At 62.7% G+C, this 57,535-nt stretch carries 48 protein-coding genes, 4 tRNA genes and 1 riboswitch (1 of these 53 cut by a window edge); of the genes, 28 read left to right on the plus strand and 24 right to left on the minus strand.

Annotated features, from left to right (window positions below):
• Positions 1-1,480: the 5' portion of a TonB-dependent receptor domain-containing protein gene (locus tag ACT5M9_RS11540; RefSeq protein ID WP_457982860.1), read on the minus strand. Its footprint begins 353 nt before the window's first position; 1,480 of the gene's 1,833 nt are visible here — the first part of the coding sequence; it begins with the start codon at positions 1,478-1,480; its stop codon lies off the left edge, out of view.
• A gap of 50 nt (positions 1,481-1,530) precedes the next feature.
• A riboswitch (cobalamin riboswitch) is annotated at positions 1,531-1,706 on the minus strand.
• 360 nt (positions 1,707-2,066) lie between these two features.
• Here ACT5M9_RS11540 and purE point away from each other — a divergent pair.
• Both purE and ACT5M9_RS11550 read left to right on the plus strand, forming a co-directional pair.
• Positions 2,067-2,576: a 5-(carboxyamino)imidazole ribonucleotide mutase gene (purE, locus tag ACT5M9_RS11545; protein ID WP_100861597.1), complete on the plus strand. Its 510-nt coding sequence runs from the start codon at positions 2,067-2,069 to the stop codon at positions 2,574-2,576.
• Positions 2,573-3,697 carry a 5-(carboxyamino)imidazole ribonucleotide synthase gene (locus tag ACT5M9_RS11550; protein ID WP_457982859.1) on the plus strand — a complete coding sequence of 375 codons (1,125 nt, stop codon included), beginning with the start codon at positions 2,573-2,575 and terminating at the stop codon, positions 3,695-3,697. The genes purE and ACT5M9_RS11550 overlap by 4 nt, the downstream gene beginning before the upstream one ends.
• 76 nt (positions 3,698-3,773) lie before the next feature.
• Here ACT5M9_RS11550 and ACT5M9_RS11555 read toward each other — a convergent pair whose 3' ends face one another.
• The 8 genes from ACT5M9_RS11555 to ACT5M9_RS11590 form a co-directional block, all read right to left on the minus strand.
• The gene (locus ACT5M9_RS11555) at positions 3,774-4,967 is read right to left on the minus strand and encodes an L-lactate MFS transporter (RefSeq protein WP_457982857.1); all 1,194 of its coding nucleotides are present in this window, start codon (positions 4,965-4,967) and stop codon (positions 3,774-3,776) included.
• A 108-nt stretch (positions 4,968-5,075) separates the two neighbouring features.
• Positions 5,076-5,816, minus strand: coding sequence for a LytR/AlgR family response regulator transcription factor (locus ACT5M9_RS11560; RefSeq protein ID WP_457982856.1), 741 nt, complete (start codon positions 5,814-5,816; stop codon positions 5,076-5,078).
• Between the two features lie 73 nt (positions 5,817-5,889).
• The gene (locus ACT5M9_RS11565; protein ID WP_167388964.1) at positions 5,890-7,563 is read right to left on the minus strand and encodes a sensor histidine kinase; all 1,674 of its coding nucleotides are present in this window, start codon (positions 7,561-7,563) and stop codon (positions 5,890-5,892) included.
• Positions 7,564-7,732: 169 nt separating this feature from the next.
• On the minus strand, positions 7,733-9,298 hold the full coding sequence (locus tag ACT5M9_RS11570; protein ID WP_457982855.1) for an MFS transporter: 1,566 nt from the start codon (positions 9,296-9,298) through the stop codon (positions 7,733-7,735).
• Positions 9,291-10,043 (minus strand): pirin family protein, encoded by a 753-nt coding sequence (locus tag ACT5M9_RS11575; protein WP_457982853.1) that lies wholly within the window; start codon positions 10,041-10,043, stop codon positions 9,291-9,293. Before ACT5M9_RS11575 ends, ACT5M9_RS11570 begins: the two co-directional genes overlap by 8 nt.
• Positions 10,044-10,084: 41 nt before the next feature.
• On the minus strand, positions 10,085-11,953 hold the full coding sequence (locus ACT5M9_RS11580) for an amidohydrolase (RefSeq protein ID WP_457982852.1): 1,869 nt from the start codon (positions 11,951-11,953) through the stop codon (positions 10,085-10,087).
• Positions 11,954-11,964: 11 nt separating this feature from the next.
• Positions 11,965-12,513 (minus strand): antibiotic biosynthesis monooxygenase, encoded by a 549-nt coding sequence (locus tag ACT5M9_RS11585; protein ID WP_457982851.1) that lies wholly within the window; start codon positions 12,511-12,513, stop codon positions 11,965-11,967.
• Positions 12,514-12,562: 49 nt separating this feature from the next.
• Positions 12,563-13,207 carry a hydrolase gene (locus ACT5M9_RS11590; RefSeq protein ID WP_457982849.1) on the minus strand — a complete coding sequence of 215 codons (645 nt, stop codon included), beginning with the start codon at positions 13,205-13,207 and terminating at the stop codon, positions 12,563-12,565.
• A gap of 137 nt (positions 13,208-13,344) precedes the next feature.
• Here ACT5M9_RS11590 and ACT5M9_RS11595 point away from each other — a divergent pair, with 137 nt between their 5' ends.
• Positions 13,345-14,241 carry a LysR family transcriptional regulator gene (locus tag ACT5M9_RS11595; RefSeq protein ID WP_457982848.1) on the plus strand — a complete coding sequence of 299 codons (897 nt, stop codon included), beginning with the start codon at positions 13,345-13,347 and terminating at the stop codon, positions 14,239-14,241.
• Between the two features lie 286 nt (positions 14,242-14,527).
• Here the strand turns inward: ACT5M9_RS11595 and leuE are convergent, their stop codons facing one another.
• Positions 14,528-15,166: a leucine efflux protein LeuE gene (leuE, locus tag ACT5M9_RS11600; RefSeq protein ID WP_457982847.1), complete on the minus strand. Its 639-nt coding sequence runs from the start codon at positions 15,164-15,166 to the stop codon at positions 14,528-14,530.
• Between the two features lie 271 nt (positions 15,167-15,437).
• Here leuE and ACT5M9_RS11605 point away from each other — a divergent pair, with 271 nt between their 5' ends.
• Positions 15,438-16,658 carry an MFS transporter gene (locus ACT5M9_RS11605; protein WP_457982846.1) on the plus strand — a complete coding sequence of 407 codons (1,221 nt, stop codon included), beginning with the start codon at positions 15,438-15,440 and terminating at the stop codon, positions 16,656-16,658.
• A 214-nt stretch (positions 16,659-16,872) separates the two neighbouring features.
• Here ACT5M9_RS11605 and ACT5M9_RS11610 read toward each other — a convergent pair whose 3' ends face one another.
• Together ACT5M9_RS11610 and ftnA are read right to left on the minus strand one after the other, a co-directional pair.
• Entirely contained in the window at positions 16,873-18,057 is a 1,185-nt protein-coding gene (locus ACT5M9_RS11610; protein WP_457982845.1) for a BaiN/RdsA family NAD(P)/FAD-dependent oxidoreductase, read from the minus strand.
• Positions 18,058-18,247: 190 nt separating this feature from the next.
• Complete coding sequence (gene ftnA / locus ACT5M9_RS11615) at positions 18,248-18,772, minus strand: non-heme ferritin (protein WP_100861602.1); 525 nt, start codon at positions 18,770-18,772, stop codon at positions 18,248-18,250.
• Between the two features lie 208 nt (positions 18,773-18,980).
• On the opposite strand from ftnA, the gene ACT5M9_RS11620 reads away from it, so the two are divergent.
• Positions 18,981-20,765, plus strand: a complete 1,785-nt coding sequence (locus ACT5M9_RS11620) for a GGDEF domain-containing protein (protein ID WP_457982867.1) — start codon at positions 18,981-18,983, stop codon at positions 20,763-20,765.
• 127 nt (positions 20,766-20,892) lie between these two features.
• Here the strand turns inward: ACT5M9_RS11620 and fabV are convergent, their stop codons facing one another.
• Positions 20,893-22,080: an enoyl-ACP reductase FabV gene (gene fabV, locus ACT5M9_RS11625; protein ID WP_457982844.1), complete on the minus strand. Its 1,188-nt coding sequence runs from the start codon at positions 22,078-22,080 to the stop codon at positions 20,893-20,895.
• A gap of 378 nt (positions 22,081-22,458) precedes the next feature.
• Here fabV and ACT5M9_RS11630 point away from each other — a divergent pair, with 378 nt between their 5' ends.
• Positions 22,459-22,893, plus strand: a complete 435-nt coding sequence (locus ACT5M9_RS11630; RefSeq protein ID WP_033130880.1) for a universal stress protein — start codon at positions 22,459-22,461, stop codon at positions 22,891-22,893.
• A 192-nt stretch (positions 22,894-23,085) separates the two neighbouring features.
• Positions 23,086-24,099 carry a tryptophan--tRNA ligase gene (gene trpS, locus ACT5M9_RS11635; protein ID WP_457982843.1) on the plus strand — a complete coding sequence of 338 codons (1,014 nt, stop codon included), beginning with the start codon at positions 23,086-23,088 and terminating at the stop codon, positions 24,097-24,099.
• On the opposite strand, the gene ACT5M9_RS11640 is transcribed toward trpS, so the two are convergent.
• Positions 24,078-25,037: a LysR family transcriptional regulator gene (locus ACT5M9_RS11640; RefSeq protein WP_457982842.1), complete on the minus strand. Its 960-nt coding sequence runs from the start codon at positions 25,035-25,037 to the stop codon at positions 24,078-24,080. The two genes, trpS and ACT5M9_RS11640, sit on opposite strands and share 22 nt — an antisense overlap.
• Before the next feature lie 91 nt (positions 25,038-25,128).
• Here ACT5M9_RS11640 and ACT5M9_RS11645 point away from each other — a divergent pair, with 91 nt between their 5' ends.
• Positions 25,129-26,028, plus strand: a complete 900-nt coding sequence (locus ACT5M9_RS11645) for a DMT family transporter (protein ID WP_457982841.1) — start codon at positions 25,129-25,131, stop codon at positions 26,026-26,028.
• Positions 26,013-26,174 (plus strand): hypothetical protein, encoded by a 162-nt coding sequence (locus ACT5M9_RS11650; protein WP_457982839.1) that lies wholly within the window; start codon positions 26,013-26,015, stop codon positions 26,172-26,174. Before ACT5M9_RS11645 ends, ACT5M9_RS11650 begins: the two co-directional genes overlap by 16 nt.
• 176 nt (positions 26,175-26,350) lie before the next feature.
• Here the strand turns inward: ACT5M9_RS11650 and ACT5M9_RS11655 are convergent, their stop codons facing one another.
• On the minus strand, positions 26,351-26,821 hold the full coding sequence (locus tag ACT5M9_RS11655; protein ID WP_457982865.1) for a DUF6314 family protein: 471 nt from the start codon (positions 26,819-26,821) through the stop codon (positions 26,351-26,353).
• 42 nt (positions 26,822-26,863) lie between these two features.
• Between ACT5M9_RS11655 and ACT5M9_RS11660 the strand changes: the two genes are divergently transcribed.
• A complete protein-coding gene (locus tag ACT5M9_RS11660) occupies positions 26,864-27,721 on the plus strand; it encodes a carboxylate/amino acid/amine transporter (protein ID WP_457982838.1) in 858 nt (285 codons plus the stop codon).
• 83 nt (positions 27,722-27,804) lie between these two features.
• Here the strand turns inward: ACT5M9_RS11660 and ACT5M9_RS11665 are convergent, their stop codons facing one another.
• Together ACT5M9_RS11665 and ACT5M9_RS11670 are read right to left on the minus strand one after the other, a co-directional pair.
• Complete coding sequence (locus ACT5M9_RS11665; protein WP_457982837.1) at positions 27,805-28,668, minus strand: GGDEF domain-containing protein; 864 nt, start codon at positions 28,666-28,668, stop codon at positions 27,805-27,807.
• Positions 28,669-28,820: 152 nt separating this feature from the next.
• Positions 28,821-29,534: a 3-deoxy-D-manno-octulosonic acid kinase gene (locus tag ACT5M9_RS11670; RefSeq protein ID WP_438550999.1), complete on the minus strand. Its 714-nt coding sequence runs from the start codon at positions 29,532-29,534 to the stop codon at positions 28,821-28,823.
• Positions 29,535-29,682: 148 nt separating this feature from the next.
• On the opposite strand from ACT5M9_RS11670, the gene ACT5M9_RS11675 reads away from it, so the two are divergent.
• The 7 genes from ACT5M9_RS11675 (at position 29,683) to ACT5M9_RS11705 (ending at position 37,085) form a co-directional block, all read left to right on the plus strand.
• Positions 29,683-30,765, plus strand: a complete 1,083-nt coding sequence (locus ACT5M9_RS11675) for a glycosyltransferase family 9 protein (RefSeq protein WP_457982836.1) — start codon at positions 29,683-29,685, stop codon at positions 30,763-30,765.
• Positions 30,766-31,032: 267 nt separating this feature from the next.
• Complete coding sequence (gmk, locus tag ACT5M9_RS11680) at positions 31,033-31,659, plus strand: guanylate kinase (protein ID WP_457982835.1); 627 nt, start codon at positions 31,033-31,035, stop codon at positions 31,657-31,659.
• 79 nt (positions 31,660-31,738) lie between these two features.
• Entirely contained in the window at positions 31,739-32,014 is a 276-nt protein-coding gene (gene rpoZ, locus ACT5M9_RS11685) for a DNA-directed RNA polymerase subunit omega (RefSeq protein ID WP_005307060.1), read from the plus strand.
• Positions 32,015-32,145: 131 nt separating this feature from the next.
• Complete coding sequence (gene spoT, locus ACT5M9_RS11690; protein ID WP_438549099.1) at positions 32,146-34,263, plus strand: bifunctional GTP diphosphokinase/guanosine-3',5'-bis pyrophosphate 3'-pyrophosphohydrolase; 2,118 nt, start codon at positions 32,146-32,148, stop codon at positions 34,261-34,263.
• Between the two features lie 142 nt (positions 34,264-34,405).
• Positions 34,406-35,152: a tRNA (guanosine(18)-2'-O)-methyltransferase TrmH gene (gene trmH / locus ACT5M9_RS11695; protein WP_457982834.1), complete on the plus strand. Its 747-nt coding sequence runs from the start codon at positions 34,406-34,408 to the stop codon at positions 35,150-35,152.
• On the plus strand, positions 35,142-36,182 hold the full coding sequence (locus tag ACT5M9_RS11700) for an alpha/beta fold hydrolase (protein WP_457982833.1): 1,041 nt from the start codon (positions 35,142-35,144) through the stop codon (positions 36,180-36,182). The genes trmH and ACT5M9_RS11700 overlap by 11 nt, the downstream gene beginning before the upstream one ends.
• A 99-nt stretch (positions 36,183-36,281) precedes the next feature.
• Positions 36,282-37,085, plus strand: a complete 804-nt coding sequence (locus tag ACT5M9_RS11705; RefSeq protein WP_457982832.1) for a Cof-type HAD-IIB family hydrolase — start codon at positions 36,282-36,284, stop codon at positions 37,083-37,085.
• 87 nt (positions 37,086-37,172) lie between these two features.
• Here the strand turns inward: ACT5M9_RS11705 and ACT5M9_RS11710 are convergent, their stop codons facing one another.
• From ACT5M9_RS11710 to ACT5M9_RS11730, 5 genes are all read right to left on the minus strand, one after another.
• On the minus strand, positions 37,173-37,688 hold the full coding sequence (locus ACT5M9_RS11710) for a ricin-type beta-trefoil lectin domain protein (RefSeq protein ID WP_457982831.1): 516 nt from the start codon (positions 37,686-37,688) through the stop codon (positions 37,173-37,175).
• 170 nt (positions 37,689-37,858) lie between these two features.
• Positions 37,859-37,935: transfer RNA gene (locus tag ACT5M9_RS11715), tRNA-Pro, on the minus strand.
• A gap of 59 nt (positions 37,936-37,994) precedes the next feature.
• Positions 37,995-38,080, minus strand: a tRNA-Leu gene (locus tag ACT5M9_RS11720).
• Positions 38,081-38,100: 20 nt separating this feature from the next.
• Positions 38,101-38,176: transfer RNA gene (locus ACT5M9_RS11725), tRNA-His, on the minus strand.
• Positions 38,177-38,226: 50 nt separating this feature from the next.
• A tRNA-Arg gene (locus ACT5M9_RS11730) sits at positions 38,227-38,303 on the minus strand.
• A gap of 259 nt (positions 38,304-38,562) precedes the next feature.
• On the opposite strand from ACT5M9_RS11730, the gene ACT5M9_RS11735 reads away from it, so the two are divergent.
• The 10 genes from ACT5M9_RS11735 to ACT5M9_RS11780 all read left to right on the plus strand — a co-directional run bounded on the left by ACT5M9_RS11735 (position 38,563) and on the right by ACT5M9_RS11780 (position 55,055).
• Positions 38,563-39,153 (plus strand): TetR/AcrR family transcriptional regulator, encoded by a 591-nt coding sequence (locus ACT5M9_RS11735; RefSeq protein WP_438549104.1) that lies wholly within the window; start codon positions 38,563-38,565, stop codon positions 39,151-39,153.
• Positions 39,150-40,256, plus strand: a complete 1,107-nt coding sequence (locus tag ACT5M9_RS11740; RefSeq protein ID WP_457982830.1) for an efflux RND transporter periplasmic adaptor subunit — start codon at positions 39,150-39,152, stop codon at positions 40,254-40,256. Before ACT5M9_RS11735 ends, ACT5M9_RS11740 begins: the two co-directional genes overlap by 4 nt.
• Before the next feature lie 15 nt (positions 40,257-40,271).
• On the plus strand, positions 40,272-43,352 hold the full coding sequence (locus ACT5M9_RS11745) for a multidrug efflux RND transporter permease subunit (RefSeq protein ID WP_438549106.1): 3,081 nt from the start codon (positions 40,272-40,274) through the stop codon (positions 43,350-43,352).
• A 121-nt stretch (positions 43,353-43,473) separates the two neighbouring features.
• Positions 43,474-45,432, plus strand: a complete 1,959-nt coding sequence (locus ACT5M9_RS11750) for an ATP-binding protein (RefSeq protein WP_457982828.1) — start codon at positions 43,474-43,476, stop codon at positions 45,430-45,432.
• 76 nt (positions 45,433-45,508) lie between these two features.
• On the plus strand, positions 45,509-46,858 hold the full coding sequence (gene gorA, locus ACT5M9_RS11755) for a glutathione-disulfide reductase (RefSeq protein ID WP_457982827.1): 1,350 nt from the start codon (positions 45,509-45,511) through the stop codon (positions 46,856-46,858).
• 379 nt (positions 46,859-47,237) lie between these two features.
• Positions 47,238-48,920 (plus strand): potassium-transporting ATPase subunit KdpA, encoded by a 1,683-nt coding sequence (gene kdpA, locus ACT5M9_RS11760; protein ID WP_457982825.1) that lies wholly within the window; start codon positions 47,238-47,240, stop codon positions 48,918-48,920.
• Positions 48,920-50,977 (plus strand): potassium-transporting ATPase subunit KdpB, encoded by a 2,058-nt coding sequence (gene kdpB / locus ACT5M9_RS11765; protein ID WP_457982824.1) that lies wholly within the window; start codon positions 48,920-48,922, stop codon positions 50,975-50,977. The genes kdpA and kdpB overlap by 1 nt, the downstream gene beginning before the upstream one ends.
• A gap of 64 nt (positions 50,978-51,041) precedes the next feature.
• On the plus strand, positions 51,042-51,563 hold the full coding sequence (locus ACT5M9_RS11770; RefSeq protein ID WP_457982823.1) for a potassium-transporting ATPase subunit C: 522 nt from the start codon (positions 51,042-51,044) through the stop codon (positions 51,561-51,563).
• Positions 51,564-51,720: 157 nt separating this feature from the next.
• Complete coding sequence (locus ACT5M9_RS11775) at positions 51,721-54,318, plus strand: DUF4118 domain-containing protein (protein ID WP_457982822.1); 2,598 nt, start codon at positions 51,721-51,723, stop codon at positions 54,316-54,318.
• A gap of 53 nt (positions 54,319-54,371) precedes the next feature.
• The gene (locus ACT5M9_RS11780) at positions 54,372-55,055 is read left to right on the plus strand and encodes a response regulator (protein ID WP_457982821.1); all 684 of its coding nucleotides are present in this window, start codon (positions 54,372-54,374) and stop codon (positions 55,053-55,055) included.
• A gap of 4 nt (positions 55,056-55,059) precedes the next feature.
• Here the strand turns inward: ACT5M9_RS11780 and ACT5M9_RS11785 are convergent, their stop codons facing one another.
• Complete coding sequence (locus ACT5M9_RS11785; RefSeq protein WP_457982820.1) at positions 55,060-56,187, minus strand: multidrug effflux MFS transporter; 1,128 nt, start codon at positions 56,185-56,187, stop codon at positions 55,060-55,062.
• A gap of 92 nt (positions 56,188-56,279) precedes the next feature.
• On the opposite strand from ACT5M9_RS11785, the gene ACT5M9_RS11790 reads away from it, so the two are divergent.
• On the plus strand, positions 56,280-57,104 hold the full coding sequence (locus tag ACT5M9_RS11790; RefSeq protein WP_457982819.1) for an AraC family transcriptional regulator: 825 nt from the start codon (positions 56,280-56,282) through the stop codon (positions 57,102-57,104).
• Here the strand turns inward: ACT5M9_RS11790 and ACT5M9_RS11795 are convergent.
• Positions 57,034-57,267, minus strand: coding sequence for a hypothetical protein (locus tag ACT5M9_RS11795; RefSeq protein WP_457982817.1), 234 nt, complete (start codon positions 57,265-57,267; stop codon positions 57,034-57,036). The genes ACT5M9_RS11790 and ACT5M9_RS11795 overlap by 71 nt on opposite strands.
• Positions 57,268-57,535 lie beyond the last annotated feature (268 nt).

The raw sequence follows: 57,535 nt of genomic DNA on the forward strand, positions 1-57,535 counted from the left end.
GATCGTGGTGCAGCGGACCGGTTTCCAGCCCAAGGGCCACTTCCACTCCCCGGATCTCGGCGTCAGTGTTATCCGGCTTGCAGCTGGAGAAGGCACTCTGACAGGCGATCAGGTTCTGGATCTCGTTGCGGTACAGGTTGATGGACCAGTCCCAGGTGGTGTAACGGCCGGAGAAGTCCAACTCCAGGTTCTTGCTTTCTTCCGGCTTCAGATCCGGGTTCTCATAACCCGGGTAATAGAGGTCGAGGAAGGTCGGTGCCTTGAAGGCGGTGCCATAGCTCAACCGTACGTTGTGGTTCTCATCGATGTCCAACCCGGCCGCCGCGGACCAGGTGTTGTGGCGCCCATACTGCTCGTTGTCATCGGTACGGCCGGACAACTCACCCAGCAGGGCCTGCCAGCGGTAGCTCGCCACGGCGAACAGACCCGTGTTGTCGCGATCCGGCGCATTGAACGACTGACCATAGCTGCGGGAATCGGACTTCATCTGCTCCTGCTGCCAGTCGGCGCCACCGGTCAGGGACAAACCTTCCACACCGCTCCAGTTGTTGATCCAGGAGAAACGGGTCAGACCGGTATGGATGGGCTCGGCGCTGGACTCCCCGTTGCTCTCCCACCAGCTCTTCAGCTTGTTCTCGCCGTAGCTGGCCTCCAGCCGGCTGGTCAGGGCGCCGCTCTGGTACTTGAGGCCACCATCGTACTGGAAGGCCTGTACCCGGCTCTGATCCGCCGACATATAGGGGTCGTCCATCTCGGTCTGGTTGTCATAGCCCTGGGCGTTGAAATCGGCGCTCCAGGCCTCGTTGAAGACGTGGTTCAGACCGAACTGACCGTTCAGGCTGTCGAAACCGTCCCTATCTGGTTGCTGGGCACCGGCGACCACGTCGAAGCCGTCGGTACGCTCATAGCCCACCAGCAGGTTCATGTCGGTCTGCTCACCCAGGGCCTGCACGGTGCGCACCTGACCCTGACCATAGCCATGGCTGCCTACTCCGCCCTTCAGGTGGGTCTCGCTGCCGTTTTTGGCGGAGGTCTTGGAGATGAGGTTGATGACACCGCCGATGGCATTGGCGCCATAGACGGCGGCGCGCGGACCGCGGATGTATTCGATGCGCTCTATGTTGCCGAGGGGGATCTGGCTCAGATCCGGCGTGCCGGCCACCATGGCGGCGATGGGACGGCCGTTCATCAACACCAGGGAGTGGTTGGAGTTGGTACCGCGGATAAACAGGCTGCTGACGTGGCCACGACCACCCAGGGTGGTGATCTGCACACCCGGCAGGGTTTTCAGCAGATCCGGCAGGCTCTGCACCTGACGGGCCTCGATTTCGGCGCGATCGATCACCATGACGGGGGCGAGTACTGTGCTGGCGGGTTGTTCCACCCGGTTGGCGGTCACCACTAGGGTATCGTTGGCAATGGGAGTCTGGGCGAAGGCCGCCGCCGGCAACAGGGCAGCCGCCAATAATGTCTTGGACATGAGAGATCCTTAAGTTCGCGTAAGCATCTTCCGTGGCCGGTTTCTCTCGGCCCGAAATACGAACTTTGGCAGGTCTTCGGGCTCGGGGGCTGATGGCCTATGCGACGGCTTCCCACCCGATGGCAGTGCCTGATGTCGCTTCGTTCCCCCTTACCGCTGCGCGCCAGCTCCGGATTTTCACCGGATTCCCTATTAAGCATGATGCGCCAAAGCGGGGGGGATTATAGGCAGAGCCAGACCGGATGTATAGCCATCTGGATTTCTATATCTGTTTTCTCCTCTCGGCAACCTGGGCGTCGTCGAATAGCCCCAATGAAGAGAGGCCCGGGCACCAGAGTAGTCCGGTCCATGGTCATCACTATCTATCCAGTGCGGCAGTGGCCCAGAAAGACAATGCCACCCCTCGGTGAGGGCATCCTGGTACAAGTCGTTGAACTCTTTGATATTGGTGCAGGATGAGGCTTGGCAGCCTCGCCAGAAAGGCCCCCGGCCCCTGGCCGAGATCGCCGAGCACGTGAAATTTTGAACCGGGTTGCGTGGCTTTTTGGTAACATGCGGCAAACGTTTGACATCCAAGGAAGCCGTAATGACGAACCCCCCTTTGATCGGCCTGGTGATGGGCTCTGACTCCGACTGGCCCGTGATGCAGGCGGCCGCCCGCATCCTCAAGGAACATGGCGTCCCTTACGAGGCGCGGGTGGTCTCGGCCCACCGCACCCCGGACCTGCTGTTCGAGTATGCGGCCAGCGCCCGCGAGCGCGGCCTGCGGGCCATCATCGCAGGGGCAGGCGGTGCCGCCCACCTGCCGGGCATGTTGGCCGCCAAGACCACGATTCCCGTGCTCGGCGTGCCGATCCCGACTCGTCAACTCAAGGGGATGGACTCCCTGCTCTCCATAGTACAGATGCCAAAAGGGGTGCCGGTCGCCACCTTCGCCATCGGTGAGGCTGGCGCCGCCAACGCCGGCCTGTTCGCCGTCTCCCTGCTGTCGGTCGCCCAGGACAAAGACGCCCCCCGCTATCAGCAGCAGCTCGACGGCTTCCGTGCCAAGGAGCGCGATCGGGTGCTGGCCCTGCAACTGGAGGAGCCGGCATGATACTGCCTCCCGCCACCCTGGGGATGCTCGGCGGCGGCCAGCTCGGCCGCTACTTCGTCATGGCGGCCCATCGCCTCGGCTATCAGGTGGTGGTGCTGGATCCGGATCCCGCCAGCATCGCCGGTGCCGCCGCCGATCAGCAGATAGTGGCCGCCTATGACGACGCCGAGGCGCTGTCCGAGCTGGCCCGTCGCTGCGTCGCCGTCACCTGCGAGTTCGAGAACGTGCCGGCAGCCTCCCTGGCCCTGCTGGAACAGCACCTGCCGGTACGCCCCGCCGCCAGTGCGGTGAGGGTGTGTCAGGATCGCCGGGAAGAGAAAGCCTTCCTGACCCGCGCCGGGGTTCCGGTCGCCCCCAACCTGACCCTGCTTCCCAACGAACCCCTGCCGGCCCTGCCCGATAGCCTCTTCCCCGCCATCCTCAAGACAGCCCGCGAGGGTTATGACGGCAAGGGACAGTGGACAATCACCAACGGCGCCGAACTGACCGCCGCCCTCGCGACCAGCGGCGTGCCCTGCGTGCTGGAGAAGCGGCTGCCGCTGGAGGGGGAGTTTGCCCTGACCTTGGCGCGCAGCCCGAGCGGCGCCATCAGTGCCCTGCCCCTGGTGCAGAACTGGCACAGCGGCGGCATCCTGGATCAGACCCGATCCCCCGCCAATGTCCCGACCCTTGAGGCCGAGGCCAAGCGCATCGCCGAGCACCTGATCGCCGCCCTCGACTACGTGGGCGTGCTGACGGTGGAGTTCTTCCTAGTGGACGGCAAGCTGCTGGTCAACGAGATGGCCCCCCGCCCCCACAACTCCGGCCATCCCAGCATCGACAACGCCGGCTGCTGCCAGTTCGAGCTGCAGGTACGCGCCCTGTGCGATCTGCCGCTGCCCAGGCAGGCCGAGGTCCAGCCCGCCATCCTGCTGAACCTGCTCGGGGATCTGTGGCAGCACGGCACCCCGGACTGGGCCGGTGCCCTGGCCCTGCCCGGGGTGCACCTGCACCTCTACGGCAAGGGCGAGGCGCGCCCCGGTCGCAAGATGGGTCATGTCACCGTCACCGGCCAGGATTGGCCGACGGTGGAGGCCCATGCCCGCACCCTGCGAGCCCTGCTGGGGCTGCCGCCGCGCTGAGTGCCATCCCTTCAATGCAAAGACCCGGGCCAAGGCCCGGGTCTTTTTTTACTGCTTGCGAAGGAGCGCGGGAATGTCAGGCCCGATCCGCTGCAGCCACCGGGGACGGCAGGCGGATGGTGAGGGAGAGCACCAGGGCCACCACCATCAGCACCAGGATCAGGTTGAAGGTTGCCATGAAGCCGCCGAACAGGGACGCGACTATGGAGCCTATGATGCTGCCGAGCCCGAAGCCCAGGTAGATGACGCCGTAGTTCTTGGTCAGGTTGTTCAGGCCGAAGAAGTCGCTCACCAGGGAAGGGTAAACGGTGATGGTGCCGCCGAAGCTGAAGGCCACACAGGCCACCGCCACGAAGAACAGGTTCGCGTTGAGGGGCACGAACAGCAGCAGCCCCATGCCGCACAGGGTGATGACCTGGGCTATGGTGATGACCCGGATGCGGGACATCTTGTCAGACAGTATGCCCAGCACCAGACGACCACCCAGGTTCGCCATGGCGATGATGGCGACGGCGTTGGCCGCCACCGAGCCCGGCAGACCCACCATCTTCTCGCCGATATCCTTGGCCACGCCGATGACGTAGAGGCCGCTCATGCAGGCGGTGAGGAACATCAGCGCCAGCATCCAGTACTGCGGCTTGCGCATCGCCTCGGCCAGGGTGAAGTCGCGGCTCTCGGCCTGCTGCAGGGAGGCGGCCTGCTTGGGGGCATCCTTCATCAGCATGCCGCCCACCAGCACCATGGACATGGCGATCAGGCCCCACAGCTGGAAGGTGGCTTCCAGGCCGTTGTTCGACAGCAGCAGCAGGTTGATGTACTTGAAGCCCAGGCTACCGAGACCGTAGGCCCCGATGGAGCAGGCGGAGATCAGTCCCTTGCGCTCCGGGAACCACTTCACGCAGTTGGAGAGGGTCATCAGGTAGCCGGTACCGTCGGCGAAGCCCACCAGGATACCGGCACAGAGGTAGAGCATGGCCAGGTTGCTGGCATGGGCGGTGAGGAAAAAGCCGATGCCAAGCAGCACGCCGGCACCCAGGGTGACGTTGCGCACCCCGAACCGCTCCTGCAGCTTGCCCGCCATGGAGGAGGCGACCGCCAGGGAGAGGCTGAGCAGACCGAAGGCGAAGGCTACCTGGCTGACCGGCTCGTCCAGCTTGTCGGAGAGCTGGGCGTTGAACAGGCTCCAGGTGTAGACGGAGCCCAGGGCGAACTGGGTGATGATGGTACCGATCAGGGTCAGGTACCGGGTGCGATTCATCTCTTTGGTCATGATGCGCCTCGGGCGGTGGACTCGGGAAGTTGAGCCCACTATAGGAACGGCGCATGAATTGCAGATCGATTAAGGCATGAAATGCAGATCGGCGGGAATGAATGACAATCAGAGCCGCATCAGCTGACGGAATGCCTTGATGTTGCTGCGGCTGACCGGTACCTCGAACGGCAGATCATGGAGCCGGATGAGGTAGGTGCTGTTGAACCAGGGCACGATCTCGCGGATCTTGTTGATGTTGACGCAGTAGGAGCGGTGACAACGGAAGAAGCCCTCCGCCGGCAGCCGGCTGACGAACTCGCTGATGGTCATGGTCATCACGTAGCGATCGGTGCGGGTATAGACATGGGTCAGCTTCTCGTCCGCCTCCACGTAATAGATCTGCTCGCAGGGGGTGACTATGATGCGCTCCCCCTTCACCAGGTTGACGGTGCGGTTCTGGCTCAGGCTCTCCCCGCCGGGCTCGGCGCCCTGACTCGGCTGTAGCCGGCCGGCGTGCTCGAGTTTTTGCAGCAGGCTGATGAGGCGCGGCTCGTTGTAGGGCTTGAGGATGTAGTCAAACGCCTCCAGCTCGAACGCCTCCACCGCGAACTCCTTGTAGGCGGTGACGAACACGATGTGGGGCGGATGGCTCGACTTGTGCAGGTTCTTGGCCAGCAGCAGGCCGTCGATGGATGGCACCTGGATATCCAGGAACACCACGTCCACCTCGTGATCCTGCAGGTACTTGAACGCCTCCAGCCCATCCTCGAAGCTCGCCACTATCTCGATGGTGCTGTGTTGATCCACCAGATAGGCCAGCTCTTCCCGGGCCAGGTATTCGTCTTCGACTATGATGGCTCTCAACACGACCTAACCTCCGAACGTGACAAACAGGCCAGCGCCTCTCGAGTCATATCTTCCTTCTTTATATCGATAGCGCTCAGCACGGCATGGCCTCCGGATCCGGCAGATAGAAACAGACTTCGGTACCGGGCTCGAGTCGCTTGAGCTGCAGGCCGTCGCCGTACAGCAGCTTGACCCGCTGATGAACGTTCATCAGGCCTATGCTGCGGCTCTCCACCCGACCGGCGGCCACACCATCGATCACCGCCTGACTGATGCCGTAGCCGGTGTCGCGCACCGCCACCCGTATGCCACCCGCCAGCTGTTTCACCTCTATGGTGACCCGGCCCGGCGCGCTGCGGGGCTGGATGCCGTGCAGTATGGCGTTCTCCACCAGGGGCTGCAGCAGCAGGCTCGGCACCTGAATATGCACGTCATCCACCTCGAACACCACCTCCAGCTTGTCGCCGAACCGCGCCTGCTCGATGGCCACGTAGTCGCGCACCTGCTGCAACTCCTCCTGGATGTCGATGAGCTCGTCCCCCTTGTTGAGGTTGTAGCGCAGATAGTCCGCCAGGTTGGCGATCAGCTGGCGCGCCTGCTGGGGGCGGATGCGGATGAGCGACGAGATGGCGTTGAGGGCATTGAACAAAAAGTGCGGGTTGATCTTGCTCTGCAAGGCGGTGAACTCCGCCTTGCGGGTCATCTCTTTCAGCTGCTCGATGCGCGACACCTCCATCTGGGTGGAGATGAGCTGGGAGAGGCCCACCGCCATCTCCCGCAGGGAACTGGTGATGCTGTGGGTACGGCGAAAATAGATCTTGAGGGTGCCGCTGACCACGCCGTTCTCCCGCAACGGTATGATGATGACGGAGTGGAAGTCCGACAGATGGTATTGGCGCAGATCGTTGTTGATGATGATCTGATCCAGCAGCACGGCTCTCTGGGTCATGTCGCTGATGGCGTGGTGCTCGTCCAGCTCGTAGTAACCCTTGCCGATCCCCACGTAGGCCAGCACGTCCCGGGTGTCCGTGATGGCCACCGCGTCCGCGCTGATCTCGCGCCTGATCACCTCGCACACCTGGCCGAGGGAGTGGCGATCTATCTTCTGGAAGAAGGGCAGCGTCTGGTTAGCGATATCCAGCGCCAGCTTGGCCTGCTTGGCGGCGATCAGCTCCTTCTCGTCGTCCAGGTCCTGCACCAGCTTGATGATGAGGCCGATACACAGGGTCCCCGCCATCATGGGGTAGGCGATATGGCTGACAATCTCGACCCCGATAGCGTGAGGCTCAGTCAGGATCCATATCAGCAGCATGGTCAACCCCTCACAGGCCATGCCCGCCAGGATCCCGTACAGCCAGAGCCGCGACTTGCGGCAGCGCAGGTGCAGCCAGGTCGCCAACAGGCCGGCGATGATGCTGGCGATGAGGCAAGGGATCGAAGTATGGCCGTCCATGTCGATGAGATAACGGTGCAGCCCCGAGATGACCCCGGCCGGGATGCCGACCCAGGGGCCGAACAGGATGCCGCCCGAGATGATGGCGATGATCCGCACGTTGATGAGGGCCCCCTCCACCGGGATGCCGGTGTAGGTGCTGAACACGGCGAACAGGCAGAAGATGGCGGCAACCATCACCAGCTCGGCCGGGGTGTGATCCCGCTTCTGGAACAGGCGCTGGAACGGCCGGGTTCGGGTCAGCAGGAACAGCGTCATCAGCATCAGCGCCGCCCGCTCGAACACCGCCAACAACATCATCTGATTTTCGAGCATGGCCCCTCCGGCCGGCGGCCACCAGGGCGCACTATAGGGTGTATGAAGGGCTGCCAGGGAAGAGAGGAGACATCGAAATGGCAGCGCTGGAGGCCCCAGTTTACCTCAGACAACCCGCCAAGGGGGCCATTGCGTTGCAGGCTGGCCCGTGCGAGACCAGCCTGCGTCATCAACCGGCCAGATAGTGCTCGACCCGCACCGTCTCGCAGAGCGCGCGGATCTGCTCCTGCAGCCGCGCCTCCTCCTCGGTCACCCGCTCGTGCTGGCGCAGATGGTCGAGCCAGGAGGGGAGTACGAAGGTCTCGATGAGATCGCCGCTCGCCGGTTCGCGAAACAGATGCCACTCCTGCCCGCCATCCCGACGGCGGCTCTCGCCGAGCCGAAGCAGCAGGGCCCGGCAGGCCGGCTCCTCACCGCCGAGCACCCGGTAGCGCACCAATATCATCACGGGGCCAGCCTGCTGCAGCTCGGGCGCCACCGACGCGGGTTCTGGCCAATGCCCGCTCGCTTGCAAGGCTCGCTCGCCCCCATCCAGGAGCACCCGGCTGGTGAAGGGGATGAGCAGCAACATGCCGGCGGCGGCTACCAGCAGGGCCGTGGTCACATCGAAGTGGCTGGCCAGCTGGCCCCAGCCGAGGGAGCCGAGCGCCATGGCGCCGGCGAACACCGTCAGGTAAAGGGAGAGGCCGCGGGCCCGCACCCAGTCAGGCAGCGCCCCCTGCGCGGCTATCATCAGGCTCGACAGGGTGGCAATCCAGCTAGATCCCGCCAACAAGGCGGCCAGCAGCGCCAGGGGCACCGAGCGGGAGGTGGCCAGCACCAGCAACACCAGCGCCGTGCCCACGGACCCCAGTATCACGATGCGATGGCCCGAGAGGCGGCGACGCAGACGTGGCAGCAACAGGGCCCCCAGCACGGCGCCGAGACCGACACTGGCGGTGAGGGCGCCATAGAGGGTGGCATCGCCCCCCAGTTGCAGCCGGGCCACCAGCGGCAGCATGGCCCAGTAGGCGCTGGCAAACAGGAAGAAGGCGCCGGCCCGCAGCAACACCCCGAGCAGCGGCGGACTGCGGCGGGCGTAACGCAGCCCGGCCACCATGGCGGGCAGCACCCGCTCGGCCGGTAACCGAGCGGCGCCACTGGTCTCGCCGGGCCACCACCAGAGCGCGGCCAGTATGGCCAGGAAGCTCAGGGCATTGAGCAGGAAAGGCATCGCCATGCCGACCTGGGCGATCAGCAGACCGGCGAGCGCCGGGCCGATGGCGCGGCTGATGTTGATCCCCATGCTGTTGAGGGCGATACCGGCCTGCAACTCCTTGCGCACCAGCAGGCTCGGCACGATCGCCTGCCAGGCCGGGGCGAGAAACGCCGCACCACAGCCGAGCAAAAAGGTGATGAGCAGCAAGCCCTGGCTGCTGATCCCGCCCCCTTGCACCCAAAACGCCAGCAGGGCCGCGACCAGCAGCATGAGGCCATTGACCACCAACAACAGCCGACGCCGGTCGAGAATGTCGGCAAGGGCGCCGGCCGGCAGCGCCAGCAGGAACACAGGCAAGGTGGTCATGGCCTGCACCGCGGCTATCATGCCGGGATCCGGGTCCAGGCTGGTCATCAGCCAGCCGGCCCCCACGTCGTGCATCCAGGTGCCGACGTTGGAAAACAGCGTCGCCAGCCAGAGCACCAGGAAGGGACGCCTCCGAAACGGCGCCCAGGGGGAGACGGTGGGATCAGCCACGATAACGCTCATCCATCCGCGGCATCTCTATGATGATGGCGTGGCCATGGCCCTTCGGGGCGCTCAGTCGCAAGCTGGCCGGGCCCGTCACCTCGAGGGAGTCGCGCTCTGCCAGATCCGTCATCCCCGCCAGCACCAGGCTCCCCTCCATGCGGCTGACATAGGCCTGACGCCCCTCGACCAGTTCGAACACCACCTCGGCATCGGGCCGGGTCAGCTCGGTGACGTGGAAGTTGACATCCTGATTGAGGTGCAGCGGCGTCGCCTTGCCACCGTCCAGCGGGCTCACCAGATGCAACAAGCGGTTCTCCCGTTCGCTGGCCGCCGGTTTGGCGCTGCCATAGCGAATGGCCAGCCCCTGCGCCGGTGGCAGGATCCAGATCTGCAGGAAGCGGGTCCACTCGTCGTGCCGGTTCAACTCTGAGTGAGTCAGCCCGGTGCCGGCCGTGATGGCCTGGAGATGACCGCGCTCCAGCACCTCCTCTTCCCGGGTGACGCTGTCCCAATGGGTCAGCTTGCCGTGCAGCAGGTAGCTGACGATCTCCATGTCGCGGTGCGGATGCCGATCGAAACCGCTGTGGGGTTTGACGTCATCGTCGTTCACCACCCGCAGCACGCCGTAATGGATGTTGTCCGGGTCGTGGTAGTTGGCGAACGAGAAGTGGAAGTAGGTGTTGGCGGGGTGATATTCGCTGGCCGGCAGGTAGTGCAACCGATCGGCAGGACGCTTGATGAAGGCAGTCATGGGATTCTCCTGGGGGCGCCGGGCGCCCCCGCTGATGAGGATTAGAAGGCGAAGCAGGAGCAGCCGAGGGCGCCCCAGAAAGCCTGGTCGTCGGAAACCGGCATGAAGGCGTTGCGGGCCTTGTCATGCTGATGCTGGTGTACCCCGCAGGGGCCGCAGCACTGGTGTGCCTGGGGTTGAGTGCCGACCAGCGCCTGCTGGGCCGAGGCCGGACGGTAGTGGCCGGGTACCAGTCTTGTGGGTGACCAGTCCGGCAGGATCGGCAACTCGGGGGGCGCCATGGTGCCGAAGGGGCCCTGGGCAAACACTATCTTGCCGTCCACCAGGGTCAGCACGGACTCTATCCCTTTGATAGCCTCCTCCGGTACCCGGAAGAAGTCCTCGGATAGCACCACCAGATCCGCCAGCTGGCCCACCTTGAGCATCCCCTTCTTGCCCTGCTCGCTGGAGAACCAGGCGCTGCCATTGGTCCACAGGGAGAGCGCCGTCTCCCGCGACAGGCGATTGCTGTCGTCATACATCTGCAGGCCGCCGACGGTGCGGCCGGAGACCAGCCAGTAGAGCGCGGTCCAGGGGTTGTAGCTGGCGACCCGGGTGGCGTCGGTCCCCAGGCCCACCGGCACCCCGGCCTCCAGCATGCGGGTGACCGGCGGGGTGTGGGAGAGCGCCTCCCGACCGTAACGCTCAGCGAAATACTCTCCCTGGAAGGCCATGCGGTGCTGGATGGCGAGGCCGCCGCCGAGGGCCTTGACCCTCTCTATGTTGCGCTCGCTGATGGTCTCGGCGTGGTCGAAGATCCAGTGCAGCCCGTTGAAGGGAATGTCGCGATTCACCTTCTCGAACACGTTCAGCATGCGCGAGATGGACTCGTCATAGGTGGCATGCAGGCGAAATGGCCAGCGATGCTCCACCAGATGGCGCACCACCCGCTCCAGCTCGTCTTCCATGCCGGGGGGCAGGTCCGGGCGCGGCTCGAGGAAGTCCTCGAAGTCGGCGGCGGAGAAGACCAGCATCTCGCCGGCCCCGTTGTGGCGATAGAAGTCGCTGCCGCTGCCCGGCGCCAGCATGTCGGTCCAGCGCTCGAAGTCCTCCAGCTCCTGTTTCGGGCGCTGGGTGAAGAGGTTGTAGGCGATGCGGATGCTGAGCTGACCCGCCTTTTCCAGCTCCTCGATGATCTGGTAGTCCTCCGGGTAGTTCTGGAAGCCGCCGCCGGCGTCGATGGCGCTGGTGACGCCGAGCCGGTTCAGCTCGCGCATGAAGCGGCGAGTCGAGTTGAGCTGCGTCTCATAGGGCAGCTTGGGCCCCTTGGCCAGGGTGGCGTAGAGGATCATGGCGTTGGGGCGGGCGATCAGCATGCCGGTCGGGTTGCCCTGGGCATCCCGCTGGATCTCGCCCCCCGGCGGGTTTGGCGTCTCCCGGGTATAACCCACGGCGTGCAGGGCGGCGCAGTTGAGCAGGGCGCGATCATAGAGGTGCAACACGAAGACGGGGGTATCCGGCGCGGCCTGGTTGAGCTCCGCCAGGGTCGGCATGCGACGTTCGGCAAACTGGAATTCGGACCAGCCGCCCACCACCCGCACCCACTGGGGATGAGGGGTGTGCTCGGCCTGGACCTTGAGCATGCGCAGCGCCTCGGCGAGGGAAGGCACCCCTTCCCAGCGCAGCTCCAGGTTGTAGTTCAGCCCGCCACGGATCAGGTGCAGGTGGGAGTCGTTGAGGCCGGGGATAACGGTGCGCCCCGCCAGGTCGATGACCCGGGTCTCGGGGCCGGCATGGGTCATCACCTCGGCATCCGTGCCCACGGCGATAAATTTGCCGGCGCGGATGGCGACAGCGCTGGCCAGAGGGTTGGCGGGATCCACGGTATGCAGATCGCCATTCATCAGGATCAAACTTGCGTGATGGGACATGATGGTTTCTCTCAATCTTGGTTGGCAGGGGCCAACCAGCCGGCAAGCCAGCGGGTGATCATTGGCATCCAAAAATAGACCACCAGGGCGACGACGGTGGCGTCCGTCAACAGGTGTCCAAGCGGGGTGCCGTCCAAAGAGGGCAACAGCTGATGCCATACCCAGGGCACCAGATGAGTGCTGGGAAAGATCACCGCCAGGGTGACCAGAAACTGCTTCCAGGCCGGTGGCTGGGAGGTATCGCTTAGCGTCGGGGTGAACCAGAACTCGCTGCCCTGGCGCACCTCCAGCCGATCATCCCCCTGCAGCAGGGGCCGGATCTCGTCCACCAGCAGTTGGCGACGACGGGAGCGACTCCAGCCATAGAGGCTGTCGAGGTCACGAAAATGCAGGGAGATGGTATAGGCCCCCTCCTCGCCCGCCGGCCTGATGACATTGACGCCCTGATGCCCCTCAAAGCCCGCGGCAGCGGGGACGATGCGGGCGAGCCAGGCCTCGTAGCGAGGGCGATCGGCCGGCGCGATGCGATGGCGGATCACCAGGGTGACGGCAGTGTCCATGGAGGCTCCTCGGGGAGTGACGGCACCCTGGGGTGCCGTCTGTGCGGGTTTATTTGAGGTCGCGCTGGGGAGCCTTGTGCACCATGGTGTAGGCGTAATCCACCCCCATGCCGTAGGCGCCGCTGTGCTCGCGCACCAGATCCATGACGGCGTCATAGGTCTCCTTGCGGGACCAGTCACGCTGGTACTCGAGCAACACCTGCTGCCAGGTCACGGGCACGGCGCCGGCCTGCACCATGCGATCGATGGCGCGCTCGTGGGCATCGATGCTGGTACCACCCGAGGTATCGGTCACCACATAGACCTCATAGCCCTCCCCCAGCGCCATCAGGGCCGGGAAGGTGAGGCACACCTCGGTCCACAGGGCGGAGATGATCAGCTTCTTGCGCCCGGTGGCCTTGACCGCGGCGACGAAGGCGCCATCTTCCCAGGAGTTCATGGAGCTGCGCTCGATGGGCTTGCTCTCTGGGTGCACCGCCAGCAGCTCGGGCCAGATATAGCCGCTGAAACTCTCGGTCTCGACCGAGGTGTAGAGGGTCGGTACCTTGAAGATCTTGCCGGCCTTGGCCAGCGCCACCGTGTTGTTCTTCAGTTGCTGGCGGTCGATGTTGGCGACCCCGAAGGCCATCTGCGGCTGATGGTCGATGAAAATCAGTACCGAATTGTGCGGATCGATCAGTTCATGGATAGACATATATTCACCTTTGCTTGCAGTTCAGGAACGAGTTAGAGACTATGAGAGATATCCATTCATTGATATTAGAAATATTTTCACATCTCCTTCGATAAAATGTGACAAGTCATTCCTGATATCAGCCGGAGCCATGCAAGATGAAATTAAGTCTGGATGCACTACTGGTACTGGAAGCCATCGAAAAATATGGCAGCCTGACGGCGGCAGCCGAAAAATTATTTAAAACCCCTTCGGCGTTGAGCTATACGGTACAGAAATTGGAGAACGATCTCTCCTTGACCCTTCTCGATCGTTCCGGTCACAAGATGGCGTTTACCGAGAATGGCCTGATTATTCTGGAGAAAGGCCGCGAGCTATTGAATTCAGCCCGCATCATCGAACAGCAGATCGATTATCTGAAACACTTCGACGCCTCCCTGACCATAGGGGTCGACATCGCCTTCCCCTTCCATCTGCTGCCCCCGCTGCTGGAGAAGTTTTACGCCCAGTTTCCCCATGTCAGCCTGGTGTTCGTGCGGGAAATACTGGATGGGGTCTGGACCGGCCTGATAGAGAACCACTTCGATCTGGTGCTGGGCGCGCTCAGCAAGCCGCCCACCGTCAGCCACCTCGCCTACCGGGCCCTCGGTCATCTTGACCATGTCTTCGTCCATGCGCCGACCCATCCTTTGGCATCCGTGCCCCTGCCCCTCTCCCCCAAGGAGATCAAGAAGCACAGGGCCATCACTGTGGGCAACAGCCGCCAGGATATCCAGACCGATCTGCTGATCGACAAGGATCAGGCTACCATCAAGGTCGACAGCTTCGAGGCGAAACAACAGTTATTGCTGGCAGGCATAGGTTGCGGTTATTTGCCTGCTTATTTGGCCACGCCCCATGTCAACGCCGGGCGCCTGATAAGTCACGCCATCGATGGCCGTTGTATTCGCGAGACGGCCTATATCGGCTGGAATAATGAGAAGAAAGCCGACTTTGTTTTATGGTGGCTGGATGAAATCACTCGACTGGATAGACTTGAAGAAGTCTACAGCTAGTAATAAGGATAATTGCTCCGACGGCATTAAATAATATTTGACCCCCTCCGAAATATATTTAAAAGTTATTTTGAATGGGTGAGTCAAATATTAAATTTTTACATTTTGGCGTTTATTGCTTCCATCAATATAATATGGCACTTCAATATTAAATAACAGCAGCACCCTGAGGTGCTGCTGTTATTAATGGAACAAGTCACTCCCCCTTATCTTGTGAGCAGTCATTTCTGTGGTGCCACTCACCGAACCTCAATTCCCCGGCGAGCCCCTCGAGGGGATGACCCCGTCAGGGGGACAGGGTCGCGAGCCTAGCCGCGAAGCCCATGAAGAAGAAGCCGATCAGGCCGTTGCCGAGGCGCGCCAGCATCTGTTTGCGGCGGAAGAAGCGGGCCATCAGGGTGCCGCCGAAGATAAGCAGGGTGAGATAGACGAAGCTCATGGCCTCCAGCATGCCCGCCAGCACCAGGTAGGAGATCCAGGTGTGGGCATAGTTGAAGTCGATGAACTGCACGAAGAAGGAGACGTAAAACAGGATCGCCTTGGGATTGGTCAGGCTCAGGGTCAGCGCCTTGCCAAAGTAGTTTTCCCCCAGCGGCGACTCGGCCTCTTGCTCTCCCTTTTTGGCGATGAAGTTCGCGTGCAATATCCTGATGCCCAGATAGAGCAGATAGAGGGCACCCAGGTAGCGCACCAGGGTGAACAGCAGCGGCGTGGTGCGAATGAGGGAGGCGATGCCCAGATAGGCGCAGAAGATGAGGATGGCATCGCCGACGAAGACCCCGAGGGCGGCCTTGTAACCGGCGCTGATGCCACGGGTCGCCCCGGTGCGCAGCACATAGAGGGAGTTGGGGCCCGGCGCTATGATGATGAAGAAGAGACCGACCAGATAGGTCCAGACATTGATAACCCCAAGACTTTCAAACATATACTCCCCCGATGGGGGAAGGATCCGGTCAACCGGGCTCCTTCCCAGATGCTGAACATGTGACCGTCCCATACTAAGCCTCCACCGGCAAAGCACAAGGGTGCAACCCAGTGAGATGATCGGTCATCTGGCGGTTGGCGGCTTAGGGTGTTCGTTCATCTGCCATCTCCTCTGTGCAGATTGGCTGATATCCCGCTTATTTTTGCTGTGTCCAGACGGGCCGGGATCGGGCATGGTAGAGGGATCCCTAGGACAACAGACATACCCACTCATGGAAAAGAGCCTCAGCACCGACAGCCCACTCGCCGCGACCCCAGTGGCTGCCCCCCAGCACGGCACCACGTATCCGGTGATCGCCGCCATCAGCTTCTCGCACCTGCTCAACGACATGATGCAGTCCGTGCTGCTGGCCATCTATCCCCTGCTCAAGCTCGGTCTCAATCTGTCGTTCGCCCAGATAGGTCTCATCACCCTGACCTACCAGTTCACGGGATCCCTGCTGCAGCCGCTGATCGGCCTCTACACCGACCGCAGACCCATGCCCTATTCCTTGCCGTTCGGCATGGGATTCACGATGCTCGGCCTGCTGTCGCTCTCCCAGGCCACCAGCTTTGGCGCCGTGCTGCTGTCGGCCATGCTGATCGGCATGGGCTCGTCGGTGTTCCACCCGGAATCCTCGCGGGTCGCCCGCATGGCCGCCGGCAATCAGCCCGGCCTGGCCCAATCCCTGTTCCAGATAGGGGGCAACCTGGGCTCGGCCATAGGGCCGCTGCTCGCGGCGCTCATCATAGTACCGCAGGGCCAGGCCAGCGCGGCCTGGTTCTCGCTGTTCGCCCTGGTCGGCGTTATCGTGCTCAGCTTCGTCGGGCGCTGGTCCAGCCATCATGGCGCCAGCTTCCACAAGCGGATGAAGGCCCATGTCGGCAACGGCCTGAGCCGCAGCCAGATCGGCTGGTCCCTGGCCATCCTCGGCCTGCTGATGTTCTCCAAGTTCTTCTACATGACCAGCCTGAGCAGCTATTACACCTTCTACCTGATGGACAAGTTCAGCCTGCCCCTCGATAGCGCCCAGCTCTATCTGTTCGCCTTCCTGTTCGCCGTCGCGGCGGGCACAGTGCTCGGCGGGCCGCTCGGTGACCGCATCGGTCGCAAGCGGGTGATCTGGATCTCCATCCTGGGGGTCGCCCCCTTCACCCTGCTGCTGCCCCACGTCGACCTGTTCTGGACCTCGGTCCTCTCGGTCATCATAGGCCTCATCCTGGCGTCGGCCTTCTCCGCCATCCTGGTGTACGCCCAGGAGCTGGTGCCCGGCAAGGTCGGTACCATATCCGGCCTGTTCTTCGGGTTCGCCTTCGGTATGGGGGGCATAGGGGCGGCCCTGCTGGGCCAGCTGGCGGACGCCACCAGCATAGAGACCGTGTACCGGCTCTGCGCCTACCTACCGCTGATCGGTCTGCTAACCGTGTTTCTGCCAACCCTGAAGAAGGGTTAGCCGATGGCGGATGCCAAGGCGCGCCACAGCGGAGAGAGACGGGAAAATCAGTGGGTAGTGGGCCGTGGGATAAAAAACAAAAGGGCCTGCGTGCATGGCAGGCCCCTGAATCCCTCGGCGCAGACACGCCCGTGCCAGCCGCCTTGGGGTAAATAAATCAGGCCGCCCTATGGGGCGGCCTGATTGATCCGGATGACTCAGCCAAAGGAGCGCGTCAGCAATACTGGCCGGCGACCCAGCCGGATGACCAGGCCCACTGGAAGTTGTAGCCACCGAGCCAGCCGGTCACGTCCACCACCTCGCCGATGAAGTAGAGGCCCGGTACCTTGCGCGCCTCCATGGTCTTGGAGGAGAGCTCGTTGGTATCCACCCCTCCCAGCGTCACCTCCGCGGTGCGATAGCCTTCGGTGCCGTTCGGCAGTATGGGCCAATCCCCCAGCAGGCTGGCGATGGCCGCCAGCTCCCGCTCGTTGTACTGGCGCATCGGCTTGTTGACGAGCTGACCCAGCTCCACCAGCTTGTCGACGAAGCGCTTGGGCAGCTCGCGGCCGAGCACGGTTTTCAGCTCCTGGGCCGGATGGGCCTCGGCCCAGCCCTTGATGGCCGCAGGAATATCCAGATCCGGCAGCAAGTTGATATGGATCTTCTGCCCGGGCAGCCAGAAAGAGGAGATCTGCAGTATGGCCGGGCCGGAGAGGCCGCGGTGGGTGAACAGCATGGCCTCCTTGAAGCAGGTGCCGTCTTCCGCGGTCACCGCCACCGGCAGGCTGACCCCCGCCAGATCGGCGAAGGCGTCCTTCTCGGCCTGATGCAGGGTGAAGGGCACCAGGCCGGCGCGAGTCGGCAGCACCTGGAGGCCGAACTGCTCCGCCAGCTTGAAGCCATAGGGAGTGGCGCCGAGCTTGGGCATGGAGAGGCCGCCGGTGGCCACCACCAGGGAGTGACAGCGGATCTCCCCCTTGCTGGTGTCGAGCAGGAAGCCGTCATCCCGCTTGCTGACGGCGAGGACCTCGGTCTGGTACTGCTGGGTCACCCCGGCCCATTCACACTCGGTGAGCAGCGCCTCGACGATCTCTTTCGCGCTCTCGTCGCAGAACAGCTGGCCCAAGGTCTTCTCGTGATAATTCACCCCGTGCCTGTCCACCAGATCGATGAAGTCCTGCTGGGTGTAGCGCGCCAGCGCCGACTTGCAGAAGTGGGGGTTGGCCGAGAGGAAGGCGTGGGGGCCGGCCTGATGGTTGGTGAAATTGCAGCGCCCGCCGCCGCTGATCAGGATCTTGCGGCCCGGCTTCTTGGCGTTGTCCAGCAGCAGCACGGAGCGCCCCCGGTAACCGGCCTGGGCTGCACACATCAAACCGGCCGCACCGGCCCCGATCACCACCACATCCACTTGCATCATCACAACCTTGTTTATCAAAAAATCATCGAACCGGGACGGCAAAAGGCCCCCGGTCATGCCAGGCGGCATGGCCCCCTCCATCGAGAGCTCTGTCATCATGGGCAAAAAACCGAGGCCGCCCCTGCACCAATAACAACGGCCCTCGAGAGGGCCGTCATTGTACTGGCTGAACACTAAGTGTCCACGACTATCAGGCGTTGCCGTCCATGATGCTGGCCGGGGCGCCCTTGGCCAGTTCGGCCAGTTCCTTGTCGATGAAGTAGAGACCCTTGCCATCCTCACCCACCAGAGACAGGCGGTCGACGATGCTCTTGAACAGCTTCTCTTCTTCGTGCTGCTCGGCCACGTACCACTGCAGGAAGTTGAAGGTGGAGTAGTCCTGGGTGGTGAAGGCCACGTGGGCCAAGCCGTTGATGCACTTGGTGATGTGGTACTCGTGCTCCAGGGTGGTGCGGAAGATGTCGCCGAGGGAGTTGAACTCGTGGGGAGGCGCCTCGATGGCCCCCAGCACCGGCATGGCGCCGGTCTCGCTCACATAGGTGAACAGGCGCTCCATGTGCTGGCGCTCCTCGACCGCGTGCTGGCGCAGGAAGTTCGCCGCCCCTTCGAAGCCCTTGTCCTCACACCAGGCGCTCATCTGCAGGTAGAGATTGGATGAATAGAATTCCAGATTGATCTGCTCGTTCAACTTCTCGATCATGGCTTTGGCCAACATGATGATTCTCCAGGGTGATGGGTTCCCGATTGTCGCCACTGTTTTACCACGAATCAACACCGGGTGTGTGATACGAACCCGAGTTGTGATGGCCACCCTCTCATCTTTCCCCCCATACGGGTATAGAGAAGAAAAGAGGCATGGTGTAGCCGGACTCAGCCTCTATGATGGCGCCAGTGGTCAGGAAGAAGATGCAATGAGACTGGTGATGGCACTGGCGCTGCTCTGGATAACTAGGTTGCAGGCGGCTCCCCCCTTGTTTGACGAGACGGAATTAGCGGCGGCGCGCGACCCTGCCGGCTATTTGCAGCGCCTCGACGCCGAGCCACGCCAGGGGATGGAGTTGTTCCATGCCAGATCCCTGGCCAAGGCGGCGCTGGGACGCCATCCCGACGCCCTGATCGACAACGCCCGCGCCCGCACCCTGGCCGCCGCCCACAGGGAGACCACCCGGCTGCTGGACTTCCGGTTGCAGCAAGTCGCTCTCACTCTGGAGACGGAAGCCCCCCGTCAGGCCCTCAAGCTGCTGGCACAGCTGCAGCCCGCGCTCATGGGTCATCCGGATCAGCTCGCCCAGTGGCACTCCCTCAACGGCCTCGCCCTCTATCGCACCGGTCAGCTCAAGGAGGCCATCGGCGAGCTCAAGACCGCCTATCACCTCTATCAACAAGCCCCGGAGACGGCTCTCTCCAGCCTGCAATGCGCCCGCCTGCTGATGACACTCGGCAACCTCTATGCCGACCTTCGCCTCCATGGGGAGTCAGAGACCTATTATCAGGATGCCCTGCGGTTGATGGTGCGGCTGGATGAACCCAACAGCCAGAGCATCATCAAGGCCAACATGGCGCGGCTCTACATCGACATGGACCAGCCGGCAAAGGCGCGGCAGTTACTCGATGCCCTGCTCGGGCGCCCAGGACTGTCGCCGGACTATCGCGCCATCGTGCTCGGCTATCAGGCCATGGCCCTCAACGGGCTGGGAGAGTGGGAAGCGGCCTGGCAGAGCCTGAACGAGGCGCAGGAGATCTATCAGGGGCTCGGCTACCCCCAGGCGGCCTCCCGCCTGACCGAGACACGGGCCAGGACCCTGCAGGGACGCGGCGAGAAGCAGCTGGCACTGCAGTTGCTGAGGTCCCAGACCGATGGCACCACCATAGAGGGCAAGGCACTGCAGGCCAGCCTGCTGGCGGATCTGGGGCGCTACCCCGAAGCCTACCGGGCCATGACCGAGTACATGCGGGATTACCAGCAGCACTTCAACCAGACCCTGAGCCAGCACGCCAGCGCCTTCCAGGCCGAGCGGGAGCTGGCGCGAAGCGAGGCCAGCAACCGCGCGCTGCAGCAGGAGAACGATCGCAAACGCCAACAACTGCTGTATCAGCAGAGCGCCCGTTACTATCAGCTGATGCTGGTCTTCATGCTGGGAGTGGCCCTGATCCTGCTCGGTTTCACCACCCACAGGTTGCACCGCAATTCGCGCCACCTCTACAAGCTCGCCACCTTCGATCAGCTGACCGGGCTGCCAAACCGGCGCGCCCTGATGGAGCGGCTGGCGCACCAGTGGCAACTGAACCAGCCGCTGACCCTGCTCATCATCGACATCGATCACTTCAAGCAGATCAACGACCGCCACGGCCATCAGACCGGGGATCTCGCCATCCAGCGACTGGCACAGGAGCTGAAGCAGTGGGCCCCGGATCTGCAACAGATAGGGCGCTGGGGGGGTGAGGAGTTTCTGGTGGCCATGGCCCTGGACAGGGCCCACTGCTGGAAGCTGGCCGAGCAGTTGCGGCAGCGGATCGAACGGCTGCAAACCCCCGCCATCACCATCAGCATAGGGGTGGCGGAGCGATCCTCCGCCGATGCCAGCCTGAGCCAGCTGATCCACAGGGCCGACATGGCCATGTATCAGGCCAAACGCCAGGGCCGCAACCAGACCATACTGGCGCGCACTCCAGACGCGCCGTCCGAACCGGTCCCCAGCGTGGCCTGAACGCCTTCGCTATCTGCCTGGCCCGCATGGCCCCGTATCAGACAAGATGCGTCAGGGGAGCAACCGGGTCATACTGGCGCGCTCTCCAGACGCACCAGCCGAGCCAGTCCCCAGCGTGGCCTGAGGGTCAGGGCGCCAGCTCGGTCAGGGCGTCGACATTGACCGGCGCACCGTAGTCCACCTCCGGCAGGTCGAAGCCGTTGAGCTCCATGAAGTCCCGCTTCAAGCCAGCGAAATCCCCCAGGCTCTGGAAGTTGTCCGGCGTGACCTTGGACCAGAGGGTGGAGACCGCCGCCTGAATGGCCGGGTCCAGCTCGTGATCGTCCATGCGGATCAGGCGATTGCCATCGGCCACCACCCCCTTCTGGCCATACATCTTGTCGGCGAACAGCCGCCGCATCTGTTCGATGCAGCCCTCGTGCACCCCGCGCTCCTTCATCACCCCCATCAGCAGGCCGAGGTAGACGGGTAGCACAGGGATGTAGGCGCTCGCCTTGGTCACCAGCGCCTTGCACACCGACACCCAGGCGTGGCCACCCAGCTCGGCCAGTTGCAGATTGATGGTCTCGGCGGTGGCGTGCAGGTGCTCCTTGGCGTAGCCGATGGTGCCATCCCGATAGAGGGGATAGGTGGATTCCGGGCCTATATAGGAATAAGCCACCGTCTGCACACCCTTTGCCAGACAATCCGCCTGCTGTAGCGCCTGCAGCCAGAGTTGCCAGTCCTCACCACCCATGACGGTGACGGTATCGCGGATCTCCTCGGGGCTGGCGGCTGCCAGGGTCTGCTGCACCAGGGAATCCCGTTCCAGATCCAGCCCCCAACCGGTGAACGGTTGGCCCGTGGTCTTGAGCACGGAGCGCACCTGGGTACCGTCAGGCATCACCCGGATACCGCTCGCCAGGGAGTAGATCACCAGATCCACCTGCCCCAACTGCTGGCGAATCGCTTCGATGGCCTGCTGGCGCATGGTGTCCGAGAAGGCGTCACCGATCAGGTTGACGGCGATGCGCCCCTCCTGCTCCGCCGCCTGGCGAAACCAGATGTTGTTGTACCAGCCCGCACTGCCGAGCCCCTTGTCCGACGGCCCACGCTCGAACGAGACCCCTATGGTGTCGGCGCCGGCCCCGAAGGTCAGGGCGATGCGGGATGCCAGCCCGAAACCGGACGAGGCCCCCAGGATCAGTACCCGCTTCGGGCCGTTGAAATGGCCCGTCGCCCTGACGCTGGCGATCTGCCGGGCGACCGCGGCGCGACAGCCGATGGGGTGACAGTTGCGGGCGACACAGCCCTGGATCTGAGGATGAATAATCATGAGCGACCTCCGCGTGAACTGGCTACAGCATAGCCATGACGGAGCAGATTACCTTGATATGAAGGGGGTCGGAGCAGAGAAAGGGAGGCAGAAAAACAAGAGGGAGCACTAGGCTCCCCAAAGCGGTATTCAGATGCTTTTTGTTGTTTTGTGTTCATTGCGAAGCACGGGCACATCCTATTCCCCCGATCTTGTCACGACAATAGTCTGGCGTGATCGGCTTCATGTTTCTGGCTAATTTATATGCAACCCCATGGCTTGGGCGGCAAGCTGGCTTCACAGGACTCCCCTACCAATGCCCCACATTGTGACACCGGGGTCGTTTTAGTTTCAGCAGACATTGGTATAGTGGACTCAGGATCGATGAGGAGAACTCCCATGAATGGAACCTATTACAAACACGTACTGGCCGCGATCGACCTGTCGGAAGACAACCGCAAGGTGATCGAGAAGGCGGTCGACCGGGCCCGCTCCAACGGCGCCAAGCTGTCGGTGATCCATGTGGATGTGGACCTCAAGGATCTCTACACCGAGATGATCGATATCGACATCGACAACGTGCAGGATCAGGTGATCGCCGAAGCGAAAGAGAAGCTGGAAGCCTTCCTGGCATCGGTGGATTACCCCATCGAGAAGAAGCTGGTGATCTGCGGCGATCTCAGCGAGCGGGTCAACCAGGCGGTGAAGGATTACCAGATCGACCTGCTGGTGTGCGGCCATCGCCAGAGCTTCTGGAGCCTGCTCACCTCGAGCGCGCGCCAGCTGATGAACACAGTGCCCTGCGATCTGCTGGTCGTCCCCTTGCAGAAGTAATCAAACAGGCGTAGCTTGATTGACCATGAACACGACCGCTTTTAATCACAACTACTGGTGGTGCCGCGACTAAACAGGCGGCACCGCTTTTCTATGTGAAATTTACGACAGAAAACACCGTGACCGCCGAGAGGCGGTCAATTGTTTTCATCCTTTGTCGCCTCCCGGCCCACCCCAACTGGAGAGAGTGACATGCACAACCCCATCATACTGACTGGCGACAGACCCACCGGCAAACTGCACATTGGCCACTACGTAGGCTCATTGCGCCAACGGGTGGAGGCCCAGTCCCACTACCGCCAGTTCGTGATGATCGCCGATCTGCAGGCGCTGACCGACAACGGCCACAACCCGGCCAAGGTGACCGACAACGTGCTGGAGGTGATGGCCGACTACCTGGCCGCCGGCCTGGATCCCGCCAAGACCACCTTCTGCCTGCAGAGCGCCCTGCCCGCCCTCGCCGAGCTCACCTGCTACTACCTGAACCTGGTCAGCGTCGCCCGACTGGAGCGCAACCCCACGGTGAAGGCCGAGATACAGCAAAAAGGGTTCGAGCGCAGCCTGCCCGCCGGCTTCCTGGTCTACCCGGTCAGCCAGGCCGCCGACATCACGGCGTTTCGCGCCACCCATGTGCCAGTCGGCGAAGATCAGCTGCCCATGCTGGAGCAGACCAACGAGATAGTGCGCCGCTTCAACACCCTGGTCGGCAAAGAGGTGCTGACCGAGTGCCAGCCGATCCTGAGCGACACCGGCCGCCTGCCCGGCATCGACGGCAAGGCCAAGATGTCCAAGTCCCTCGGCAACACCATAGAGCTCGGCATGTCAGCGGATGAGGTGAAACAGGCGGTGTTCGCCATGTATACGGACCCGAATCACCTCAGGGTGAGCGATCCGGGCCAGGTGGAGGGCAATACGGTGTTCGCCTATCTGGATGCCTTCCACCCGGACAAGGCCCTGGTGGCGGAGATGAAGGCCCATTACCAACGCGGCGGCCTCGGTGACATGCGCTGCAAGCAGGTGCTGAACGACTGCCTGCAGACCCTGCTCGCCCCCATGAGAGAACGCCGCCAGGCGGCCATCGCCGACAAGGGCCAGTTGCTGGCGCTGTTGCATCGAGGCACCCAGCAGGCCCGCGCCCTCACCGACGAGGTGCTGGCCGAGGTCAAGGGGGCCATGGGGCTGGATTACTTCGCCGGGTTGCGCTGAGCCGGCGTACCCAGCGCGGCGTCGCCGTAACGCTCGAAGGCGAGCAGGTGCAGCAGGCTCTTGAACCAGCGGATCGCCTCGTCGTGGGCGCTCAATGGGTGGCCCGCCATCAGGTAGACGATGGGGATAGCGGGCTCCAGCTGATGGAGCCGCAACGGGTAGTAGCGGCAGAAGTGGCGCCCTATCATCTCGGGCACTACCACCAGGTAGCGGCCGGTCGCCATCAGCTGCGGCACCGCCATGAAGCTCGGCAGCCTGGCCCCCAGCTCCCGCGCCACCCCGAAGCGGGCCAGCCAGAGCTCCACCATGGCCTGGCTGTGACCCCAGCTGGAGGTATAAATATGGGGGCGGCTCACCAGTTCCCCCGGCCCCAGCACGTCCGGCAGGGCACTGCCGAGGGGTGACAGGCAGACCAGAGGATTGGTGAACCACTCCTCGCGCCACAACCGGGGGGAGAGGTGGTTGGCATCGGCAAACCCGATCACCAGATCCAGCTCCCCCTTCTCCAGCTCCCGTTCGTAATCGCTGTTCGCCAGCTCGCACACCTCCAGCCGGCAGGCCGGCGCCAGCTGGTGCATGCGCTCCACCAGGGTCGGCACCAGGCCATGCTCCACCGAGCCCGGGGTAGCGATGCGGAACACCCGCTGGGCGCTGGCGGGATCGAAACCATTGGCCTGTCGCAAGCCCTGCTCCAGCATGGCCAGGGCCTGGCGCACCGGCCCGGCCAGCGCCTTGGCGCGATCCGTGGGCATCATCTCCCGCCGGCTCATGACGAACAGGGGGTCATCCAGCGCGCTACGCAGCCGGCCGAGGGCGTGGCTGACGGTGGACTGGGAGAGGTGCAGCCGCTCGGCGGCACGGGTGACGTTGCGCTCCTGCATCAGCATGTCGAACACGGTGAGCAGGTTGAGGTCGAGGCGGGAGAGGGGTTGTTCCATCGATAATGGCCATAGTCAGATGACGACAATTCATTTTAGGCATAGTAGCAGATTGCATAGAATGCGCGGGCGAATTACATCGGAGATTAAAATGCGTAGCTATCTGTTGTTGCTGGCGATCGGCCTGTTGTGGGGCTCCCAGTTCATCTTCATGCATCAGGCCGTGGCCGAACTGCCCCCCATCATGGTGGCCGCCATTCGTGCCCTGTGCGGCAGCCTGACCCTGGGCCTGCTCTGCCTCTTCATGCGTCTCAAGAGCGAGCACACCCGCTGGCGTACCTATATGTGGATCGCCCTGCTCGATGCCACCATCCCCTTCATCATGGTCGCCTGGGGTCAGCAATACGTGGACAGCGCCATCGCCGCCGTGGTGATGGGTTGTATCCCCTTTGTCACCATCCTGATGGCACCTCTGTTGGTTTCCGGTGAAAAAATCACCAAGGGCGGTCTGCTCTCCGTGGTCATCGGCTTCATCGGCGTGCTGGTGCTGTTCTGGCCTAAGCTGTCCAACGGCATGGATGCGGGCCTGCTCGGCGCCGTCGCCATCCTGTTCGGTGCCAGCTGCTTCGCCATCGGCCTGCTGATGATCAAGCGCTTCGCCAAGGACCACCCCGTGGTGGTGGCCCGCAACATCCTGATCTCCTCCGCCGTGCAGCTGCTGCTGGCCGCCCCCTTCGTCACCGATCTGGGCGCCCTCACCCTGCCGAGCAGCCAGGCCATCAGCGCCGTGGTAGTGCTGGGGGTCTTCTGTACCGGTCTGGTCTACTTCCTCTACATGGCGCTGATCCAGAAGGCGGGCCCGACCTTCGCCTCCTTCAGCAACTACCTGGTGCCCCTGTTCGGCGTCATGCTGGGTGCCCTCTTCCTCGGCGAGCAGATCCAGTCCACCACGGGCGTGGCGCTGGCGCTGATCCTGGGCTCGGTCGCCCTCAACCAGTGGGCCCAGCAGCGCCGCTCCCAGCGGGAGGCAGCCCTATGTCAGGCATCCTGACCACCCTGTGCGGCGGTCTGGTACTGATCGCCAGCTGGCAATACAAGCACCGGCTGGCCGGGCTGCTCGGCCTGCTGATGCTGACCCTGCCCTGGCTGTTCGACAGCAAGCTGCAGGCCATGCTGAGCTATGCCCTGAATGCCTGAGCACTCCGTCTGAATGTGTGACGAGAGCCTGTCTCTCTGTTTTTTGGGACCGTTTTAAAAAAACCTCCGATTTGTCCCTTCAACCGGCGCCCTGCGCCGGTTTTTTTATGGCTACCCGCCATGGCGCGCATCAAACACCATGTTTGCGAGGAAGCCTTCGCTTCCACCGGATCTGATTAGCGCTTAGATATCAAGCCATAGCGATACTCTAGCCGCTCGTTCTTGCGCGGACCTGTTATCTCCCAGCTGAGCAAAAAACCGCCCTCGGCTGGCGTCAGCTCGGCACTGTAGTGATCCTGACCGCACAGGTGCGCCTCGGCGGTGAGCCAGCACCCGTCCGGTTGGGGCAACAGCTCGAACAACAGCACAGGCGCCTCATGGCGCAGGTGAGAGAGGCTGATCCCCCGCTCCCCCCGCTGCCACCAGAAGCGATTGTGCATGGCAAGCACCCGGCCATGGGGGGTGGTGTAACGGCCCTGCTCGGCAAACAGCCAGCCCCCTTGGTGATCGGTCACCGACACCTCCCCCTCGCCCCGACCATTCCAGTCGGTGGCGGATCCCGTCCCGTTCTTTGCCTCGAAGGCAAATGCTCCGATCTGTGGCAACAGGTCCCATAAACGCTGGATCGTGGCGTCCAACTCGGCCATCATAGCGCCCTCCAAATTGACAACTGACGACATTTCAATCACATGAACTACTTGATAGGGGTTACCCTGCTCTGGTCATTCTCCTTCAGCCTGATCGGGGTCTACCTCGCCGGCCAGGTGGATGCCTACTTCTCCGTGCTGACCCGCATCGTCCTCGCCAGCCTGGTGTTCCTCCCCTTCCTCCGTCGCCGCTGGCTGCGCCCCGATCTGGTGGCCAAGCTGATGGCCCTCGGCGCCATCCAGCTCGGCATCATGTATCTGTTCTATTACCACTCCTTCCTGCTGCTGACGGTGCCGGAAGTGCTGGTGTTTACCATCTTCACCCCCATCTACGTGACCCTTATCCACGATCTGCTGGAGTCCAGGTTCAAGCCCACCTATCTGTGGGGGGCCCTGCTGGCGGTGCTGGGGGCGGCCGTCATCCGTTTCGACGGCCTGACCGAGAGCTATGTGATGGGATTCCTGGTGGTACAGGGGGCCAACATCTGCTTCGCCCTCGGCCAGGTTGGCTACAAGGTGCTGCTGGCGCGGGAGAAGGAGCAACCGCCCCAGCTCGCCGTGTTCGGCTGCTTCTATCTGGGGGCCCTGGTGATCGCCCTGCCCGCCTGGTGGCTGCTGGGGCAACCCCAATACCCCACCAGCAACCTGCAGTGGGGCATCTTGCTCTGGCTGGGGGTGGGGGCATCCGGGCTCGGTTACTTCCTGTGGAACAAGGGGGCGACCCTGGTCAGCAGCGGCGTGCTGGCCATCATGAACAACGCCCTGATCCCGGCCGGCTTACTGGTCAATCTGGTGCTCTGGGGCAAGGATACCGACCTGCTCAGGCTCAGCCTGGGGGCTGTGCTGATGCTGGCCTCCCTCTGGATCTGCCAGCGCCAGCCCAAGCTCAGTGCGAACTGATATTCAAGGGACCCGCGGGCCTGCCGATGCAGGCCTTCTTTGGTTCCACAGGTGTCAGCCGGTGAGTGAGCGCTGACTAAAAATCAGCCGACAACGGCGTTGTGCTCCCGTTTAGCCTGACCGTGACAGGAGGCCAGACGGGCCAGCAGGTGATCTATCTGCTCGGCACTCTGGCTCTGTACCAGGCCGATGCTGACGGTCACCGGCCGCTCCGGCAGCAGGCTGGCGTCGGCAATCTCGAGGCGCAGACGCTCGGCGATCTCCAGGCCGCTCAGGCGATCGGTCTGGGACAGCATCAGGATGAAGCCATCCTCATCCCAGCGGGCGAAGGGGTCTTCCCGGCGCAGCTCGTGGCGCACTATGCGGGCCAGCTTCGCCATCATGGCGTCACAGGCCACCTCGCCAAACAGCTGCAGTATCTTGCTGCGGTGATCCACGGTGAACTGCAGCAGGCAGAAGCTGCCGCTCTCGCTGGCGAGCCGCTCATCCAGCAGCAGTTCGAAATGACTGCGGCTCTCCAGCCCGGTAAGGGGGTCCGTGTCGTGGCGATCATCATGCTGGGGCAGGCTCGCATCCAGATGGCGTATCACCCCCAGCAGCCCACCCTCGGCGTCGCGGCGCACCCGCTCCTCCAGCCGCACATAGTGGCCCTGATGATGCAGGATGCGGTATTCGAGGCGCAGCCCCTGGCTGTGGCCCGCCTGACAGGCCCGGATGGCTTCCGCCAGCCGGGTGCCGTCGTCCGGATGCACCCGCGCCAGCCAGCCAAGGTCGTCCAGGGCATTGCCGTCCAGCCCCAGCAGTTTCAGGCAGGAAGGATCCCGTCTCAGCCCCTGCTCCGCCGACCAGGTCCAGATCCCGGCCTCCAGCATCGCCATCGCCTCCGTCATCAGGGACGCATCGAGCCGGATCACGGCCTCTACCCAGGGGGTCTCATACCTTTCCATCACTTGCCTCAACACCGGATTTGATTATCTGCTCAATAAGTAACATTGGCCCTTGCGCCGAGCAACTGGCTCAACCTGCTTTTCCCTGGCCACAGCCCATCAACGCCTGCAAGCTTACCGCCACGAAAGGGGAGCCGACGTGCAATCGGGAGTCAACCAGCCTTTCCCTGGTAGCCGTCCATCAACGCCTGCCAGTTCTCAGGCACGAAATGGAAGCTGGTATGGAGCTGGGACTCCTTGTTGAAGGAGCGCAGCAGCCGCTCCAGATTGGCCTGCTGCCAGCTGCCGGGGGAGCGGATGGCCCCCTTGTCGAAGTCGATCACCCACACCTTGCCCTCCTTGTCGAGCAGCAGGTTGTGGCTGTTGAGATCCGCATGATAGACGCCGGCATCGTGCAACTGCCTGATGGTCTTGCCCACCCTGTGCCATACCTCGCAGGCAATGCTGCCCTGCTTGAGCAGGGCCACCAGATCCTTGGCACCGCGGATGCGCTCGATCAGGATGTCGGCGCGGTAGAAGGGGCCCTGCTTGGCCATGCGGGCCGCGAATGGGCGCGGTACCGGCAACCCCTGCTCGCTCAAGGTGGCCAGCAGGCTGAATTCGGCCATGGCCCGGCTGGTCTCCACCCCCTCGAACCAGAAGCGGTCCCGCACCACCTTGCCCACCATGCCACCACGGTAGTAGTGGCGCAGCACCAGATGGCGCGACTCATCCTTCACGAACCAGGTCACCCCGCGGCCGATGGAGGAACCCACTACCTGCCGATGGGTCTGCCACCAGGCCGGATCGAACAGGGCGGGAGAAGGGTCGCGAAATACCCCTTCGGCATACCAACAGATCTGGTTCTGGACTGTCTGTGTCAACATTATCAAGGTTCCGGTCGATAGTGAGCGCAATGTGATGGGTGCGATCTTCCAGCAGGAGGGCCTGCCGGGCAGGGTTGGCGCAATTTTACAATCCACAAGGGAGTTTGCATAATGCCATCCATCCATTCTGCCACCCTTGCGCCACATCATGCCGTTGTTCCAAACGCCACCTTCTTCCCTCTGCATCCTGCGGCTCTCCGCCATCGGAGACTGCTGTCACGCGCTGGCGCTGGTGCGCGTCATCCAGCGGGAGTGGCCAGAGACCCACATCACCTGGATCACCGGGAAAATAGAAGCGACACTTTTTGCCGACCTGCCCGGGGTGGAGGTCATCGCCTTTGACAAGAGCAAGGGGTGGCGCGGCTATCGTGAGCTGTGGCAGACCCTCAAGGGGCGCAGGTTCGATGCCCTGCTCCACCTGCAGGCCGCCCTGCGCGCCAGCATCGCCACCCTGGGCATCCGCGCCGGGGTCAAACTCGGCTTCGACAAGGAGCGGGCCAACGACGGCCAGTGGCTGTTCACCAACCATCGCGTGCCCTCTCCCAGCTCCCCCCATGTGCTAGACGGCTTCCTCGCCTTCGCCAGAGAGCTCGGCATCCGGGATCTGACGCCGGACTGGCAACTGCCCATCAGCGCCGAGCATCTGGCCTGGGCCCGGGAGAAGATCGCCGACAAGCCCACCCTGCTCATCTGCGCCGCCGCCAGCAAGGCGTTCAAGAACTGGACGGCGCAAGGCTATGCCGATCTCGCCGATCACGCCGCGGCCAAGGGTTTTCAGGTCTATCTGTGCGGCGGTCCCGCCAAATTTGAGCGGGACCTGGCCGCAGAGATCCAGCGACTCAGCCAGAGCAAGCCGGTGGATCTGGTGGGGCAGACCAACCTCAAGCAGTTGCTGGCACTGATCAAGGAAGCCAGCCTGGTGCTGGCTCCGGATACCGGCCCCACCCACATGGCGACCCTGGTGGGCACCCCTGTCATCGGTCTCTACGCCCATCACAACCCGGAGCGCACCGGTCCCTATCTGTACCGGGAGCACGTGGTCAGCGTCTATCAGGAACTGATCGAACAGGAGACCGGCAAGCCGCTGGCGGAGCTCGACTGGCGCACCCGCCTCAAGGATCCGGACGCCATGAGCAAGATAAGCAGCGATCGGGTCATCGCCGCCTTCGATCGGATCTGCGCGGCCCATGGGTTGCCGAACGGGCAAAAACTCGAAAATCCCGAGGAATGAGGCAGGGATAACCTGCTGGCCGTCCCTGTCCGATCGAGGCAGAATCCCGCCTTGTGGGTAACGCTCCCGCAGCAAGCTACGAATACTTTGATCGGCTGGAATATGATTCCGGCCGTTTTTTTATCCGCCACCATCTGCTAAAATTCGCCGCCTTTACATCCTACCGGCTCCAACTTTTCCGCGTTTTGCGAGCGACTGTCTCCCTCTCGGGCACAAGACGGCGGCCTCTGCTACAACCAAAACACGGCAACGCTTAAAGGTACAGACATGGCGCAACAAGGCACCCTCTATATCATCTCCTCCCCGAGCGGGGCGGGTAAGTCCAGCCTGCTCAATGCCTTGCTGACCCAGCATAACGACGCAGGCAAGATGCAGCTCTCCGTCTCCCACACCACCCGCGCCACCCGCCCGGGGGAGACCCACGGGGTGCACTACCACTTCGTGGCGGTGGACGAGTTCAAGACCCTGATCGAGCGCGGCGACTTCCTGGAGTGGGCCGAGGTGTTCGGCAACTACTACGGCACCTCCCGCGCCGCCATCGAAGCCTGCCTGGCCAGGGGCATCGACGTCTTCCTCGACATCGACTGGCAGGGTGCCCGCCAGATCCGCGAACAGATGCCGACCAAGTCCATCTTCATCTTGCCTCCGAGCCGCGAAGAGCTGGAGCGTCGCCTCGTCGGCCGCGGCCAGGACAGTGCCGAGGTGATCCGGGGCCGGATGGAGAAAGCCATTGCCGAAATGGTGCACTACGACGAGTATGACTATGTCATTATCAACGAAGACTTTGAGCAGGCGCTGTTCCAGCTCAGGGCCATCATAGAGTGCCAGCGGCTGGAATTGCACCAGCAGCAGCAGGCCCAACAAAACTTGCTGCAACAGCTACTGGCAGAATAGGCCAAAAACAAGTAAACTTTTGCGTCATTTTTAAACACCGCTTTTTTAAACCGAGAAAGCCCAAACACTGGAGTCCTGCATGGCACGCGTTACTGTAGAAGATGCTGTAAAACAGGTAGGTAACCGTTTTGACCTGGTGCTGGTCGCCGCGCGCCGCGCCCGTCAAATCGCGGTACAAGGTAAAGATCCCCTGGTCGACGAAGAGAACGATAAGCCGACCGTGATCGCCCTGCGCGAAATCGAACTGGGTCTGGTGAACAACCAGGTGATGGACACCCAGGACCGTTACGAGCAGCAAGAGCAGGAAGCCGCCGAGCTGGCTGCCGTTGCTGCCATCGCCGAAGGTCGCGGTTAAGTCATCTTGCCGGTCGGCACCCGCCCGGGTGCCGACCGCTCTCCCCCATTTACAACCGCTCGAAAACCTCGCAAACTCAGGGGCATACCCTCAATTTCACGGATTGCCGTATCACCGCTGCGGGGACTGTCTTGTATTTATTTGAAAACCTTAAAGAAATAGCCAGTTCCTACCTGCCATCCGAGCAGGTCGAGAAGCTCAGGCAAGCCTATGTGGTGGCCCGTGACGCTCACCAGGGACAGATGCGTTCCAGCGGCGAGCCCTATATCACCCACCCGGTTGCCGTCGCCCGTATCCTGGGAGACATGCGTCTCGACCACGAGACCCTGATGGCCGCCGTGCTGCACGACGTCATCGAAGACACTCCCGTCACCAAGGACGATCTGGCCGAACAGTTCGGCAATGCCGTGGCCGAGCTGGTGTCCGGCGTCTCCAAGCTCGACAAGCTGAAATTCCGCGATCGCAAAGAGGCCCAGGCCGAGAACTTCCGCAAGATGATGATGGCCATGACCCAGGACATCCGGGTCATCCTGATCAAGCTCGCCGATCGCACCCACAACATGCGCACGCTGGGCTCATTGCGCCCGGACAAGCGTCGCCGTATCGCCCGCGAGACCCTGGAGATCTTCGCCCCCATAGCCAACCGCCTTGGTATCCACACCATGAAGAACGAGCTGGAAGAGCTCGGCTTCGAGGCGCTCTATCCCATGCGCTCCCGGGTGCTGCGGGAATCCGTGCGCCGCGCCCGCGGCAATCGCCGGGAGATCATCGACTCCATCCACAGCGAGATAGAGGGGCGGCTGCGGGAGGCCGGTATCGACTGTCAGGTGAGCGGTCGCGAGAAGAACCTGTTCTCCATCTACAACAAGATGGAGAAGAAAGAACTGCAATTCCATGAAGTGATGGATATCTATGCTTTCAGAGTACGAGTGAAAGACATAGATACCTGTTACCGGGTGCTTGGACAGATGCACAGCCTCTACAAGCCGCGCCCCGGCCGCTTCAAAGACTACATCGCCATCCCCAAGACCAACGGCTACCAGTCCCTGCACACCTCATTGGTCGGCCCCCACGGGGTGCCGGTGGAGGTGCAGATCCGTACCGAGTTCATGGATCAGATGGCCGACAAGGGGGTTGCCGCCCACTGGGCCTACAAGCAGGATGGCGACAGCTCGGGCACCACGGCCCAGATCCGCGCCCAGCGCTGGATGCAGAGCCTGCTGGAGCTGCAACAGAGCGCCGGCAGCTCGTTCGAGTTCATCGAAGGGGTCAAGACCGACCTCTTCCCGGACGAGATCTACGTGTTCACCCCGGAGGGCCGCATCATGGAGCTGCCCGCCGGCGCCACCCCGGTGGACTTCGCCTATACGGTGCACACCGACATCGGCCACGCCTGCGTGGGTTCCCGGGTCGACCGCCACCCCTATCCGCTCAGCAGCCCGCTGCACTCGGGCCAGACGGTGGAGATCATCACGGCCCCCGGTGCCCGCCCGAACGCGGCCTGGCTCAACTTCGTGGTGACCACCAAGGCCCGCTCCAAGATCCGTCAGTTCCTCAAGAACCTGCGCACCGAGGAGTCCGTGGTGCTGGGCCGTCGCCTGCTGAACCACGCCCTGGGTGCCAAGAACATCGAAGACATCCCGGAGCCGCGCATCAAGCAGGTGCTGGCGGACACCAAGCACGAGAACCTGCAGGGCTTGCTGGCCGACGTGGGTCTCGGCAACGCCATGAGCGTCATGGTGGCGCGCCGCATGCTGGGGGACGAGCTGCCGCCGGAAGAGCAGCCGAAATCCAGCAGCAAGAAGATGCCGATCAAGGGTGCCGACGGCATGCTGGTCACCTTCGCGAACTGCTGCCGCCCCATCCCGGGGGACGCCATCATCGCCCACATCAGCCCGGGCAAGGGACTGGTCATCCACCAGGAATCCTGCCGCAACATCAAGGGCTACAGCCGCGAGCCGGACAAGTACCTGCCGGTGCAGTGGGAAGTGGACAAGGAGCAGGAACAGGAGTTCCGCACCGGCATCAGCATCGAGATAATCAACCATCAGGGTGCGCTGGCGGAGCTGGCCAACGTGATCGCGGCCACAGGTGCCAACATCCACGCCATCAGCACCGAAGAGAAGGATGGCCGCGTCTATCTGGTCACCCTGCTCATCACCACCCAGAGCCGGATCCACCTCGCCAACATCATGCGCAAGATCCGGGTGATGCCCAACGTGCTCAGGGTGAGCCGACAGAAGAACTGAACACAGGCGGCGCGAGCCGCCTGCTGCTTTTAGAGAGACGACCCATGATTCCCATCGGTAGCATGCTGGCCCGGCGTCAGCTCGATTTGACCGTCTGTATGCATGGGAAGACGTTCACCAGCCTCACTCGATAGAAACTGACATGACACCTGAACGCTTTAAACGCATCTCCGACATGCTGGCCATGCGTCAGCTCGACCTGACCGTCTGCATGGAAGAGGTCCACAAGCCCCACAACCTGGCCGCCATAGTGCGCACCGCCGACGCCATCGGCATCCATCGCGTGCATGCGGTCTGGCCCAAGACTTGGATCCACAAGCGCAAGGGCACGGCCCGCGGTAGCCAGAACTGGGTGGATGTGAAGCTGCACCCGGACATAGGCTCCGCCGTCGGCGAGCTGAAGGCCGCCGGCATGCAGATCCTGGCGACCCACCTGTCGGAGAGCTCGGTGGACTTTCGCGCCATCGACTACACCAAGCCCACCGCCATACTGGTGGGCCAGGAGAAGCACGGTATCGGTGACGAGGCGCTGGCCCTGGCCGATCATCATATCGTCATCCCCATGGTGGGCATGGTGCAGTCCCTCAACGTCTCGGTGGCCGCCGCCGCCATCCTGTACGAGGCCCAGCGCCAGCGGGAGCTGGCCGGTTGCTACCGACGCGGCTGCCCCTTAAGCCTCGAGGAGCAGAACAGCATCTTGTTCGAGGGGGGCTATCCCATCTATGCCCAGCTCTGCAAAGAAAAAGAGATGCCCTACCCCCAGCTCGGGCCGGTCGGCGAGATCCTGGCGGACGAGGCCTGGTGGCAGCAGATGCAGCTGACCCGCAAGGGCTGGGCTGCCCAACAGGAAGACTCAATGGACATGGAGTATCCATCCGATGAAAGTTAACTGCCTGCCCCTGCTGGCCCTGACCCTGTTTTCTGCCGGAGCCCTCGCCGTGAACAACCCCTATCAGCTGACCACAGAGGCCGAGGTGCCCGCCCTCCACCAGCAGACCCTGCCCGATTTCTGGCGTGACCACGCAGTCGAGGGGGAGTTCAAGGGCAAGGACGGGGTCAGCATCCGCTACGCAGCCCTGCGCCAGGCCAAGGTGGACAGAGCCATCCTCCTCGTCAACGGCCGGGTCGAGAGCTACCTCAAGTATCAGGAGCTGGCCTGGGATCTGTGGCGCCAGGGCTACAGCCTCTACCTCATCGATCACCGTGGTCAGGGCCTCTCCGGCCGCCTGCTGGCGGATCCCGAGAAGGGCTATGTGGCAGACTTCGACGACTATGTGGTGGACCTGAAGCAGTTCCACGACGAGGTCATAGCTCAGGACAAGCCCGCCAAGCTGTTCCTGCTGGCTCACTCCATGGGGGGCGCCATCTCGGCCCGCTACCTGGAACGCTGGCCGGATGACATCAAGGCCGCCGTGCTCTCCTCCCCCATGATGGGCATCAACCTCGGCGGCCTGCCCAAGTGGCTCGCCAAGGGGCTGGCGGCCACCATGGACACGGTCGGCGGCTGGTGGGGTGAGCCGCCCTACGGGCCGGGTCAGGGGGGCTATGTCTCCCACGAGTTTGCGGGCAACGATCTCAGCCACAGCGAGCCGCGCTACCAGGCCTTCCGGGAACTCTACGAGCAGCAGCCGCAGATCAAGCTCGGCGGCGTCACCGCCCACTGGATCCGTGAAGGCATACGGGCCGGGGATGAGGTCGTCGCCCAGGCGGATCGCATCAAGACCCCCCTGCTGCTGATCCAGGCGGGGGACGACAGCATAGTGGACAACCTCGCCCAGGATGCATTCTGCGCCAGGGCCCGCTGTGAGGGGGGCAAGCCGCTGCGCATTGAGGGAGCCTGGCACGAGCTGTTTATGGAGGCGGATGCCCAGCGCATGCCGGCGTTGACCGCCACCCTGGACTTCTTCGCCCGCTTCTAGCCCTGCCGGCACTGGCTATTTTTTGTATCCCTAAATAAATGGGGTGACGCAGGACGCTGGGGTACACTGCCCCGGCGTTCCATTCATGCCGAGGTAAAGATGTTCAAGGTAGTCGTATCCGATCTCGATGGTACCCTGCTCAACAAGCAGCACCAGATCTCCCCCCGCACCCGTGACACCCTGCACCGCCTGGTGGATCAGGGGATCAAGTTCGTGGTCGCTACCGGTCGTCACCACGTGGACGTGCGCAGCATCCGCGATGCCCTGGGGCTGGATATCTACCTCATCACCTCCAACGGCGCCGTGGTACACGACAAGCAGGATCAGCTGATCTACAACCAGGCCCTGCCGGCCACTGTGGCGGCCGAGCTGATCGCGCTGGAGCGCGATCCCTCCATCCATCTCAACGTCTACTACGGCGACGAGTGGCTGGTGGAAGAGGAACTACCCTGGTTGCTGCAGTTCCATCACGACTCCGGCTTCACCTATCGTCTGGCCGATCTGGCCACCCACCCGATGGACAAGGTCAACAAGGTGTTCTACATCGGTGAGCACGAGAAGCTGCTGCAGATCGAGGCACACCTCAACCGGCATTATGGTGATCGGCTCAACGTCACCTTCTCCCTGCCGGACTGCCTCGAGGTGATGCACGCCGGGGTACACAAGGGCAACGCCGTACGCGCCGTGCTGGAACAGCACGGGCTGGAGATGTCCCAGGCGGTTGCCTTCGGCGATGGCATGAACGACTTCGAGATGCTGAGCATGGTGGGCCGCGGCGTGGTGATGGGCAACGCCCACGATCGCCTCAAGCTGGCCCTGCCGCAGCACGATCAAACCCTGAGTTCCGACGACGACGGCGTCGCCGTCTATCTGGAGCGGCTGTTCGCCTCCAGCGTCGCCTGAGGAAGGCGCCTCGCCAGAAACACAAAAGGGTGGCTCATGGCCACCCTTTTTGTATTCGCGCTGAGGATTACTCTCCTGAGGTCCGGCTCACCAAGGCAGCCTGGGCAACCCCAGACTGTCCAGCATGCCGCCGTCCTGCTTCCACTCAAAGCTCTGGTTGGCACCACCGTAGCACTCCGCCAGACGCAATGGGGTGCCGGGGTGATGACGACGACCGGCCACATCCAGGCAGAGGGAGAGCTGCCGGTTGAACAGGCGATCCGCCTGCCACTGCCATTGATGGCTATCGTCCCGGCAATCCGCCAGGGTGAGCCCGTCTCCCTCCTTGGCAACCAGGCAACGCTGGGCCAGCTGCAGCGCCCCGGCATCCCAGTCGAACGCCTGATGGGCCCCTTGATCACACTCCTGTGTCAGCAGGGTATTCTGCTCACTCAAGGTGACGCAGAAGCCACCGCTGGTGATCAGGGCCGCCGTCGTCGTACGCGCAGCCTTGGGAGCCGCCCCCAACAGGAGTGCATCCGGTTTGGGCTGCAGGGCAGCACAGCCCCCCAGCATCAGGGTGAGCAGGGCCAACAGGCCGGGCTGTAGAGAATTGTGCTGCATAAGATAGGTGCCTGAAGCTGTTCCATGGTGCTCACTGTCTCGTGAGACTGGCACCCAGCATAACGAACTCCCGTCCTTCCGGCGCCAAGAGAAGTGTAAAAAGACGTGACAGAAACGGCCGTGCGGATCGCAGAAAAGCAAAAACCCCGCCTGAGCGAGGTTTTAGAATGTGGTCGGTGATAAAGGATTCGAACCTTTGACCCTCTGGTCCCAAACCAGATGCGCTACCGGGCTGCGCTAATCACCGAGGGGGTATTTCCAAAATACAAAGATGACCTTATGGTCATCCTCGTCATACAGCAAGTATGGTGCGAAGAGAGGGACTCGAACCCTCACACCCGGGGGGCACTAACACCTGAAGCTAGCGCGTCTACCAATTCCGCCACCTTCGCATACCTGACAAGCTGTAAAATGGGGTGGCTGATGGGGCTCGAACCCACGACAACCGGAATCACAATCCGGGACTCTACCAACTGAGCTACAGCCACCACAGCTGTTTTGTTCCACAACAACGCCCGTTTAACTGGCGCACTTTTGATGGTGCGCCCGACAGGATTCGAACCTGTGACCTCTGCCTCCGGAGGGCAGCGCTCTATCCAGCTGAGCTACGGGCGCTACGCTGTCGAACGGGGCGCATTATTGATGATGGAGTCTGCCTTGTCCACTGTTTTTTCATCTCGACGAATCAACCGTCTGTTTTTCCATCGCTTTGTGCGGTTTTATAGCTTTTCTGCCCATGCCAGTTGGAAATCGTCCTCAGTCGACCCACTTTCGGCGGCGGATCCCACGGGAAACCCCTTCCCTCCCCTTGACTTGCCCACTTCTCAACCTAGAATGAATGAACGTTCATTCAGCCGTTGCAGTCGGAAGATACATGGATAAGAAAGAGCGCATTTTCGAGGCAGCGCGCGAGGTCCTCGGCGAGCAAGGCTTCTTCGGCCTCTCCATCGCCGTGGTCGCCAAGAAAGCCAATGTCGCCGCGGGGACCATCTACCGCTACTTCAGCGACAAGGATGACCTGATCCGCCAGTTGTACAAGCACACTATCCTCAAGTGTCATCCTCTGGTCATGGAGGGCGTGCAGATAGAGGAGGTGTCATTTCGGCAGTATCGGCGCCTGTGGCTCAACATAGAGTCCATCTTCATCAACAGCCCCAACGCACTGAAATGTAAATTGCAGTACGAAAGTTCCCCACTGGGGGCTGAATTGGAGCAGGATCCGGTCATAATGGCGGCGTGGGCGCCGCTTGAAAACTTTTTTGAACAGGGTCGCCAACAGGGATTGTTTATCGATTTACCCGTCCTGGTGTTGCAGACACTGAGCCTGGATTGCGTGGCCAACCTGGCGCAGTTGCGTCGGGCCCACCCTTTTGAATTGACGCAGGAACAGCTGGAAACCGCGATAAGAGCCAGCTGGAATGCCATTTTAAACCCTAATTTTTCCACCACAGGAGCCTGTTCATGAAAAAGTGGATGGCCATCATGTTGCTGATTGCACTCGTTCTGTTTGGCAGTGTCATCGGTTTCAATTTGTTCAAACAGAAGAAGATTGCGGAGTTTATGGCCAACCGCCCCGAGCCCGAGTTCCCGGTGACCGCCATGGTGACCAAGGCACAGGACTGGGTACCCACCATAGAAGCGATCGGTTTCATCGAGCCGAACCAGGGGGTGACCCTCTCCAGCGAGCTGGCAGGCACCATAGACAACATCAGCTTCGAGTCGGGTGCCCAGGTCAAGCCGGATCAACTGCTGCTGAGCCTGGACTCCAGCGTGGAAAAGGCCAATCTGAAGTCTTCCCAGGCCAGGCTGCCGGCGGCGCGCGCCAAGTTCGAGCGCTACCAGAACCTGTACCAGAAGAACTCCATCTCCCGGGATCAGCTGGATGACGCCGAGGCCAGCTACCGCTCCCTCGAGGCCGACATCGAGAGCCTGAAGGGCACCATAGCCCGCCGTGAAGTACGCGCCCCCTTCGGCGGTGCCGTGGGTCTGCGCAACGTCTTCCTCGGCCAGTATCTGGAGCCGGGCACCGAGATAGTGCGACTGGAAGACACCAGCGTGATGCGCCTGCGCTTCACCGTACCCCAGACCGACATCACCAAGATCTCCCTCGGTCAGACCATCAAGATTGGGGTAGACGCCTACCCTAACGATCAGTTTGAGGGCCAGATCACCGCCATCGAACCCGCGGTCAACTACCAGAGCGGTCTGATCCAGGTGCAGGCAGCCATCCCGAACAACGACGGCCAGCTTCGCTCCGGCATGTTTGCGCGCGCCAGCATCATTTTGCCGACGGTCAAGGATCAGATCGTGATCCCGCAGTCCGCCATCTCCTTCACCCTGTATGGGGAGAACGTCTACATCATTCATGATGTGGAGGGAGCCAAGCGGGCCAAGCAGGTCGTGGTCAAGGCCGGTGAGCGCCGCGGCAACGATGTCCATGTGCTGTCCGGCATCAAGGCTGGCGATGAAATCGTGTTGTCGGGTCAGGTTCGCCTGAGTAACGATACCAAGGTGCGCGTGGTCAAGAACGATGCCCTGGCCGTTCCGGCACAAACCCCGATGCTGTAAGCGCGGAGATCTACGATGCGATTTACCGACATATTCATAAAACGGCCGGTGCTGGCAATCTCGATCAGCTTCCTGATCGCCTTGCTGGGCTTCCAGGCCATTTTCAAGATGCAGGTGCGGGAGTACCCCGAGGTCACCAACACGGTGATCACGGTCAGTACCAGCTACTACGGGGCCAGCTCGGATCTGATCCAGGGCTTCATCACTCAGCCCCTTGAGCAGGCGGTCGCGCAAGCCGACAACATCGACTTCATGACCTCCTCCAGTCAGCTGGGCAGCTCCACCATCACCGCCTATATGAAGCTCAACACCGACCCCAACGCCGCGTTGTCCGACATCCTGGCCAAGGTGAACTCGGTGCGCTCCCAGTTGCCCAAAGAGGCGGAAGACCCCTCGGTCACCTCCTCCACCGGCTCCACCACGGCGGTGCTCTACATGGGCTTCACCAGCCCCGAGCTGAGCTCCAGCCAGATCACCGACTACCTGGAACGGGTCATCAAGCCCCAGCTGTTTACCGTGGGCGGGGTCTCCAAGATCGACATCTACGGCGGGGTCGAATTTGCCCTGCGGGTATGGCTGGATCCGGCCAAGATGGCGGCCTTCGATCTGACCGCCAGCGACGTGATGACGGTGCTCAACAGCAACAACTATCAGTCCGCCACGGGTCAGGCGACCGGTTACTTCACCCTGTTCAACGGCAATGCCAAGACCCAGGTCGAGAGCACGGATGAGCTCAAGCGCCTGGTGGTGGCCACCCGTGACGGCAAGGTGATCCGCCTCTCCGACATCGCCAAGGTGACCCTGGAGAAGAGCCACGACATCTATCGCGCCAGTGCCAACGGCAAAGAGGCCGTGGTCGTCGCTATCAACGCGGCGCCGACAGCGAACCCCATCACCATAGCCCACGATGTGCTGGAGCTGCTGCCGGACCTCAAGCGCAACATGCCGAGCACCATGCAGACCAACGTGCTGTATGACTCCACCATCGCCATCAACGAGTCCATCCACGAGGTTATCAAGACCATACTGGAGGCGGCCGCCATCGTACTGGTGGTGATCACCCTGTTCCTGGGGTCCTTCCGGGCCGTCATCATCCCCATCATCACCATACCCCTGAGCCTGATCGGCGTGGTCATGATGATGGATGTGTTCGGCTTCTCCATCAATCTCATGACCTTGCTGGCCATGGTGCTGGCGATCGGCCTGGTGGTGGATGACGCCATCGTGGTGCTGGAGAACGTCGACCGGCACATCAAGGAGGGAGAAGAGCCCTTCAGGGCCGCCATCATAGGCACCAGGGAGATAGCCATACCGGTTATCGCCATGACGGTCACCCTGGCCGCCGTGTATGCGCCCATCGCCCTGATGGGAGGCATCACGGGCTCCCTGTTCAAGGAGTTCGCGCTGACCCTGGCGGGGGCGGTGTTCGTCTCGGGCATCATAGCCCTGACCCTCTCCCCCATGATGTGCTCCAAGATGCTCAAGGCCAACGCCAAGCCGAACAAGTTCGAGAGCACGGTGCACCACCTGCTGGACAGGATGACGGAACGCTACGACCGCATGCTGCACGCCGTGATGCAAAAACGCATCGTGGTGGTGCTGTTCGCCGTCATCGTGTTCGCCAGCCTGCCGCTGCTGTTCAAGTTCATCCCGAGTGAGCTGGCCCCGTCGGAAGACAAGGGGGTCATGGCGGTCCTGGCGACGGCGCCGTCCAATGCCAACCTGGATTACATCGAAAACACCATGATCGATGTGAACAAGATCCTGGATGAGCAACCGGAAATCGCCTATGCCCAGGTCTTCTCCGGGGTGTTCAACTCCAACCAGGCGTTCGGCATCGCGTCCATGGTGCCCTGGAGCGAGCGTGAGGCGAGCCAGAAAGAGGTGCTGGACAGGGTCGCCGGTCTGGTGACCGACATCCCCGGCATGGCCATCACCACCTTCCAGTTCCCCGAACTGCCGGGTGCGTCCAGCGGTCTGCCCATCCAGTTCGTCATCACCACCCCGAACAGCTTCGAGAGCCTGTTCCTGATCGCGGGTGAGATGCTGGCGGCCACCCAGGCCAACGGTCAGTTCGTCTATTCGGATCTCGATCTGAACTACGACTCGGCCACCATGAAGATCAACATCGACAAGGACAAGGCCGGTGCCTACGGCATCACCATGCAGGACATAGGCACCACCATGGGTACCATGATGGCGGATGGCTACGTCAACCGTATCGATCTGGATGGCCGTTCCTACGAGGTGATCCCCCAGGTGGAACGCAAGTTCCGTATGAACCCCGAATCCATGAAGGGTTACTACGTGCGCGCCGCCGACGGCAAGTCCATCCCCCTCGGCAGCCTGATCAGCATCGAGATCATGGGTGAGCCCCGCGCCCTGCCCCACTTCAACCAGCTGAACTCCGCCACCATAGGCGCCGTACCGGCACCGGGCGTGGCCATGGGTGATGCGATCAACTGGTTCAAGGCCACCGCCGAAGAGAAGCTGCCCCAAGGCTATCGCTACGACTTCATGGGTGAGGCTCGCCAGTTCGTGACCGAAGGCAATGCCCTCTATGCCACCTTCGCGCTGGCACTGGCCATCATCTTCCTGGTGCTGGCCATCCAGTTCGAGTCCATTCGTGACCCCCTGGTCATCATGGTCTCGGTCCCGCTCGCCATCAGCGGCGCCCTGATCGCGCTGGCCTGGGGATTGGCGACCATGAACATCTACTCCCAGGTGGGCCTCATCACCCTGGTCGGTCTGATTACCAAGCACGGTATTCTGATCTGTGAGGTGGCCAAGGAAGAGCAGTTGTTGCACGGTCTGAACCGGATGCAGGCGGTGATGCAGGCGGCCAAGGTGCGACTGCGCCCCATACTGATGACCACGGCGGCCATGATAGCGGGCCTCATCCCGCTGCTTTACGCCTCCGGCGCCGGCGCGGCCCAGCGCTTCAGCATCGGTATCGTCATCGTCGCGGGGCTGGCCATAGGTACCCTGTTCACCCTGTTCGTGCTGCCGGTGATCTACACCTTCCTGGCCTCAGAGCACAAACCGCTGCCGGAATTCGATGAGTCCATTCCGGCCAAGGCGAAGGGAAACCACTGATCCCGCATTAATACCAAAAAGGCCCCTTTCGGGGCCTTTCTTATATCCATTCCATGACACACGACATCGCCACATGAAGCAGTTACACTAAACCGCACTCAATCCAGACCGCAAGGACGCCATGTCAGGACTCTTCTCCAAGGCCGTCGGCCTTAACGGACTCTCTTACCGTCTGCTCTCCTACATTCTGATCTGCAGTACTGTGCTGGCGCTCATCATTACCGTGTTGCAGCTCGCCTGGGACTACAACAAGGATGTGACCGTCATCGAAGCGAGCATCGATCAGATCGAGGCCTCCTTCCTGCAGCCCATCTCCGCCAGCCTGTGGAACCTGGACGAGGAACAGGTCAAGGTGCAGATAGAGGGCATCATGAACCTGCCCAACATGCAGTTCGTGATGGTCAAGGAGATGCTGGGCAACTCCGAAGTGCCGCTGCTCACCCAGGGGGTGGAACGAGAGCAGTACGACATCTCCCGGGAGTTCAACCTCACCTATCAGGGGGAAGTGGTGGGCAAGCTCTTCGTGGCCGCCTCCCTGGATCAGATTTATCAGCGCCTCATCGAAAAATCCGTGCTCATCCTGGTCAGCCAGACCATCAAGACGCTGCTCGTCTCCTTCTGCATCCTGGTCATCATCTACTATCTGGTGATCCGTCATATCAACCGCATCGTCAGCTACGCCCAGCGCCTGAGCCTGGACCGGCTGACCCTGGAGCTGACCCTGGAGGGCAGGGCCCAGCCTCGCAAGCATCCGGATGAGTTCGATCTACTGGCGGCCACCCTCAACCAGATGCGCACCCGATTGAATGACGAGTTCACCGCCCGCCATCAGGCGGCCGATCAGCTGCAGCAGGAGCGGGACTTCTCCGCAACCCTGATCAACTCGGCCAACATGGTCATCTGCTGCATGGAGCCGGATCTCAACATCGCCAGCATCAACCCGGCCGCCATCATGCTCACCGGCTATCACCATCAGGAGCTGCTGCAGCACAACTGGCTGGATCTGTTTGTCACCCCAGAGCAAAAAACCGAGCTGGCCGAGCTGCTGGCCGAGCAGGGCTCCCTCTCGGATCGCGAGATAGTCATGCATGACCAGCAGGGGGAGGAGCTGACCCTGCAATGGACCTTCGCCCCCTTCTACGAGGGCCCCAACCTCAAGTATCTGATTGGATTCGGCTACGACATCACCCGCCTCAAGAAGGTGGAGCGGGAGATCACCCTGTTCAACGAACAGCTGGAAGGCAAGGTGGCCGACCGTACCCGCAGCCTGAGCGATGCCAATGAGCAGCTCGGCAAGGCCTACGACGACCTGAAACAGGCCCAGCAGACCCTGGTGGAGTCGGAGAAGATGGCCTCCCTCGGCTCGCTGGTGGCCGGGGTCGCCCACGAGATCAACACCCCCATCGGCATCAGCGTCACCGCCTCCTCCTACCTGCAGGAGCGGGTGGTCGACTTCAAGCAGCACATCGATGCCAAGCAGCTCTCCCGCTCCTACCTGACCGAGTTCACCCAGAACCTCGACGAGTCGATGCAGTTGCTGCAGGGCAACCTGAGACGCGCCTCCGAGCTGATCGCCAGCTTCAAGCAGGTGGCCGTCGATCAATCCTCCGAGGCACGCTACACCTTCAGCCTGGCGGACAACCTGCACCAGGTAGTGGTGTCGCTCGGTCACAAGCTGAAGAAGGCCCAGTGCGAGGTCGACATCCAGTGCGATCCCAAGCTGAGCCTCCACTCCTTCCCGGGCAGCTTCACCCAGATCTATTCCAACCTCATCCTCAACTCCATCAATCACGGCTTCGATGGCTGGGACAGACCCAAGAAGATCAGCATCAAGGTGGAACGGCGCGGCGACGAGCTCGTCATCGATTACAGCGACAACGGTCGCGGCATCCCCCCCGAGATACTGCCACGCATCTTCGATCCCTTTGTCACCTCCAAGCGGGGCCACGGAGGCAGCGGGCTAGGTACCCACATCATCTACAACCTGGTGGTGCAACTGCTGCGCGGGCGCATCAATTGCGCCAGCGAGCCGGGCCAGGGAGCCCAGTTCCACATCAGCCTGCCCATCGCACAGAAGTGACGGTTGGCTCTTGTGAGCCAGCCCCTTTGTCCCCATCATGCTGTGATAGCTTTTTTAACCAGCGGAGAACCACACCATGGCACAGCATTTTGACTACATCGCCATCGGCGGCGGCAGTGGCGGCATCGCCTCGGCCAACCGGGCGGCCATGCACGGCAAGAGAGTCGCCCTCATCGAGGCCAAGGCCCTGGGCGGTACCTGCGTCAACGTCGGTTGCGTCCCCAAGAAAGCCATGTGGTATGCCGGCCAGATCGCCGATGCCCTGCGCTATGGTGCCGACTATGGCTTCGACACCACCCTCAATCACTTCAGCTGGGCCAAGCTGGTGGAATCCCGTCAGGCCTACATCGGCCGCATCCACCAATCCTATGAGAAGGTGCTCGGCAAGAATCAGATCACTGTCATCCGGGGCTTCGCCCGTTTCGTCGACGCCAACACGGTAGAAGTCGATGGTGAGCGCTATACGGCGGACCACATCCTGATCGCCACCGGCGGTCACCCGGAGGTGCCGACCATCCCGGGCGCCGAATTCGGCATCGACTCCGACGGCTTCTTCGCCCTCGAGGCACAACCCAAGCGGGTCGCCGTGGTGGGGGCCGGTTATATCGCAGTCGAGATCGCCGGCGTGATGCAGGCCCTTGGCTCAGAGACTCACCTGGTGGTGCGCAAGCAGGGCCCGTTGCGCAGCTTCGATCCCATGATCCAGGAAACCCTGGTGGAGATCATGGCCGCCGAAGGCCCCAAGCTGCATACCCACGCCATTCCCAAGGCGGTGATCAAGAATGCCGACGACAGCCTGACCCTGCAGCTGGAAGATGGCCGCCACCTCACCGTCGATTGCCTGATCTGGGCCATAGGCCGGGCCCCCGCCACCGACAAGCTGAACCTGGCCGCCGCCGGCATCGAACTGGATGAGCGGGGCTATATCCCCACCGACAAGTTCCAGAACACCAATGTCGGCAATATCTATGCGGTGGGTGACAACACGGGCCGCATCCAGCTCACCCCGGTCGCCGTCGCCGCCGGTCGTCGCCTCTCCGAGCGGCTGTTCAACAACAAGCCGAACGAGCACCTCAACTACGATCTGGTACCGACCGTGGTGTTCAGCCACCCCCCCATAGGCACCATAGGTCTGACCGAGCCGGAGGCCATCGCCCAGTATGGGGAGGACCAGGTGAAGGTCTACCGCAGCCAGTTCACCGCCATGTACTCGGCCCTGACCCAGCATCGTCAGCCCACCCGCATGAAACTGGTGTGCGCGGGGCCGGAGGAGAAGGTGGTCGGCCTGCACGGCATCGGCTTCGCCATGGACGAGATACTGCAAGGCTTCGGCGTCGCCATGAAGATGGGGGCCACCAAGGCGGACTTCGACAACTGCGTCGCCATTCACCCCACCAGCGCAGAAGAATTTGTGACCATGCGCTAACCACGGCGCCAACGGGCCAGCCTCCTGACGACTGTGTTGCCCCGTTCCACCCCATCAGCGCGGAAAAGTGCGTCACCATGCGTTAAAGCCGCCCGCTTCCCGGCGTCTGCGACGCCGTGAGCGAAGATGCAGCCAACTAGCACTCAACCCGGCCCAGGCCGGGTTTTCTTCACCCAGGCCCCATCGGCCCCGTTTTTACGCCAACTTTACGCCCCCCATTCCCCGCTTTATGGCGCCTTTACGCCCTCTCTACGTACCCTTGTGGTGTCAATTACACCAAGGGAATTTATATGAATTGGCTATATCTGCTGCTGGTCCTCGCCCTGCTGGGCTATCTGCTGCGTGCTCTCACACGCAGTCATGAATGAGGGACCCCATCATGTGGCAAGAGATCATCTATCCAATCGCCTTCGTGCTACTGGTCCTGCTGCCAGCACCCCTGCTCGGCGGTTACATGTACAGGGTGTTCGAGGGGCAAACCCGCTGGTTATCCCCCGTCGAGCGAGCGACCATGGCCTGCTGTGGGTCCGATGGACGGGAGCAGGACTGGAAGTCATACGCCATCAGCCTGCTCGCCTTCAATGGCGCGGGCTTCGGCCTGCTGTTCCTGATCCTGATGGCGCAGGACCTGCTGCCCCTCAACCCGCAGAACCTGCCGGGGCTGAGCTGGGAGCTCGCCTTCAACACCGCGGTCAGCTTCATGACCAACACCAACTGGCAAGCCTATTCCGGTGAGGCCAGCCTCTCCTATTTCAGCCAGATGGTCGGGCTCACCACCCAGAACTTCGTCTCCGCCGGCACCGGTGCCGCCGTGGCCGTCGCCCTGTTCCGTGGCATCACCCGCCAACAGACGACCCATCTGGGCAACTTCTGGCAGGATCTGGTGCGCTTCTGCCTCTATGTGCTGTTGCCCATGGCATTCGTCATGGCGCTGCTGCTGGTGTGGCAGGGGGTTCCCCAGAGTCTGTCGGCCTACCTGCCGTTCCACAGCCTGGAGGGTCAGGAGCAGCTGATGCCGCTCGGTCCGGCCGCTTCCCAGATCGCCATCAAGCAGCTCGGCTCCAACGGCGGCGGCTTCTTCGGTGTCAACTCGGCCCATCCGTTCGAGAACCCCACCGCCTTCACCAACTGGCTGGAGATGGTCACCCTGCTGACCCTGCCTGCCGCCCTGGTCTGCACCCTGGGCCGGTACGTGAAACACAGCGGTCACGGCCGCGCCATCCTCACCGCCATGACCCTGCTGTTCGTGCTCGGCCTTAGCCTCTCTCTCTACCAGGAGCTGCAACCGGACCCGTCCCTCGCCCACCTCAGCACCCAGGCGGGTAACTGGGAAGGCAAGGAGAGCCGTTTCGGCCCCGTGCTGTCCAGCATCTGGGAAGTAGCGACCACATCAGCCTCAAACGGCTCGGTCAACGCCATGCACGACAGCTTCACCCCCCTCGGCGGCATGGTCGGCATGATCAACATGCTGCTGGGTGAGGTGGTGTTTGGCGGCGTGGGCGCCGGCATCTACGGCATGATGCTGTTCGTGCTGCTGACAGTGTTCCTGTGCGGCCTGATGGTGGGGCGTACCCCGACCTATCTGGGCAAGCGTCTCGGCATCACAGAGATGAAGTGGGTAGTCGCCAGCATGCTGGTGATGCCGGTCGGGGTGTTGGTGATCGGCGGCATCACGCTGCTGACGCCAACCGCCAGCACCATCATAGGTCACGACGGCCCCCACGGTCTGTCTCGCCTGATCTACGCCTATGCCTCCGCCTCCGGCAACAACGGCTCCGCCTTCGGTGGCTTCGCCGCCGGCGACAGCTGGCAGTGCATCGCCATCGGCCTGGCCATGCTGCTCGGTCGCTTCGGCTACATCATCCCCGTGCTGGCCATCGCCGGCCAACTCTCCCGCGCACAGCGCCAGGAGACGGGCTCAGGGGACTTCCCGATCAGCGGCCCGCTGTTTGTGACCCTGCTGATCATCACCGTATTGCTGATAGGTGGCCTCTCCTTCCTGCCCGTACTGGCGCTGGGACCGGTCGCAGAACACCTCACCCTGATGCAGGGAGCTTTCTAATGAGCAAATCCATTTCAGTGGCCACTGGCACCGACAAGATCAAGGCCAAGTCACGTCGTTCACAGGTCGCCCAGGCCATGATTGAAGCCCTTTATCGCTTCAATCCAAAGGCGCTGTTTGGCAGCCCCATACTGTTCACCCTCTGGCTGGCCGCCGTGATGGCGACCGTCGAGTCCCTGATGGGCCAACCCCTGTCCGGGGTGGCCCCCAGCCTGGCCTGGCAGCTGACCGCCTGGCTCTGGCTCACCCTCTGGTTTGCGAACTTCGCCGAGACCCTGGCCGAAGGCCGCGGCAAGGCCAGGGCAGACAGCCTGAAGGCCGGTCTGAACCAGCTCAAGGCCCGCAAGGTCACCCACCCGCGGGATGACAAGGGAGAGTGGGTGCCCGCCACCAGCCTGCTCAAGGGAGATCTGGTGCTGGTACGCAGCGGCGAGATGATCCCGGCGGACGGCGAGGTCATCGCCGGCATCGCCTCGGTCAACGAGGCCGCCATCACCGGGGAATCCGCCCCCGTGATCCGCGAGTCAGGCACGGATCGCAGCGGCGTGACCGGCAACACCACAGTCGTCTCCGACGAGATCTGGATCCGGGTCAGCAACAACCCGGGAGAGAGCACGCTGGATCGCATGATCGCCCTGGTGGAAGGGGCCAAGCGCCAGAAGACGCCGAACGAGATGGCACTGGACGCCCTGCTGGTGGGTCTGACCCTGATCTTCCTGCTGGTGGTCGCCACCCTGCCCTGGTTCCTCGACTACAACGGCACCCAGGTCCCCAGGCTCTATCTGATCGCGCTCTTCATCACATTGATCCCGACCACCATAGGCGGCCTGCTCTCCGCCATCGGCATCGCCGGCATGGACAGGCTGGTGAAGCTCAACGTGATCGCGAAATCCGGCCGTGCCGTAGAGGCTGCCGGTGACGTGCGTACCCTGCTGCTGGACAAGACCGGCACCATCACCTTCGGCAACCGCATGGCGGACGAGCTGATCCCGGCCCCCGGGGTGGATCCCTCCCTGCTGGCCCAGGCTGCCATGCTGGCCTCCCTGGGTGACAACACCCCGGAAGGCAAGTCCATCCTGACCCTGGCCGGCAAGAGCATGGCCAAACCGAGCCAGCTGGACAGCGACAGGGTGATCCCCTTCAGCGCCGAGACTCGGCTGAGCGGCCTGGATCGCAACGGCCACCAATACCGCAAGGGCGCGGTGGACGCCGTGCTGAACTACCTCTCCCTCGAACGCAAGGGGGTGCCCGAGCTCATCCTCAAATCCGTCGATCACATCGCCCGCCAGGGGGGGACGCCGCTGCTGGTCTGTACTCACGAGCAGCTGCTCGGGGTGGTGTACCTCAAGGACATCATCAAACCCGGCATCAAGGCGCGCTTCCAGACCCTGCGCCACATGGGGATACGCACCGTGATGATCACCGGTGACAACCCGCTGACGGCAGCTGCCATCGCCGCCGAGGCCGGGGTGGACGACTTCATCGCCGAGGCGACCCCGGAGAAGAAGCTGGCCTATATCCGCCAGGAGCAGGCCGACGGCCGCCTGGTGGCCATGTGTGGTGACGGCGCCAACGACGCCCCGGCCCTGGCCCAGGCCGACGTGGGGCTGGCCATGAACGAGGGGACCCAGGCCGCCAAGGAGGCGGGCAACCTGGTGGATCTCGACTCCAACCCCACCAAGCTGCTGGACGTGGTGCTGGTAGGCAAGCAGTTGCTGGTGACCCGGGGAGCCCTGACCACCTTCTCCATCGCCAACGACGTGGCCAAGTACTTCGCCATACTGCCGGCCCTGTTCATCGCCGCCTACCCGCAACTCGGGGTGCTGAACCTGATGCAGCTGGGCAGCCCACAGAGCGCCATCCTGTCGGCCATCATCTTCAACGCCCTGATCATAGTGGCGCTGGTGCCCCTAGCCCTGCGCGGGGTCAGCCTGCAGGAGTCGGCAGCCAGCCTGCTGCGCCGCAACCTGCTTATCTATGGGGTCGGCGGTCTGCTGATCCCCTTCGTCGGCATCAAGCTCATCGATCTGGTCGTCACCGGCCTCGGTCTGGTGTAACCAATACGGGGGTGCGGGTCTGGCCCGCATCCCATAAATTCCGTTCAGGAATTAAGGACATATCATGATTGCAATCAGAACCCTGCTGACCCTGACCCTGCTGCTGGGGGTTGCCTATCCCCTGGCCGTGACCGGGTTGGCCCAGGTGCTGTTCCCCTGGCAGGCCAACGGCAGCCAGCTGACCAATGACAAACAACAGCTGATCGGCAGCGCCCTGCTGGCACAGAAATTCGAACGGGCGGATTACTTCCACTCCCGCCCCTCCGCCAGCGACTTCGCGACCATAGGCAGCGGCGCCAGCAACCTCGGCATGAGCTCCCCCCTGCGGGCCGAGTTTGCCAATGAGGCGGCCAAGACCCAGCCCGGCAACCCGTCACCGGCCCTGCTGACCCGCTCCGGCTCGGGACTGGATCCCCACCTGCCGCTGGATGCCGTGTTGTCCCAGGTGGACAGGGTGGCCAAGGAACGGGGGCTGGATCCCGCCGTGCTGACGGAACGAGTCAAGTCCGCCACACAAGCTGGTATCCTTGGCCCACAAGTGGTCAACATCCTCGAGCTGAACCTGCAGCTCGACAAGGACGCCTGATGATGATGACCCGGCATCTTGTGCCGGGTCTGCCATTTGGCTGAGGCAGAGAAGCACGGCGACAGTCTGGGCTGACTCGGCGACATACAGGCAGTGATACAGATGATTGAGCCAAGCCGGCTGTTGATCGATAGGGACTCTCGATGGGGACTAAGGGATGCGTGATGAGGTCAGGGCCGACGCTTTGTTGGCCAGCCTGGAAGAAGAACACAAGGGCAAGCTGAAGGTCTTCCTCGGCGCCGCCCCAGGCGTCGGCAAGACCTACGCCATGTTGCAGGCCGTGCGGGAGCAGGCCAAGGAAGGCACCGACATCCTCATCGGGGTGGTGGAGACCCACGGTCGCCAGGAGACCCTGGCCCTGCTGGACAAGCTTCCCATCCAGCCACGCCAGCTCTTCTACCACCGCCAGCAGCGGCTGGAGGAGATGGATCTGGACGGCCTGCTCGAACGCAAACCGGCCATCGCAGTCGTGGACGAGCTGGCCCACACCAATGCCCCCGGCAGCCGCCACGAGAAGCGCTGGCAGGATGTGGAGGAGTTGCTCGGTGCCGGTATCGACGTCTACACCACCCTCAACGTGCAGCATCTGGAGAGCCTCAACGATCTCGTCTGGCAACTGACCGGGGTCAGGGTCAAGGAGACGCTGCCGGATCAGGTGCTGCTGGAGGCGGACAGCCTGGTGCTCATCGACCTCCCCCCCAAGGAGTTGCTGGGGCGACTCAAGGAGGGCAAGGTCTATGTGCCCCATCAGGCCAAGGCGGCCCTGCAATCCTTCTTCTCCCTCAACAACCTGACCGCGCTGCGCGAGCTGGCGATGCAGACTGCGGCCAGCCACGTGGAGGGGGATCTGCAACTGCAATGGCAGGCGGCGGGCAAGAGCACGCTCCCGCTGCGGGGCAAGCTGATGGTCTGCCTCGGGGATCAGCACAGCGCCTCCCTGGTCCGCTATGGCCACCGATTTGCCCAGCGCCGCCAGCTGCCCTGGCTGGTGGTGCACATCGACAGCAAGGGGCAGCGCTCGGCCGAACTGGAGCAGGCACTGGCACTGGCGTCTCAGCTCGGGGCCAAGGTGCTGACCCTCTCCAGCCCGGCGGTGGCCGATGCCCTGCTGGAAACCGCCGAGCAGCAGCAGGTCTCCCAGCTGTTGCTCGGCAAGCCTCACCAGTCCCCCTGGCGCCGCTCCCTGGTACAGCACCTGCTCAGGAATGCTCGCGGGTTCGAGATCACCCTGGTGGACACGGAGAAGCGCAAGCAGGGCCTGGGTCTGCATCCCTCGGGTCGCAAGGAGGTGCGTCAGAGCCTGATGGCCATTTGCATCATGAGCCTCACCTCGGCCCTGGCCTGGGGTCTCTCCCACTGGCTGCCTCCCGCCTCCCTGCCCCTGCTGTTCGTGCTGGGGGTGCTGGCCACGGCGCTCTCCACCAGCCTGGTGCCCGCCATACTGGCGGCCGTGCTCGGCTTCGTGGCTCACAATCTGCTGTTCGTCGCCCCCCACTTCTCCCTCAGCGTGGCCAGTCACAGCGATCTGCTCACCCTGTTCGTGCTGCTCATCGTCGGTGTGACGGCGGGTCGGCTCGCCTCCCGCCAGCGCCAGCAGTTGGTGGGACTACGGGAGACCCAGCAGCTCGGCAATGCCCTGCTCTCCCTGAGTCAGGGGCTGGCCACCGCCAGCAGCCCGGTGGAGGTGTTGCGGCAAGGCACCCAGGCCATCTCCCTGGCTCTGGGCCAACCCGTGTTCGCCCTCGACAAGGATTATCAATACCGGGCGGGAGATGCTCCACCCGGCCCCGGCCAGACAGACAAGGCGGCCATCGACTGGTGCCTGGCCCAGAAGCAGTATGCCGGCGCCCACACCGCCACCCTCAATGCGGCCGAGGCCCAGTACCACCCCCTCACCGACGATCTGGTGCTGGGGATCCGGCTGACCAATCCCCTGGCCTCCTCCGCCGAGCATCAGCTGCAGGCCCTGCTCACCGACATCCGCGCCGCCCTCGCCCGGATAGATCTCAGCGAACGGCTCGCCGACAGCCAGTTGCAGGCCGAGACGGACAGGCTGCGCGCCGCCCTGCTCTCCTCCGTCTCCCACGACCTGAAGACGCCGTTGGCCACCATCATGGGGGCCGGCAGCACCCTGCTGGAGTACGGTGACCGGATAAGCCAGGAGGATCGCAGTGAACTCCTGCATTCGGTACAGGACGAGGCGCGCCGCCTGCACAGCTATGTGCAGAACCTGCTGGACATGACCCGCATCGGCTCGCCGGACTTCCAGCTGAAGCGGGACTGGGTCGACCTCGCCGATCTGCTGGAGAGCGCCCGCAGGCGGCTGGACTCTTCCTGGCGCCAGCACAAGCTGCTGGTGCACTTCGATCAGCAGATCCCCGCGCTCTATGTGCACGGCGCCCTGATCGAGCAGGTGCTGGTCAACATACTCGACAACGCCTCCCGCTACTCGCCAGCCGGCACCCCCATAGAGTTCAAGGTGATGGTGGCCAACCCGGATCTCATCATCGACATCATCGACATCGGGGTGGGCATCGCCGAATCGGACCGGGACAAGATCTTCAACCTCTTCTACACCCAGCCGGTCGGGGATTGCGGCAGCCGTGGCACCGGGCTTGGCCTCGCCATTTCCCGCGCTATGATAGAGGCTCACGGCGGCCGCATCTGGGCGTTCGCCGGACCCAACGGCAACGGCACCTGCATGCGCATCTCCCTGCCGCTCTCTCTCAACGCACCCGAGGTAATGGGGACATGACGCACAGCCAAGCACTTATGATGAGTGCCACCCTTTTCGGCGCAGGAGGCTAGATGGCACACATTCTGGTCATCGATGACGAGGCGGCGATCCGCCGCTTCCTGCGCATCAGCCTGGTCGCCGAGGGGCACCAGGTCAGCGAGGCCGTGGGCGTCACCGAGGGGTTGATGCAGTACCGCCACCTCAATCCGGATCTGGTGATCCTGGACCTCGGCCTGCCTGATGGGGATGGCATCCAGATACTGCAGAGCATCCGCGAACACCACCAGCATCCTGTGCTGGTGTTGTCGGCCAGGGACTCGGAACAGGAGAAGGTACGGCTGCTGGACGCGGGGGCCAACGACTACATGAGCAAGCCGTTTGGCATCCAGGAGATGATGGCGCGGATCCGCGTGCTGCTCCGGCAGCGGGCAGGGGCCAGCAGCGGAGAACACCGCCACTTCCCCCAGTGCGGCCTCAGCCTGGATACCAGCAATCACAAGGTGAGCCTGAACGGGGAAGATGTCTCCCTCTCCCGCAAGGAGTTCGCCCTGCTGCAGGCCCTGGTATGCCATCCCGGCAAACTGGTGCTGCAGACCCAGCTGCTCAACGACATCTGGGGCCCCAGCCACAAGGAAGACACCCACTACCTGCGCATCGTCATCGCCAGCCTGCGCAAGAAGCTGGGTGACAATCCCCAGCAACCCAGCCTGATCGAGACCGAATCCGGCATCGGCTACCGTTTTATCGGCAGCTGATGTTTCACGTGGAACGACGACCACCACACAACAGGGCCAAGCCCCCGCAGCCGACGAGCAGGATCCCCAGATCCTGCAGGCTCGCCGCCACCGCCAGCCCCAGGCTGAGCAGCAGGTAGTAAGCCAGCCCGAACAGGGCGCCGGCGCTGCCTGCCACTTCACGATACGCCAGCAAGGCCTGGCTCAGCACATTCGGTATCGCCACCCCGAAAGCCACCACGGTCCCCATCATGGGCAGCAGGAACCAGAGGCTGCCCTGACCCAGCCATACCCCAGCCCCGCAGATGAACGCCAGGGTGCAGGCCAGCCGGACGAGGGATGACGGTGCCCAGCCCCTCCCCAACAGCCTCTTGTTCAGCAGGCTGCCGATCAGGGTGGCCAACGCCAACCCCAGGCCCGAGTAGCCAAACTCCCCGGCGCTCAGCCCCAGACCGGCGAACAGGAAGGGAGCCAGGCTGTAGTAGCCAAACAGCATGGTGTTGAACAGGGCGACCAGCAGGGCACTGCGCCACAGCGTGACATCGCGCCACATCCGGCATGCCAGGGGCCAGAGGGCAACCCCGGGCATGTCGGCCGGGCGGGTCTCCGGCAACCAGCCGCCCGTGAGCAGCCCGAGCACCAGGGCCAGTGCCATCAATCCTGCGAAGACGCCGAGATAGCCCCACGCCTCGACCAGCCATCCCCCGCTCATCAACCCCAGCACGGGGCTGAGGGAGAGCGCCACTCCCATCACCGAGAAGACCCGCGCCAGATCGCGCCCCGAGTAACTGTCGCGCAGCATGGTCTGGGTGACCACGGAACCGACGGCGGCCCCGAAGGCCGAGACGATGCGAGCCAGCAGCAGGACCTCGAACCGGTTGGCCAGCAAAGCCAGCAGGGTGCCGAGCCCATAGGTCAGCAGACCGGCCAGCATGGCCGGCCGCCGCCCGATGAGATCGCAGAGCCGACCCCAGCAGACCACCCCCACCGCAAACGCCAGAAAATAGACCGACAGGGTCTGGGATGCCTGCCCGTCGCTCACCCCGAACCGGGTGGCGATCCCGGTCAACGCCGGGCTGTAGATGGTCTCGACTATCTGGGGAAACATCATCAGCCCGACCACCAGCCAGAGCGGTGGCAACTTGTTGTTCATGACAAACCTCCTTCACAAGAGGCCGTCAGTCTAGAGCGGTGTGGGCTGTCTGATTACAATAAGCAGGACTATAAATAGCGGAAATAGGACATATGGCCTTCATTCAGCCCGATGACCCCTTCGATCCCGACCGGCTCAGCGGCGCCGTGCTCGGCATCGCCTCCGATCTCGGCTGGCACGACTCCGGCCAGCATCGACATGGGCGTCATCAGTTGCTGTTCGCCCAGGCGGGCTGCATGAGCATAGAGCTGGACAACCGTCTCTGCCTGCTTCCTCCCGGCAGGGCGGCCTGGATACCGGCTGGGGTTTCCCACAGGGTGCGGATGCGCGGCGTGGTCGCCTACCGCTCCCTCTATTTCACCCCGGATCCCGCGCTGCCTGACGGCTTGCAGGTCATCGCCATCAACCCCCTGTTGCAGGCGATCATAGAGCGGATGGCATTCTGGCCATGGGACAAGGCGGAAGCCGAGCAATGCCGGACGGTGGCACTCTTCATCGAGGAGTTGGCGCAGGCGCCGAGAGAGTCGTGGCAACTGCCCCTACCGGCCGATCCGCGTCTGGCAGCCTGGTTGCAGGCACTCAAGGGAGGCGACACCCTGCCCGATCGACTCAACCGGCTGGCCGAGCGGGTGGGTGCCAGTGACAAGACCATAGGCCGCATCTTCATGCGAGATACGGGTATGCATTATCAGGCCTGGCGCCAGCAATGGCGTTTGTTGCGCGCCATGGAGCTGCTGGCCGAGGCCGAGCCCATCAGCCGGGTGGCGACCGCCCTGGAGTTCTCCAGCGACAGCGCCTTCATCGGCTTCTTCAAGCAGCACACCGGGCTCACGCCCCTGCGCTACCTCAGCTCTCGGGGTGAGTACCATGGGCCGAACTCACCTCCACCACCAGAGTCTCCAACGCCAGCGGCTTGAGGTTATGAATGGCATCCTGCGTGACGGCATGGGAGGCCTGTTGCTGCTGGGCCAACACCTCCTGCCCCAGCTTGGCGCTGTCCAGCTCGGGTCTGGGGTTTTCGTTGGCCATGGCAGTCAGGCTCAGGGTGCTCAGCATCAGGGTGGCGATCAGGGTTTTCATCTGGCGTTCTCCGGTATGGTTGAGATGACCAGATAGTCATTCCAATAGTCGTGCCAGATTTATAACAATTTGATTTTATTGTTTTTATCATTTTTTTGGCACCAAGTGGAGAGGTTGGGCACATTGGTGTGGTCATTTTTAAACCAACATATGGTGATTATCACCATGTTTAATTCTTGCACTCCGTTCCACGTGGAACGTCCGGTTATTTAGATCGACACCCACTTTTAAACTGAGCTATGGTGCTACATCCCCGTAACCAATCTGG

It is taken from the genome of Aeromonas sp. AE23HZ002T15 (genome assembly GCF_054165525.2).

Coding starts and splice junctions, on each gene's coding strand:
- ftnA (WP_100861602.1), bottom strand. CDS start 18,772: ATGTTGGCCAAAGCCATGATCGAGAAGTTGAACGAGCAGATCAATCTG.
- ACT5M9_RS11740 (WP_457982830.1), top strand. CDS start 39,150: ATGAAAAAGTGGATGGCCATCATGTTGCTGATTGCACTCGTTCTGTTT.
- ACT5M9_RS11675 (WP_457982836.1), top strand. CDS start 29,683: ATGCCGTTGTTCCAAACGCCACCTTCTTCCCTCTGCATCCTGCGGCTC.
- fabV (WP_457982844.1), bottom strand. CDS start 22,080: ATGATTATTCATCCTCAGATCCAGGGCTGTGTCGCCCGCAACTGTCAC.
- ACT5M9_RS11580 (WP_457982852.1), bottom strand. CDS start 11,953: ATGTCCCATCACGCAAGTTTGATCCTGATGAATGGCGATCTGCATACC.
- ACT5M9_RS11660 (WP_457982838.1), top strand. CDS start 26,864: ATGAACTACTTGATAGGGGTTACCCTGCTCTGGTCATTCTCCTTCAGC.
- ACT5M9_RS11745 (WP_438549106.1), top strand. CDS start 40,272: ATGCGATTTACCGACATATTCATAAAACGGCCGGTGCTGGCAATCTCG.
- ACT5M9_RS11610 (WP_457982845.1), bottom strand. CDS start 18,057: ATGATGCAAGTGGATGTGGTGGTGATCGGGGCCGGTGCGGCCGGTTTG.
- kdpA (WP_457982825.1), top strand. CDS start 47,238: ATGTGGCAAGAGATCATCTATCCAATCGCCTTCGTGCTACTGGTCCTG.
- ACT5M9_RS11595 (WP_457982848.1), top strand. CDS start 13,345: ATGAAATTAAGTCTGGATGCACTACTGGTACTGGAAGCCATCGAAAAA.
- ACT5M9_RS11585 (WP_457982851.1), bottom strand. CDS start 12,513: ATGGACACTGCCGTCACCCTGGTGATCCGCCATCGCATCGCGCCGGCC.
- ACT5M9_RS11705 (WP_457982832.1), top strand. CDS start 36,282: ATGTTCAAGGTAGTCGTATCCGATCTCGATGGTACCCTGCTCAACAAG.
- ACT5M9_RS11575 (WP_457982853.1), bottom strand. CDS start 10,043: ATGACTGCCTTCATCAAGCGTCCTGCCGATCGGTTGCACTACCTGCCG.
- ACT5M9_RS11645 (WP_457982841.1), top strand. CDS start 25,129: ATGCGTAGCTATCTGTTGTTGCTGGCGATCGGCCTGTTGTGGGGCTCC.
- gorA (WP_457982827.1), top strand. CDS start 45,509: ATGGCACAGCATTTTGACTACATCGCCATCGGCGGCGGCAGTGGCGGC.
- ACT5M9_RS11700 (WP_457982833.1), top strand. CDS start 35,142: ATGAAAGTTAACTGCCTGCCCCTGCTGGCCCTGACCCTGTTTTCTGCC.
- ACT5M9_RS11605 (WP_457982846.1), top strand. CDS start 15,438: ATGGAAAAGAGCCTCAGCACCGACAGCCCACTCGCCGCGACCCCAGTG.
- ACT5M9_RS11780 (WP_457982821.1), top strand. CDS start 54,372: ATGGCACACATTCTGGTCATCGATGACGAGGCGGCGATCCGCCGCTTC.
- purE (WP_100861597.1), top strand. CDS start 2,067: ATGACGAACCCCCCTTTGATCGGCCTGGTGATGGGCTCTGACTCCGAC.
- ACT5M9_RS11665 (WP_457982837.1), bottom strand. CDS start 28,668: ATGGAAAGGTATGAGACCCCCTGGGTAGAGGCCGTGATCCGGCTCGAT.
- ACT5M9_RS11710 (WP_457982831.1), bottom strand. CDS start 37,688: ATGCAGCACAATTCTCTACAGCCCGGCCTGTTGGCCCTGCTCACCCTG.
- ACT5M9_RS11790 (WP_457982819.1), top strand. CDS start 56,280: ATGGCCTTCATTCAGCCCGATGACCCCTTCGATCCCGACCGGCTCAGC.
- ACT5M9_RS11750 (WP_457982828.1), top strand. CDS start 43,474: ATGTCAGGACTCTTCTCCAAGGCCGTCGGCCTTAACGGACTCTCTTAC.
- ACT5M9_RS11670 (WP_438550999.1), bottom strand. CDS start 29,534: ATGTTGACACAGACAGTCCAGAACCAGATCTGTTGGTATGCCGAAGGG.
- leuE (WP_457982847.1), bottom strand. CDS start 15,166: ATGTTTGAAAGTCTTGGGGTTATCAATGTCTGGACCTATCTGGTCGGT.
- rpoZ (WP_005307060.1), top strand. CDS start 31,739: ATGGCACGCGTTACTGTAGAAGATGCTGTAAAACAGGTAGGTAACCGT.
- ACT5M9_RS11640 (WP_457982842.1), bottom strand. CDS start 25,037: ATGGAACAACCCCTCTCCCGCCTCGACCTCAACCTGCTCACCGTGTTC.
- ACT5M9_RS11620 (WP_457982867.1), top strand. CDS start 18,981: ATGGCACTGGCGCTGCTCTGGATAACTAGGTTGCAGGCGGCTCCCCCC.
- ACT5M9_RS11785 (WP_457982820.1), bottom strand. CDS start 56,187: ATGAACAACAAGTTGCCACCGCTCTGGCTGGTGGTCGGGCTGATGATG.
- kdpB (WP_457982824.1), top strand. CDS start 48,920: ATGAGCAAATCCATTTCAGTGGCCACTGGCACCGACAAGATCAAGGCC.
- ACT5M9_RS11565 (WP_167388964.1), bottom strand. CDS start 7,563: ATGCTCGAAAATCAGATGATGTTGTTGGCGGTGTTCGAGCGGGCGGCG.
- ACT5M9_RS11650 (WP_457982839.1), top strand. CDS start 26,013: ATGTCAGGCATCCTGACCACCCTGTGCGGCGGTCTGGTACTGATCGCC.
- ACT5M9_RS11735 (WP_438549104.1), top strand. CDS start 38,563: ATGGATAAGAAAGAGCGCATTTTCGAGGCAGCGCGCGAGGTCCTCGGC.
- trpS (WP_457982843.1), top strand. CDS start 23,086: ATGCACAACCCCATCATACTGACTGGCGACAGACCCACCGGCAAACTG.
- ACT5M9_RS11630 (WP_033130880.1), top strand. CDS start 22,459: ATGAATGGAACCTATTACAAACACGTACTGGCCGCGATCGACCTGTCG.
- ACT5M9_RS11775 (WP_457982822.1), top strand. CDS start 51,721: ATGCGTGATGAGGTCAGGGCCGACGCTTTGTTGGCCAGCCTGGAAGAA.
- ACT5M9_RS11795 (WP_457982817.1), bottom strand. CDS start 57,267: ATGAAAACCCTGATCGCCACCCTGATGCTGAGCACCCTGAGCCTGACT.
- ACT5M9_RS11550 (WP_457982859.1), top strand. CDS start 2,573: ATGATACTGCCTCCCGCCACCCTGGGGATGCTCGGCGGCGGCCAGCTC.
- trmH (WP_457982834.1), top strand. CDS start 34,406: ATGACACCTGAACGCTTTAAACGCATCTCCGACATGCTGGCCATGCGT.
- ACT5M9_RS11555 (WP_457982857.1), bottom strand. CDS start 4,967: ATGACCAAAGAGATGAATCGCACCCGGTACCTGACCCTGATCGGTACC.
- ACT5M9_RS11770 (WP_457982823.1), top strand. CDS start 51,042: ATGATTGCAATCAGAACCCTGCTGACCCTGACCCTGCTGCTGGGGGTT.
- gmk (WP_457982835.1), top strand. CDS start 31,033: ATGGCGCAACAAGGCACCCTCTATATCATCTCCTCCCCGAGCGGGGCG.
- ACT5M9_RS11655 (WP_457982865.1), bottom strand. CDS start 26,821: ATGGCCGAGTTGGACGCCACGATCCAGCGTTTATGGGACCTGTTGCCA.
- ACT5M9_RS11590 (WP_457982849.1), bottom strand. CDS start 13,207: ATGTCTATCCATGAACTGATCGATCCGCACAATTCGGTACTGATTTTC.